Source organism: Pinisolibacter sp. DMC100 (genome assembly GCF_056313705.1).
On the sequence record NZ_JBQUZT010000003.1, the window covers coordinates 390,766 to 445,983 of the forward strand.

The 55,218-nt window shown below is 69.1% G+C and carries 57 protein-coding genes and 1 tRNA gene (2 of these 58 cut by a window edge); 31 read left to right on the plus strand and 27 right to left on the minus strand.

The features are described 5' to 3' along the window. The 6 genes from ACT541_RS14970 to ACT541_RS14995 all read right to left on the minus strand — a co-directional run. Positions 1–427: the 5' end (the start) of an ABC transporter permease gene (locus ACT541_RS14970; protein ID WP_476137886.1), read on the minus strand. It extends 653 nt beyond the left edge of the window; only the first 427 of its 1,080 coding nucleotides appear in the window; it begins with the start codon at positions 425–427; its stop codon lies beyond the left edge, outside the window. Beyond that, positions 424–1,929: a sugar ABC transporter ATP-binding protein gene (locus tag ACT541_RS14975; RefSeq protein ID WP_476137996.1), complete on the minus strand. Its 1,506-nt coding sequence runs from the start codon at positions 1,927–1,929 to the stop codon at positions 424–426. Before ACT541_RS14975 ends, ACT541_RS14970 begins: the two co-directional genes overlap by 4 nt. A gap of 124 nt (positions 1,930–2,053) precedes the next feature. After that, positions 2,054–3,004, minus strand: coding sequence for an ABC transporter substrate-binding protein (locus ACT541_RS14980; protein WP_476137887.1), 951 nt, complete (start codon positions 3,002–3,004; stop codon positions 2,054–2,056). 701 nt (positions 3,005–3,705) lie between these two features. Then, positions 3,706–5,448: an HAD-IIIC family phosphatase gene (locus tag ACT541_RS14985; protein WP_476137888.1), complete on the minus strand. Its 1,743-nt coding sequence runs from the start codon at positions 5,446–5,448 to the stop codon at positions 3,706–3,708. A 94-nt stretch (positions 5,449–5,542) separates the two neighbouring features. Further along, complete coding sequence (locus ACT541_RS14990) at positions 5,543–6,835, minus strand: glycosyltransferase family 87 protein (protein WP_476137889.1); 1,293 nt, start codon at positions 6,833–6,835, stop codon at positions 5,543–5,545. 100 nt (positions 6,836–6,935) lie between these two features. Continuing rightward, entirely contained in the window at positions 6,936–7,397 is a 462-nt protein-coding gene (locus tag ACT541_RS14995; RefSeq protein WP_476137890.1) for an Lrp/AsnC family transcriptional regulator, read from the minus strand. An 82-nt stretch (positions 7,398–7,479) separates the two neighbouring features. Between ACT541_RS14995 and ACT541_RS15000 the strand changes: the two genes are divergently transcribed. The 10 genes from ACT541_RS15000 to ACT541_RS15045 all read left to right on the plus strand — a co-directional run bounded on the left by ACT541_RS15000 (position 7,480) and on the right by ACT541_RS15045 (position 16,515). Then, positions 7,480–8,289: an aspartate/glutamate racemase family protein gene (locus ACT541_RS15000; RefSeq protein ID WP_476137891.1), complete on the plus strand. Its 810-nt coding sequence runs from the start codon at positions 7,480–7,482 to the stop codon at positions 8,287–8,289. A 24-nt stretch (positions 8,290–8,313) separates the two neighbouring features. Continuing rightward, complete coding sequence (locus tag ACT541_RS15005; RefSeq protein WP_476137892.1) at positions 8,314–9,618, plus strand: NAD(P)/FAD-dependent oxidoreductase; 1,305 nt, start codon at positions 8,314–8,316, stop codon at positions 9,616–9,618. Between the two features lie 58 nt (positions 9,619–9,676). After that, positions 9,677–10,183, plus strand: coding sequence for an L-2-amino-thiazoline-4-carboxylic acid hydrolase (locus tag ACT541_RS15010; protein WP_476137893.1), 507 nt, complete (start codon positions 9,677–9,679; stop codon positions 10,181–10,183). 63 nt (positions 10,184–10,246) lie between these two features. Continuing rightward, complete coding sequence (locus tag ACT541_RS15015; RefSeq protein WP_476137894.1) at positions 10,247–11,362, plus strand: ABC transporter substrate-binding protein; 1,116 nt, start codon at positions 10,247–10,249, stop codon at positions 11,360–11,362. Between the two features lie 86 nt (positions 11,363–11,448). Further along, positions 11,449–12,363: a branched-chain amino acid ABC transporter permease gene (locus tag ACT541_RS15020; RefSeq protein WP_476137895.1), complete on the plus strand. Its 915-nt coding sequence runs from the start codon at positions 11,449–11,451 to the stop codon at positions 12,361–12,363. Further along, positions 12,356–13,375, plus strand: a complete 1,020-nt coding sequence (locus tag ACT541_RS15025; RefSeq protein ID WP_476137896.1) for a branched-chain amino acid ABC transporter permease — start codon at positions 12,356–12,358, stop codon at positions 13,373–13,375. Before ACT541_RS15020 ends, ACT541_RS15025 begins: the two co-directional genes overlap by 8 nt. Beyond that, positions 13,372–14,124: an ABC transporter ATP-binding protein gene (locus ACT541_RS15030; protein WP_476137897.1), complete on the plus strand. Its 753-nt coding sequence runs from the start codon at positions 13,372–13,374 to the stop codon at positions 14,122–14,124. Before ACT541_RS15025 ends, ACT541_RS15030 begins: the two co-directional genes overlap by 4 nt. A 2-nt stretch (positions 14,125–14,126) precedes the next feature. Next, entirely contained in the window at positions 14,127–14,861 is a 735-nt protein-coding gene (locus tag ACT541_RS15035; RefSeq protein WP_476137997.1) for an ABC transporter ATP-binding protein, read from the plus strand. Then, positions 14,858–15,343 carry an L-2-amino-thiazoline-4-carboxylic acid hydrolase gene (locus ACT541_RS15040; RefSeq protein ID WP_476137898.1) on the plus strand — a complete coding sequence of 162 codons (486 nt, stop codon included), beginning with the start codon at positions 14,858–14,860 and terminating at the stop codon, positions 15,341–15,343. Before ACT541_RS15035 ends, ACT541_RS15040 begins: the two co-directional genes overlap by 4 nt. Then, on the plus strand, positions 15,340–16,515 hold the full coding sequence (locus ACT541_RS15045; RefSeq protein WP_476137899.1) for a M20 aminoacylase family protein: 1,176 nt from the start codon (positions 15,340–15,342) through the stop codon (positions 16,513–16,515). Before ACT541_RS15040 ends, ACT541_RS15045 begins: the two co-directional genes overlap by 4 nt. 236 nt (positions 16,516–16,751) lie before the next feature. Here the strand turns inward: ACT541_RS15045 and ACT541_RS15050 are convergent, their stop codons facing one another. From ACT541_RS15050 to ACT541_RS15095, 10 genes are all read right to left on the minus strand, one after another. Continuing rightward, positions 16,752–18,209, minus strand: coding sequence for a heterodisulfide reductase-related iron-sulfur binding cluster (locus tag ACT541_RS15050; protein WP_476137900.1), 1,458 nt, complete (start codon positions 18,207–18,209; stop codon positions 16,752–16,754). A gap of 88 nt (positions 18,210–18,297) precedes the next feature. Continuing rightward, the gene (locus ACT541_RS15055) at positions 18,298–18,597 is read right to left on the minus strand and encodes a hypothetical protein (protein WP_476137901.1); all 300 of its coding nucleotides are present in this window, start codon (positions 18,595–18,597) and stop codon (positions 18,298–18,300) included. After that, on the minus strand, positions 18,594–19,358 hold the full coding sequence (locus tag ACT541_RS15060; protein WP_476137902.1) for a HesA/MoeB/ThiF family protein: 765 nt from the start codon (positions 19,356–19,358) through the stop codon (positions 18,594–18,596). The genes ACT541_RS15055 and ACT541_RS15060 overlap by 4 nt, the downstream gene beginning before the upstream one ends. Positions 19,359–19,361: 3 nt before the next feature. Continuing rightward, on the minus strand, positions 19,362–19,586 hold the full coding sequence (locus ACT541_RS15065; RefSeq protein ID WP_476137903.1) for a MoaD/ThiS family protein: 225 nt from the start codon (positions 19,584–19,586) through the stop codon (positions 19,362–19,364). Positions 19,587–19,631: 45 nt separating this feature from the next. Then, positions 19,632–21,362, minus strand: coding sequence for an aldehyde ferredoxin oxidoreductase C-terminal domain-containing protein (locus ACT541_RS15070; RefSeq protein WP_476137904.1), 1,731 nt, complete (start codon positions 21,360–21,362; stop codon positions 19,632–19,634). Between the two features lie 431 nt (positions 21,363–21,793). Then, positions 21,794–22,531, minus strand: coding sequence for an energy-coupling factor ABC transporter ATP-binding protein (locus ACT541_RS15075; RefSeq protein WP_476137905.1), 738 nt, complete (start codon positions 22,529–22,531; stop codon positions 21,794–21,796). Continuing rightward, positions 22,528–23,292: a cobalt ECF transporter T component CbiQ gene (gene cbiQ / locus ACT541_RS15080; RefSeq protein WP_476137906.1), complete on the minus strand. Its 765-nt coding sequence runs from the start codon at positions 23,290–23,292 to the stop codon at positions 22,528–22,530. Before cbiQ ends, ACT541_RS15075 begins: the two co-directional genes overlap by 4 nt. Then, positions 23,289–23,948, minus strand: coding sequence for a cobalamin biosynthesis protein CbiM (locus tag ACT541_RS15085; protein WP_476137907.1), 660 nt, complete (start codon positions 23,946–23,948; stop codon positions 23,289–23,291). Before ACT541_RS15085 ends, cbiQ begins: the two co-directional genes overlap by 4 nt. Position 23,949: 1 nt before the next feature. Then, positions 23,950–24,570, minus strand: a complete 621-nt coding sequence (gene cbiM, locus ACT541_RS15090) for a cobalt transporter CbiM (protein ID WP_476137908.1) — start codon at positions 24,568–24,570, stop codon at positions 23,950–23,952. 7 nt (positions 24,571–24,577) lie between these two features. Continuing rightward, complete coding sequence (locus tag ACT541_RS15095) at positions 24,578–25,357, minus strand: DUF4198 domain-containing protein (RefSeq protein ID WP_476137909.1); 780 nt, start codon at positions 25,355–25,357, stop codon at positions 24,578–24,580. A gap of 327 nt (positions 25,358–25,684) precedes the next feature. On the opposite strand from ACT541_RS15095, the gene ACT541_RS15100 reads away from it, so the two are divergent. From ACT541_RS15100 to ACT541_RS15165, 14 genes are all read left to right on the plus strand, one after another. Then, complete coding sequence (locus tag ACT541_RS15100) at positions 25,685–25,927, plus strand: hypothetical protein (protein ID WP_476137910.1); 243 nt, start codon at positions 25,685–25,687, stop codon at positions 25,925–25,927. A gap of 226 nt (positions 25,928–26,153) precedes the next feature. After that, positions 26,154–26,399, plus strand: coding sequence for a hypothetical protein (locus ACT541_RS15105; protein WP_476137911.1), 246 nt, complete (start codon positions 26,154–26,156; stop codon positions 26,397–26,399). A 45-nt stretch (positions 26,400–26,444) separates the two neighbouring features. Beyond that, positions 26,445–26,573, plus strand: coding sequence for a hypothetical protein (locus ACT541_RS15110; RefSeq protein ID WP_476137912.1), 129 nt, complete (start codon positions 26,445–26,447; stop codon positions 26,571–26,573). 14 nt (positions 26,574–26,587) lie between these two features. After that, positions 26,588–27,364: a trehalose-phosphatase gene (gene otsB / locus ACT541_RS15115; RefSeq protein ID WP_476137913.1), complete on the plus strand. Its 777-nt coding sequence runs from the start codon at positions 26,588–26,590 to the stop codon at positions 27,362–27,364. Continuing rightward, on the plus strand, positions 27,361–29,148 hold the full coding sequence (locus tag ACT541_RS15120; RefSeq protein WP_476137914.1) for a glycoside hydrolase family 15 protein: 1,788 nt from the start codon (positions 27,361–27,363) through the stop codon (positions 29,146–29,148). The genes otsB and ACT541_RS15120 overlap by 4 nt, the downstream gene beginning before the upstream one ends. Next, positions 29,145–31,409 (plus strand): alpha,alpha-trehalose-phosphate synthase (UDP-forming), encoded by a 2,265-nt coding sequence (locus tag ACT541_RS15125; RefSeq protein WP_476137915.1) that lies wholly within the window; start codon positions 29,145–29,147, stop codon positions 31,407–31,409. Before ACT541_RS15120 ends, ACT541_RS15125 begins: the two co-directional genes overlap by 4 nt. 185 nt (positions 31,410–31,594) lie before the next feature. Further along, entirely contained in the window at positions 31,595–32,194 is a 600-nt protein-coding gene (locus ACT541_RS15130) for a Crp/Fnr family transcriptional regulator (protein WP_476137916.1), read from the plus strand. A gap of 440 nt (positions 32,195–32,634) precedes the next feature. Then, positions 32,635–34,821, plus strand: a complete 2,187-nt coding sequence (locus ACT541_RS15135; RefSeq protein WP_476137917.1) for a TonB-dependent siderophore receptor — start codon at positions 32,635–32,637, stop codon at positions 34,819–34,821. A 54-nt stretch (positions 34,822–34,875) separates the two neighbouring features. After that, positions 34,876–35,910: an ABC transporter substrate-binding protein gene (locus ACT541_RS15140; RefSeq protein WP_476137918.1), complete on the plus strand. Its 1,035-nt coding sequence runs from the start codon at positions 34,876–34,878 to the stop codon at positions 35,908–35,910. Beyond that, positions 35,907–36,551: a MotA/TolQ/ExbB proton channel family protein gene (locus ACT541_RS15145; protein WP_476137919.1), complete on the plus strand. Its 645-nt coding sequence runs from the start codon at positions 35,907–35,909 to the stop codon at positions 36,549–36,551. The genes ACT541_RS15140 and ACT541_RS15145 overlap by 4 nt, the downstream gene beginning before the upstream one ends. Further along, positions 36,548–37,033 (plus strand): ExbD/TolR family protein, encoded by a 486-nt coding sequence (locus ACT541_RS15150; RefSeq protein ID WP_476137920.1) that lies wholly within the window; start codon positions 36,548–36,550, stop codon positions 37,031–37,033. The genes ACT541_RS15145 and ACT541_RS15150 overlap by 4 nt, the downstream gene beginning before the upstream one ends. Next, positions 37,030–37,851 carry a TonB family protein gene (locus ACT541_RS15155; protein WP_476137921.1) on the plus strand — a complete coding sequence of 274 codons (822 nt, stop codon included), beginning with the start codon at positions 37,030–37,032 and terminating at the stop codon, positions 37,849–37,851. The genes ACT541_RS15150 and ACT541_RS15155 overlap by 4 nt, the downstream gene beginning before the upstream one ends. Before the next feature lie 34 nt (positions 37,852–37,885). Then, positions 37,886–38,983 (plus strand): FecCD family ABC transporter permease, encoded by a 1,098-nt coding sequence (locus tag ACT541_RS15160; RefSeq protein ID WP_476137922.1) that lies wholly within the window; start codon positions 37,886–37,888, stop codon positions 38,981–38,983. Further along, positions 38,980–39,774, plus strand: a complete 795-nt coding sequence (locus ACT541_RS15165) for an ABC transporter ATP-binding protein (RefSeq protein WP_476137923.1) — start codon at positions 38,980–38,982, stop codon at positions 39,772–39,774. Before ACT541_RS15160 ends, ACT541_RS15165 begins: the two co-directional genes overlap by 4 nt. A 38-nt stretch (positions 39,775–39,812) precedes the next feature. Here the strand turns inward: ACT541_RS15165 and ACT541_RS15170 are convergent. Both ACT541_RS15170 and ACT541_RS15175 read right to left on the minus strand, forming a co-directional pair. Beyond that, a tRNA-Arg gene (locus ACT541_RS15170) sits at positions 39,813–39,889 on the minus strand. Positions 39,890–40,128: 239 nt separating this feature from the next. Next, positions 40,129–40,317, minus strand: coding sequence for a hypothetical protein (locus ACT541_RS15175; RefSeq protein ID WP_476137924.1), 189 nt, complete (start codon positions 40,315–40,317; stop codon positions 40,129–40,131). Positions 40,318–40,591: 274 nt separating this feature from the next. Between ACT541_RS15175 and ACT541_RS15180 the strand changes: the two genes are divergently transcribed. Beyond that, positions 40,592–40,969, plus strand: a complete 378-nt coding sequence (locus tag ACT541_RS15180; RefSeq protein WP_476137925.1) for a rhodanese-like domain-containing protein — start codon at positions 40,592–40,594, stop codon at positions 40,967–40,969. Between the two features lie 90 nt (positions 40,970–41,059). On the opposite strand, the gene ACT541_RS15185 is transcribed toward ACT541_RS15180, so the two are convergent. Next, positions 41,060–42,280 carry a 6-phosphofructokinase gene (locus ACT541_RS15185; RefSeq protein ID WP_476137926.1) on the minus strand — a complete coding sequence of 407 codons (1,221 nt, stop codon included), beginning with the start codon at positions 42,278–42,280 and terminating at the stop codon, positions 41,060–41,062. A 387-nt stretch (positions 42,281–42,667) separates the two neighbouring features. Between ACT541_RS15185 and ACT541_RS15190 the strand changes: the two genes are divergently transcribed. Continuing rightward, positions 42,668–44,488, plus strand: a complete 1,821-nt coding sequence (locus ACT541_RS15190; RefSeq protein WP_476137927.1) for a DEAD/DEAH box helicase — start codon at positions 42,668–42,670, stop codon at positions 44,486–44,488. A gap of 222 nt (positions 44,489–44,710) precedes the next feature. Here the strand turns inward: ACT541_RS15190 and ACT541_RS15195 are convergent, their stop codons facing one another. Continuing rightward, entirely contained in the window at positions 44,711–45,775 is a 1,065-nt protein-coding gene (locus ACT541_RS15195; protein WP_476137928.1) for a glycosyltransferase, read from the minus strand. 92 nt (positions 45,776–45,867) lie between these two features. Here ACT541_RS15195 and ACT541_RS15200 point away from each other — a divergent pair, with 92 nt between their 5' ends. The 3 genes from ACT541_RS15200 to ACT541_RS15210 all read left to right on the plus strand — a co-directional run bounded on the left by ACT541_RS15200 (position 45,868) and on the right by ACT541_RS15210 (position 49,184). Further along, complete coding sequence (locus ACT541_RS15200; protein WP_476137929.1) at positions 45,868–46,293, plus strand: hypothetical protein; 426 nt, start codon at positions 45,868–45,870, stop codon at positions 46,291–46,293. Between the two features lie 607 nt (positions 46,294–46,900). Further along, positions 46,901–48,991, plus strand: a complete 2,091-nt coding sequence (locus ACT541_RS15205; RefSeq protein WP_476137930.1) for a carbon starvation CstA family protein — start codon at positions 46,901–46,903, stop codon at positions 48,989–48,991. Continuing rightward, the gene (locus ACT541_RS15210; RefSeq protein ID WP_476137931.1) at positions 48,957–49,184 is read left to right on the plus strand and encodes a YbdD/YjiX family protein; all 228 of its coding nucleotides are present in this window, start codon (positions 48,957–48,959) and stop codon (positions 49,182–49,184) included. The genes ACT541_RS15205 and ACT541_RS15210 overlap by 35 nt, the downstream gene beginning before the upstream one ends. A gap of 63 nt (positions 49,185–49,247) precedes the next feature. On the opposite strand, the gene ACT541_RS15215 is transcribed toward ACT541_RS15210, so the two are convergent. Then, positions 49,248–49,745, minus strand: coding sequence for a hypothetical protein (locus ACT541_RS15215; RefSeq protein ID WP_476137932.1), 498 nt, complete (start codon positions 49,743–49,745; stop codon positions 49,248–49,250). A 128-nt stretch (positions 49,746–49,873) separates the two neighbouring features. Between ACT541_RS15215 and ACT541_RS15220 the strand changes: the two genes are divergently transcribed. Beyond that, a complete protein-coding gene (locus ACT541_RS15220) occupies positions 49,874–50,206 on the plus strand; it encodes a (2Fe-2S) ferredoxin domain-containing protein (RefSeq protein ID WP_476137933.1) in 333 nt (110 codons plus the stop codon). 73 nt (positions 50,207–50,279) lie between these two features. Here ACT541_RS15220 and ACT541_RS15225 read toward each other — a convergent pair whose 3' ends face one another. The 6 genes from ACT541_RS15225 to ACT541_RS15250 form a co-directional block, all read right to left on the minus strand. Then, entirely contained in the window at positions 50,280–50,780 is a 501-nt protein-coding gene (locus ACT541_RS15225) for an Hsp20/alpha crystallin family protein (RefSeq protein WP_476137934.1), read from the minus strand. Positions 50,781–50,947: 167 nt separating this feature from the next. Next, a complete protein-coding gene (locus ACT541_RS15230; protein ID WP_476137935.1) occupies positions 50,948–52,249 on the minus strand; it encodes an ammonium transporter in 1,302 nt (433 codons plus the stop codon). 116 nt (positions 52,250–52,365) lie between these two features. Then, positions 52,366–52,704 (minus strand): P-II family nitrogen regulator, encoded by a 339-nt coding sequence (locus ACT541_RS15235; RefSeq protein WP_476137936.1) that lies wholly within the window; start codon positions 52,702–52,704, stop codon positions 52,366–52,368. 304 nt (positions 52,705–53,008) lie between these two features. Next, positions 53,009–53,158: a hypothetical protein gene (locus ACT541_RS15240; protein ID WP_476137937.1), complete on the minus strand. Its 150-nt coding sequence runs from the start codon at positions 53,156–53,158 to the stop codon at positions 53,009–53,011. A gap of 100 nt (positions 53,159–53,258) precedes the next feature. Further along, positions 53,259–54,470: an MFS transporter gene (locus tag ACT541_RS15245; RefSeq protein ID WP_476137938.1), complete on the minus strand. Its 1,212-nt coding sequence runs from the start codon at positions 54,468–54,470 to the stop codon at positions 53,259–53,261. Continuing rightward, the gene (locus ACT541_RS15250; RefSeq protein ID WP_476137939.1) at positions 54,467–55,027 is read right to left on the minus strand and encodes an N-acetyltransferase family protein; all 561 of its coding nucleotides are present in this window, start codon (positions 55,025–55,027) and stop codon (positions 54,467–54,469) included. The genes ACT541_RS15245 and ACT541_RS15250 overlap by 4 nt, the downstream gene beginning before the upstream one ends. A gap of 108 nt (positions 55,028–55,135) precedes the next feature. Here ACT541_RS15250 and ACT541_RS15255 point away from each other — a divergent pair, with 108 nt between their 5' ends. Then, positions 55,136–55,218, plus strand: the 5' end (the start) of a protein-coding gene (locus ACT541_RS15255; RefSeq protein ID WP_476137940.1) for a LysR family transcriptional regulator. Its footprint extends 850 nt past the window's final position; 83 of the gene's 933 nt are visible here — the first part of the coding sequence; the start codon lies at positions 55,136–55,138; the stop codon falls past the right edge of the window.

Consider the following 55,218-nt stretch of genomic DNA (forward strand, 5'->3'; position numbering starts at 1 on the left):
AGCCGTTCCACAGGCCGCACAGCAGACCGACGCCGAGCGTGGCGGCGATCACCAGCCAGGGATCGACCCCGGCATGGACGAAATGCGCCATCACCGCGCCGGCGATGGCGATCACCGAGCCGACCGACAGGTCGATGCCGCGAGCGCCGATCACCACGGCCATGCCCAGCGCCACCAGGGCGATCGGCGTGCCGCGGTAGAGGATGTCGATCGTCGAGCCGTAGAGCCGCCCCTCGACCAGACGGATCGAGAAGAAGCTCGGCGAGATGAACCAGTCGACCACCAGGATCGCCGCCAGCGCCAGCAGCGGCCAGACGGCGGCGGGAATGGTGCGTCGGGCGGGACGGGCGGCGGCGGGCGGTGCGGCCGGCGGGGCGGCGGGCACGGTGTCGTCGGACGGGGTCGGGGTCATGGTCATCCGGGTCATCTGCTGGCGATCGCCTCCACGATGGCCGACCGCGTCACCGCGTCACCGGCGATCTCGCAGACCTTGCGACGGTCGCGCATGACGACGACACGGTGGGAGAAGGCGACGATCTCGTCGAGTTCCGAAGAGGCGACCAGCAGCGCCAGCCCCTCGCCGCACAGCCGGCGGATCAGGGCGACGATCTCGGCATGGGCGCCGATGTCGATGCCGCGGGTCGGCTCGTCGAGGATGAGGAGGCGCGGGCGGGCGGCCAGCCAGCGGGCGAGGATCACCTTCTGCTGGTTGCCGCCGGAGAGCTGGCCAACCGGCTTCTCGGCGTCCGGCGTGGCGATGCCGAGGGCGGCGATCATCTCGCGGGCGAGGCGGTCCTGTTCGGCGGCGCCGATGCGGTTCCACCAGCCGCGACGGGACTGCAGCGCGAGGATCAGGTTCTCGCGCACGCTGAGCTCGAGGATCAGGCCCTCGTGCTTGCGGTCCTCCGGGCAGAAACCGAAGCCGAGGCGGATCGCCTGACCGGGCGAGCGCAGGGAGACGGGCTCGCCCGCCACCCGGAGGCGGCCGCGATCGGCGCGTACGGCGCCGAAGATCAGTTTCGCCGTCTCGGTGCGGCCGGAGCCGAGCAGGCCGGCGAGGCCGACGACTTCGCCGGCGCGGACGGAGAGATCGACCGGCTCGATCCAGCGGGCCTTGCCGAAGCCTTCGGCCGCCACCACCGGGTCCGAGGTCGGATCGAAGCGGGCCTCGGGACGGGTCGCCTCGACCTCGGCCGCCAGCGCACGGCCGAGCATCAGCGTGACGAGGCGCATGCGCGGCATCGCCGCCACCGTGTCGGAGCCGGCGAAACGACCGTTCCGCAGCACGGTGATGCGATCCGAGACGGCATAGACCTGTTCGATGAAGTGGGTGATGAAGACGATCGCGATGCCCTTGGCGCGGATGTCGCGCAGCACGCCGAACAGGCGTTCGACCTCGGCGGCGTCGAGGCTGGCGGTCGGCTCGTCGAGGACGAGGACGCCGGTCTCGCGGTCGAGGGCGCGGGCGATGGCGACCAACTGCTGGATCGCCAGCGAATAGGAGCCGAGCGAGCGATCGAGGTCGAGATCGAGGCCGAGGCGGGCGAGCGCGCCGCGGGCGCGTTCCCGGGCACCCTTCCACGACACGAGGCCGAAACGGGTCGGCTGGCGGCCCAGCGTGAGGTTCTCGGCGACCGTCATGGTCGGGACGAGGTTGACCTCCTGATAGACCGTGGCGATGCCGAGGTCCTGGGCCGCGGCGGGGCTCTCCGGGCGAATGGTGACGCCGTCGAGTTCGATGGTGCCGGCATCGGCGGGATGCACCCCGGTCAGGACCTTCACCAGGGTCGACTTGCCGGCGCCGTTCTCGCCGAGCAGGGCGTGAATCTCACCCGGCACCAGGGTGAAGTCGACGCCGTCGAGCGCCTTCACGCCGGGAAACGTCTTGGTGATGCCTCGCATGGCGATGCGCGGCGTCGCGTCCGTCATCATGTCACCCCTTCGCTCGTCGTCCGTCGGGACCGACGCGTGTCGTTCCCGGCTCGCAGTCGTCTCCGCGCGGGAGGCGAGGGGGCGTTCCGGCGCCCCGCCGCTTCCCGCGCGAAGTCGGGGTTCACTTGATGCCGCGCTTGGTGATCTCGGCGGCGGCGTCGGCCTGGGTGTGGAGGTCGCTGTCGATCTTCACCCACTTCGGCCAGTCGTGCTTGCCCTTCAGATAGGCTTCGACGACGGTGTAGATGTCCTTGCCGATGTCGGAGCGCAGCTCGACCGAGGCGTTCGCCTCGCCGGCCGCCATCGCCTTGAACATGTCCGGCACGCTGTCGACCGACACCATCAGCACGTCCTTGCCCGGCTTCAGACCGGCTTCCTTCATCGCCTGGATGGCGCCGAGGAGCATGTTGTCGTTGTGGGCGTAGACCGCGCAGATGCCCTTGAAGCCGTTGGTCGCCTTGATGAAGCTCTCGGCCACTTCCTTGCCTTCGGCGGTGGTGAAGTTGCCGGACTGCGACTTGACGATCTTCATGTCGGGGAAGTTCGCCGTGATCGACTCGAAGCCCTTCTTGCGCTGGATCGCCGGGGCGGAGCCGACGGTGCCCTGCAGCTCGGCGATGTCGCACTTGCCCTTGGTCGCCTGGGCGAGCCAGGCACCGGCGAGACGACCCTCGAGGTTGAAGTCGGCGGAGATGCGGGTGACGAACAGGTCCTTGTCGCTGTCGACGTCGCGGTCGGCGAGGAAGACCGGGATCTTGGCCTGTTTGGCTTCCTTCAGAACGGCATCCCAGCCGGTGACGACGACGGGCGCGATGATGATCGCGTCGACCTTCTGGGCGATGAAGGAACGAACCGCCTTCAGCTGGTTCTCTTCCTTGCCCTGGGCGTCGGAGAACTTCAGGTCGATGCCGCGCTTGGCCGCCTCGTCCTTCATGTCCTTGGAGAAGGCGGGACGCCAGTCGCCTTCCGAGCCCACCTGCGAGAAGCCGATGGTCAGGGCGGACGCCGAGCCGGACGCGAATGCGAGGCCGAGCCCGAAGGTCACGGCGGCGAGCAGATCGAATTTCTTCATCGTTCCTCCTACCGGCCTTCCGGCCGATCATCGCCGAGGGAGGATACGAATGCGTCGGGAGCCCTTCCGAACCACGATCGATCGTGCGCGCCGTCATCCTCTCCCGACCAGGGAGAAGGCATGCGCTCCCCTACCGGAGCGCGGCTCACGCGATCGGTTCGTGGCGCGATGCCGACGCGCTCGGGTGGGACGAGCGGCGGGAACGGCGGACCGTCCCCCCGACGGCATCATGGACGTTTCGTCGACGAACCGAGACGACCCTCGACCGAGAGGACCGTCGCGGATGTATGCAATCCGACCCGTACGCAGACGGCTCGAGCCGTGCGTTAGTCTTTAGTCGAAGTGCGATGTCGAGCGTTCGGACGTCCTTCAGAAAAGAATCTCGGGCATTCGCGCTGTTCCTCCGCCGGTTCATCCAATGGACGACTGTCATGGCCGGCCGGATTGTTTTGTTGGCTTGGCCGACCATTGACACCTGCAAGGCGAGACCGCTTGCAAGGGCATTGAAATGGTACCTCTTGCGCGGGCGGTCGCAACGAGTCGATTTGGCTAATTACATGGACGATCCTGTCGCGAAGCTGCGACAATCGGGCCACCCGCAGTGCCGACGGGCGGTGCCGCGCCGCGGGCTCGGGCGGTCGCAGGGCGGCGGCCGGGCCTTTTCGGCGCCGCTTCGACCCGACCGTCACGGTCACGTGACGTCAACCGGCGCGGAGCGCGATCCAGTCCGGCACGCGGGCCGGCGTCGCGACGCGCCAGCGGCCGTCCGCCTCGACCATGCCGTGGTCGGCGGGGAAGGCGGCGCAGGTCCTGTTGCGGCCGGTGTCGACGAGCAGGGCCGCTTCGACGCCGTGGGCGGCCTCGAGGTGGGCGAGGAAGGCGGTCTCGATGCCGAGGCCGAAGACGCGGCAGGAGAGCACCATCTGCTCCAGCACCCGGTCGCGCAGCACGGCGACGGAGACGAGGCCGTTGTCGCCGAATCGGTCGGCGGCGCGCAGGCCGACGAGCGTGCCGCCTTCGGCGAAGAGGGCGCCGATCTCGGCATCCGACCAGCGCCTGCCGGTGGTGTTGAACTGGTTGGTCTTGTTCAGCAGTTCGAAGGCGCGGGCGAAGTCGGCATCGCTCTTGGCGGCGATCGGGCGGATTGCAACGGCGACGGCGAGATCGCGCAGCCAGTCTTCGCGCGACTGGCCGGCGGCGGCCTCGTCGCGCTTCTGCTTGGCGGCGATCAGGGCGGTGCGGGCGGTCGATTCGGCCGTCACCGCGGCGACCTGGGTGTGCGGCGAATGGAGAATGTGGGCGCGCCACAGGCTCTCGTCGCCGCTGAGCGTCCGGATCTCGGGCAGCGCGCGCGTCACCTCGTCGATCTCGCGCGGATTGTCGTCGACGAAGAGGACGTTGCCGGGCAGGAGATTGGTCGCGGCCAGGATGCGGCGGATGCTCTCCGACTTCGGACCCCAGTTGATCTCGAGGGCGCAGAAGTCGTCGATCCGCAGACGATCGCCCCAGACCCTGGCGAAGCGGGCGAGGGTCTCGTCGTGGTCGTTCTTGGAGGCGATCGCCAGGAGGCCGCCGCGGCGCTTGAACTCGAGCAGCGCCTCGGCATAGCCGAGCGGCCAGCCCTCGACGTGTTCGTGCGGCACGATCTCGTCGAACTCGGCCAGCACGCCGCGCCACAGCGTGTTGTCGAGGTCGGTGACGATCAACTTGATCGGCCTGGGCTGGGCGAGCACCACGAGGGCGCGGTGGAGGCGGACGACGAGTGCGGTGTGGAACTCGTCCGACAGCCGGCCCTTGATGCCGCCGTGGGTGAAGTGGTTGGTCCAGCCGTCGCTCAGGTCGCGGTCGCCGAGATGGTGCAGGACGTCGTTGAGCTCGAGGTAGTGGCAGGTCGGATCGGCCTCGAGCGCGTCGGCCATGGCGTCGTTCAGGAGCGTGACGACGCGGTGGAGCGAGCGGCGGCGGCCGTTCAGCAGCAGGCCCTGATAGGTGCTCGGCGGTTCGATGAAGCCGACGACGAAGACCGGCGCGCGGCCGGCGACGGCGGCCGAGATGTCGGCGACGATGCGTTCGACCCCGGCGCGGTGGGCGGCGACGAAGGCGTCGAAGGCGGCGTCGTCGGCGATGCGGGCATGGGCGAGGTCGTCGCCGAAGAGGCCGCGCAGGTTGGGCGTGACGACGACCGCGTCGAAGCCCGCCCAGTCGAGATCGGGAAAGCCGGCGGCCGGGTGGCTCGAATAGAGATGGCTCTCGACCGTGTCGCCCGCCGCCTCGAAGGCGCGGGAGAGCTTGTCGGTCATGCAGGTGCCGAGGAGCGCGATGCGCAGCGGCTTGGCGAAGGCCTCCGGGCAGCCCTCGCGGGTGATGCCGAGATGGTCGTGGCGCATCGCGCCGACGTGGCGGCGAAGCCAGCGCGACAGCCTGATCCTGAGCCGCTGCAGCATGTCGTTTCCGTCGTCCGATCGATCGCCGCGGGAGCGGCCCCGCGGCGATGGTTACAGCATGGCGTCGGGCCTGCCAATCGAGCGGGCCGCGGCCTCACGCGGCGGCGCGTGGACGCAGGAGCGCCGCCAACGCGCCGAGCCAGAGGGCGACCAGCGCGGCCGTGGCGATGCCCGACCAGAGGGCGAAGTCGTAGAGCACGCGGCCGACGAGGTCCTTGTTGACGGCGATCGCCACCACGACCGCGACGCCGAGGGTCGCGGCCGAGACGCGGTCGCCGGCGCGCACCGCCCGGTGGGCGAGGAGGACCGCGGCGGGGGCGACGATCGGGAAATGGGCGAGGCCCGACATCAGCGAGAAGGCGAGCATCAGCAACGGCACGATCGCCAGTTCGACGGCCCGCGCCTCGCGCTCGGCCGCTTCGCCGGCGGCCGTCGCCCGGCGGTTCCGCGCGGCGATCCAGGAGACGGCGAAGGTCGCGATGCCCATGGCGCCCATCACCGCGTAGGTCGCGAGCTTCAGCGGCCGGGCCTCGACCATCGCGGCGGCGGCGGAGACGACGGCCTCGCCGCCGGCGACCGAGAAGCGGGTGTTGACCAGCCGCTGGATCGTGCCGCCGAGCGACTGGTTGTAGATGTTGTGGGTGGCGGTGGTCGCCCAGGCGCCGAGCGTGGCGTTCATGTCGGCGGCGGGCAGCACGTGCCGCTTCAGCCACAGCGTCACCCAGGCGCCCTCGGGGGCAGGGTGGACGAGGTCGGGCAGCAGGGCGGCGACGGCGACGGTCGCGAGCAGCGCGATCGTCGCGCGGGCGTCGCGGCGCCACAGGAAATAGACGAGGAAGAGCAGCGGCGGCCCCTTGATCGAGGCGCCGAGCCCGATCAGCACGCCGGCGAGGAGCGAGCGGCCGCGCCAGTGGGCCAGCATGCCGGCGGCGACGAAGGCGTCGATCACCAGATCGGCCTGCTGGTGCAGCACGGTGTTCCAGGCGTAGGGGGCGGCCGCGATCACGCCGAGGGCGGCGATCGTCCAGGCGGCGCGGTTGTCACGCGTCGGATCGCCGAGGGCGGTCTCGCCGGCGAGCCGCCAGGAGACGAGGGCGACGATGCCGATCGCCGCGACGTTGACGACGTAGAAGGCGAGGCGCGTCGCCCATTCCGGCAGCGGCACGAAGGGCAGGCCGAGGATCGTCCCGAAGGGCGGATAGAGGTAGAGCGTGCCGACGTGGTAGAAATCCTCACCGCGGACGAGCTGGCGCGAGGCGAGGACGAAGACCTGCGCCCATTCGGCGTCCGGCCGGATCACCATCATCGCCGCCACCACGACGAAGGCGATCGCCCCGATGCCGCCGGCGAGCGGCTTCCACCGCGTCGCGATCCACCCGAAATCCATCACGCTCGTCCTCCCGGGTCGTCGCCCACGGCCATCCGCGACATGGGCTTATCATCCCGCGGCGCCGGAGCAATCCCCCTCGGCGGCGGCGTCCGGTCGCTCAGGCGTAGCGCAGCGGCACGGCGGTGGTGAACTTCATCTCCTCCATGGCGATGAAGGAGGTGATGTCGGTGAAGTCGAGCCGCGTGATCAGCTGCTTGTAGACGGCGTCGTAGATCTCGACCGAGGGGACGACGAGGCGCAGCAGATAGTCCATCTCGCCGGTCAGGCGGTAGGCCTCGACGATCTCGGGAATGTCGGAGATCGCCTTGCGGAAGGCCTCCAGCCACTCGATCGAATGGCGCGAGGTGCGAACGCCGACGAAGACCGTGGTACCGACGTTGGCGCGGCGGCGGTCGATCAGCGCGACGCGGCGGGAGATCAGCCCGTGGTCCTCGAGCGCCTTGATGCGGCGCCAGCAGGCGGAGACCGAGAGGCCGACCGTGTCGGCGAGATCGGCCACGGCGACGGTGGCGTCCTCCTGCAGCTCCTCGAGAATTCTCCTGTCGCGAATGTCGAGCACGACGCGCTCCATTTGTGCGTGTGACGAATTATGTGCAAATCAATGTCGCATGTTTTCGATATCATGCAATGAGTTTGCGTCGATGCCGGTTGTTTGTGCAAACGACGCGCATTCTCCGCATCGCTCCTGCGCTACCGTTTTTGCGTCGAACCCAAGACGGAGCAGGAAAGTGTCTCGCATCATCGGTCTGATCGGCGGCATGAGCTGGGAAAGCACCGCAACCTACTATCGTGAAATCAACGAGATGGTGCGCGACCGCCACGGCGGCCTCGTGTCCGCCGACATTCTCCTGCGCTCGGTCAACTTCGACGAGATCGTCGCGTTGCAGAAGGCCGGCGACTGGGTCGGCGCCGAGGCACGCCTCGCCGAGGCCGGTCGCGGTCTCGCCGGCGCCGGCGCCGGTTGCCTCCTCATCTGCACCAACACGATGCATCTCGTCGCCGACGGCGTCGAGCGCTCGGCCGGCGTGCCGCTGATCCACATCGTCGACGTGGTCGGGCGTGACCTGGCGGCAAGCGGGGTGAAGGCGCCGCTGCTTCTGGCGACGCGCTACACCATGGAACAGAATTTCTGGAAAGACCGTCTGCGGCGAAAGTTCGATCTCGACGTCATGGTGCCGGAAGAGCAGGATCGCGCCGTCGTCCACGACGTGATCTTCGACGAGCTCTGCCGTGGCGTGGTCAAGGAAACCTCCCGCCGTAGTTACATCACCATCATCGAGGCAGCCAAGGCGCGCGGTGCCGACAGCGTGATCTTCGGTTGTACCGAAATTGGACTTCTCATCAGTTCCGCCGATACCGATCTGCCGGTATTCGATTCCACCAAACTCCATGCCCGTGCCGCAGCCGATTTCTTCGACGGCCAGCTCGACATGGATCCCGTCGCCGCCTGACGACGTCTCTCCAGGACAAGCCGCATGCCCGTTCACGCCCAGCCCTTCCCGCCCTCGCTCTGGGCCGCCGTGACCCCGGACCGCCCCCCGGCGCCGGCGCTCGCGGGTGAAGTGCGGGCCGACGTCGCGATCGTCGGCGGCGGCATCACCGGCCTGTCCACCGCCCTCGAACTCGCCTCGCGTGGACGCTCCGTCGTCCTCGCCGAGGCGGCTTCGGTCGGCTGGGGCGCCTCGGGGCGCAACAACGGTCAGGTCATCCCGACCATGACGGGCGCCGAGCCGGACGGCATGGCGGTGCGCTTCGGCGAGACGGGCGAACGCTTCGCCCAGCTCGTCGCCGACAGCGCTACTCACGTCTTCGATCTGATCCGCCGCCACGGCATCGACTGCGAGGCGGTGCAGAACGGCTGGTTCCAGCCGGCCCATTCGCCGGGCCGGGTGAAGCTGTCGGCCGCTCGCGTCGAGGCCTGGGGACGGCGCGGCGCGCCGGTCCGCCTGCTCGACGCGGCCGAGACGGCGGCGCTGGTCGGCTCGAAGGACTGGTACGGCGGCATGCTCAATGCCTCCGGCGGTCATCTCAATCCGCTCGCCTACGTGCGTGGTCTGGCGAAGGCGGCGGAAGCCGCCGGCGCCCGGATCTTCGAGGGCACGGCGGTGACCGGTCTCGAGAGGGCCGGCGACGGCTGGCGGCTGACGACGGCCGGCGGCACGATCGTCGCCGACCGGGTGATGCTCGCCTCCAACGGCTACACCGACTGGTTCGCCCCCTCGCTCGCCCCGAAGATCGCGCATTCGCTGATCCCGGTGCTCTCCTGGCAGATGGCGACGGCGCCGCAGTCCGAGGCCGTCCGCGCGACGGTCCTGCCGGGGCTCCAGGCGCTCTCCGACACCCACGGCGATCTGCGCTTCTTCCGCTGGGACGCGCGCGGTCGCCTCGTCTCGGGCGGTGCGATGATCGTGCCCTTCGACGGCGCGCGGCGGCTGAAGGCGCTGATCGGCAAGCGCCTCGCCGGCATCTTCCCGCAGATGGGCGTGCCGTCCTTCGACTTCGTCTGGAACGGCCGCATCGGCATGACGCACGACCGCATGCCGCGGTTTCACCGCCTCGGAGAAGGTCTATGGACATGGGAGGCCTGCAACGGTCGCGGGGTGGCGCTCGCCTCCGCCCTCGGCCCGGTCTTCGCCGACGCGCTCGACGGCAAGCCGCAGAAGGATCTTCCCGTGCCGCTGACCGAGGTGCGTCCCTACGCGTTCCACGCCATCGCGAAGATCGTCGCACCGACGATGCTCGCCTGGTACCGCCACAAGGACGGGTGCGAGCCCGTCTGACGACGGGCCGCTCGACCCTCCCGCAATCCCGCAACGCGCAACCGACAGGAAGATCGAGATGACCGACAAATCCCCCTCCGGCCGCATGGTCCCGATCGAGTGGCTCCAGGGTGCCTTCACCATGCGCGCCGCGGCCTATGCCAACATGTTCGACGTGCTGCGCGATGCCTTCGGCACCGACAGGGCGGTCGAGCTGGTCGGCGAGGCGACCCGCCGCATGGGCGTGACCATGGGTGCCAAGTTCGCCGATCTCGGCCCGGCGAACCTCGTCGGCCTCAAGGACCGCTTCATCGGCGGCATCCCGGCGGTCGACGAGATCTTCGCCCCCGAGATCCGCCAGTGCGACGACGAGCGTCTCGAGATCAAGTTCCACCGCTGCCCGCTGAAGGAAGCCTGGCAGGCGATGGGGCGTTCGGAGGAAGACCTCGAACTCCTGTGCAAGGCCGGCGGCGCCATCGACGGCGGCCTCTTCAAGGCGGCCGGCTTCGTCTTCAAGGGCGAGACTTGGAAGCCGGGCGAAGAGGGTTGCTGCCGTCTGGTGGTCGAACCCGGCACCGCCGCCTGAGGCAAAGCAGTTTCGGAATTGACATTCCATCGGCCCCCTGAGGCCCTCGAGTGGAGAGAGAGCATGACGTTCACCCGCAGGACCATCGTCGGCTTCGCGCTGATCGCCCCCTTCGCCGCCGCACCGGCCCTTGCCGCCGACGCCATCCGTCTCGGCTACCAGCTGCCGCTGACCGGCAACACGGCGCAGTACGGCCAGGACTTCAAGACCGCCGCCGAGATCGCGCTCGAGCGCTTCAACGCCTCCGGCCGCCTGCCGGTCAAGGTCGAGATCGTGTTCGAGGACAGCCGCTCGGACGCCAAGGAAGGCGTGGCGATCGCCCGCAAGTTCGTCGACGACGAGAAGATCGTCGGCGTGCTCGGCGACTTCACCTCGGGCGTGTCGATGGCGGCGGCGCAGGTCTACAAGGAGGCCGGCATGCCGCAGCTCTCCCAGACCGCGTCGCACCCGGACTACGCCAAGATCTCGGAATGGCAGTTCCGCAACATCACGACGCAGGCCGGTGAGGGTCCCTTCAACGCCGACTGGATGCTCGGCAAGGGCATCAAGAAGGTCGCGGTGGTCGCCGAACAGACCGACTGGGGTCAGACCGTCACCAAGTACTTCTCCGAGCGCCTCACCGAGAAGGGCGGCACGGTCGTCCTGACCGAGTACTTCAACCGCGGTCTGCCGGACTTCCGCTCGCTGCTCACCAAGATCCAGCGCGAGAAGCCCGACGCGATCTACACCGGCTTCTTCTACGAGGACGGCGCCAACTTCCTGAAGCAGGCGAAGCAGGTCGGCCTCAACGTGCCGATCTGGTCGACGTCGGCGGCGCACAACCAGAAGATCATCGAGCTCGCCGGCGCCGATGCCGACGGTCTGTCGCTCACCACCAACTTCCTGCCCAACAGCCCCAAGCCGGAAGTGAAGAGCTTCGTCGAGGCCTGGGTGAAGGCGCGCGGTGCCGAGCCGGGTCAGTTCCCGGCGCAGGCCTTCGACGCCGTCAACATCATGCTCGAGGCGGTGGTGAAGACCTATCCGAAGACCACCCGCGCCTCGGTGCGCGACGCGCTCGCCGCCACCAAGGACTTCCCCGGCGTGACCGGCAAGACGACCTTCGGTCCGGACCGCGAGCCGGTGAAGTCGCTCTCCAAGGTGCGCGTCGTCGGCGGCGTCTTCACGCCGGTCGAGGACTGACGGCCCATCGGGAGCGGTTCGCCGCTCCCGCCCAGCCGCCGGGCGACCGGCGACCGATTGTTTCGACGCGACGCGAGGGGCTCAGCGTGTTCGATCCCTATTATCTGCAACAATTGGCCATCGGCCTGTCACAGGGGGTGATCTACGCCCTGATGGCGATCGGTTTCACGCTGATCTTCGGTGTGCTCAACGTCGTGAACTTCGCCCATGGCGAGGTCTACACGATCGGTGCCTTCGTCGGCCTGATCGTCGTCACCGCCTTCGCGCCGCCGCTGGTCGTGGTGCTGCTGATCGTCATGGCGGTCGGCGCGGCGCTGGGCTTCGGGCTCGAACGCATCGCCTTCAAGCCGTTCCGCCGCTTCTCCGACGAGGCGTCGCTGAAGTCGCGGGCGATGCGGGAATCGACGCTGATGTCGTCGCTGGCGGTGTCGATCGTCGCCCGTGAGGGGCTCGAGATCGCCTTCGGCTCGCAGATGCAGACGCTGCCCTTCGCGGCGCTGATCAACAAGCCGATCGCGCTCGGTCCGGTCACCATCGTCACCGGCGACCTGATCATCCTCGCCGTCGCCGCGGTGATGCTCGGATCGCTGCAGTATCTCCTGACGCGGACTCGCGCCGGCCTCGCCATCCGCGCCGTCTCGGCCAATCCGCTCGGCGCCAAATACGTCGGCATCGACACCGACCGCACCATCCTCTTCACCTTCGCCATCGGCTCGGCGATGGGGGCGGCGGCCGGCATCCTGGTCGGGCTCTACTACGGCGCGATCTTCCCGGCGATGGGCTTCGTGCCCGGCATCAAGGCCTTCGTCGCCATGGTGATGGGCGGGCTGTCGTCGATCCCCGGCGCGGTGATCTGCGCGCTGCTGCTCGGTCTCTCCGAAGGCATCGCCACCACCTTCGTCTCGTCGAACTGGGCCGACATGGTCGCCTACGGCTTCCTCGTCGTCACCCTGATCTTCTTCCCGCAGGGGCTCTTCGGAGCGGGGAGGGAACGTGTCTGAGATCTCGAAAAAGATGTCGCGCTCGGCGCTCGTGCCGCTCGCGCTCGTCCTCCTCGTCTTCGCCGTCGCGCCCGCGAGCCTCGCCTATTTCGGCAAGGGCTACTTCTTCCAGGTCGCCAATCTGGTGCTGATCTTCGCGCTTCTCGCCGCGTCGCTGCATCTGGTGACCGGTGTCGGCGGACTGCTCCACCTCGGCCATGCCGCCTTCTACGGCATCGGCGCCTATGTCGCCGCGCTGATGGGCTCGGAGCTGAAGCTCGGCTTCCTCTGGGGCCTGCCGGCCGCCGGCCTCGTCGCGGGCCTGCTCGCCTTCGTGGTGGCACTGCCGACGATGCGGCTGGTGTCGATCTACTTCGCGGTGGCGACGCTCGCCATCGGGCAGATGATCAACACGGTGCTGCTCAACTGGGTCTCGGTCACCAAGGGTCCGAACGGGGTGATGCTGTTCTCCGGCATCAAGCTCTTCGGCTGGTCGGTGAAGGGCGGTCTGCCGGTCTACTTCGTGGTGGCGGTGGTGGTCGGCCTGTCGATCTGGGCGCTGCATCGCCTCACCCACTCCTACTGGGGCAATGCGCTCAGGGCGCTGCGCGAGGACGACCAGTGCGCCGACGCCATGGGCATCGACACGGTGCGCCTCAAGATCGAGGTCTTCACGCTGTCGGCCTTCTTCGCCGGTCTCGCCGGTGCGCTCTGGGCCTACACGACCGGCTACGTCTCGCCCGGCGACTTCAACTTCTCCAACTCGATCCTGATCCTGGCGATGGTCGTCGTCGGCGGTCTCGGTTCGCTGCCCGGGGCGATCGTCGGAGCCGTGCTCCTGATCCTCCTGCCGGAGGTGCTGCGCTCCCTCGGCGATCTGCGCAACGTGATGGTCGGCATCGTGATGTTCGTCTCCATCCTCTTCCTGCCGAAGGGTCTCTTCGGCGAGGTCCCCGCGCTCACCTTCGCCCGTCGGGCGCTGGGACGGCGGTGGGCGGCTGCACCGGGCGAACGGGAGGTCGGCTGGAAATGACGCTGGTCGAAATCGAAAACGTCACCCGTCGCTTCGGTGGCCTGGTCGCGGTCGATGCCGTCACCACGAAGGTCGAGGCGGGCGAACTGGTCGGTCTGATCGGTCCCAACGGGGCGGGCAAGACGACGCTGTTCAACCTGATCTCGGGCTTCACCACGCTGTCGGAAGGCGTCGTCCGCTTCAAGGGCGAGGAGATCCAGGGGCTGAAGCCCTATGTGATCGCCTCGCGCGGCATGTCGCGGACCTTCCAGAACCTGCGCGTCTTCCCCAACATGTCGGTCTTCGACAACGTCTCGGTCGGCGCCGTCGGCAAGACGGGGATGTCGGCGGGGCGTGCGGTGTTCGGCGGCGCGGGTCGCGCCGAGGCGATCTCCCAGGCGACCTGGGAGGCGCTGGAACGCGTCGGGCTGACCGACGTGGCGCAGGAACTCGCCGCCAACCTCTCCTACGGCAAGCGCAAGTATCTCGAGATCGCGCGGGCGCTCGCCATGAAGCCCGACTTCCTGATCCTCGACGAACCCGCCGCCGGCCTCAACGACAGCGAGACGGCGGAACTCGCCCGCTTCATCCGCTCGCTCAACGCCGACGGCCTCGCCGTCATGCTGGTCGAGCACGACATGAACCTCGTCATGAGCATCTGCTCCCGCGTCGTCGTCCTGGCGTCGGGGCGCAAGATCGCCGATGCCGAACCCGACGTGGTGCGCGCCGATCCGGCGGTGCTCGAAGCCTATCTGGGGGTCGAGGAATGAGCCTGCTCGAAATCCGCGGCCTGACCGTCACCATGGGCATCCAGGAGATCCTGCACGGTGTCGACCTCGACGTGCCGGAAAAGGGCATCGTCGCCGTGCTCGGCTCGAACGGCGTCGGCAAGACGACGCTGATGCGGGCGATCTCCGGCATCTATCGACCGAAGGCGGGGTCGATCCGCTTCCGGGGCGAGGAGATCTCGAAGCTGAAGAGCCACGAGATCGTCGCCCTCGGCCTCCTGCAGTCGCCGGAGGGCCGTCAGATCTTCTCGTCGATGAGCGTGCGGGAAAATCTGGTGCTCGGAGGCGGGCGGCACGGCACGAGCGAACTCGACCGCGTGCTGGCGCTCTTCCCCAAGCTCGGCGAGCGCATGGCGCAGACGGCGGGGTCGCTCTCGGGCGGCGAACAGCAGATGCTGTGCATCGCCCGGGCGCTGATGGCCAAGCCCTCGCTCCTCCTCCTCGACGAGCCGTCGCTCGGGCTTGCCCCGAAGTTCGTCAAGGGCATCTTCGATCTCGTGTCGCAGATCCGTGCCGAGGGGCTGTCGATCCTGATCGTCGAACAGAATGCGAAGGCTGCCCTGCGCATCGCCGATCGTGCGGCGGTGATGGAATCGGGCAAGATCGCGCTCGAAGGGGCCGCCGCCGAGCTCGCCGGCGATCCGCGCATCGTCGAGGCCTATCTCGGCGGCCATGTCCACCAACAGCCGGGGCCGACCGGCACGGGAGAGGGCGCATGAACCTGCCGATCATCGAACGTCGTCGCATCGAGGCCGAGATCCTCGGCCACGTCTATGCGGTGCTGAAGGCGCGCTCGGGTGAGGACGAGGCCAAGGCGGTGATCGGCGAGGCGGTGTCGCGCTCGGCGATCGAGCAGGGCGCGCGCTTCCGCGATGCGCTCGGCCGCGATCCCGACCTCTCCGACTTCGGCGCCATCCTGCCGAACTGGACGACCGGCGGCTCGCTCGAACTGGAGGTGCGCCACGCGAGCCCCGACCGGCTCGACTTCGACGTCACCCGCTGCCGTTACGCCGAGATGTACCGCGAGATGGGCCTGGGCGAGATCGGCCATCTGCTGTCGTGCAATCGCGACGGCGACTTCTGCGTCGGCTACAATCCGAAGATGGAGCTGACGCGCACCGAAACCATCATGGGCGGGGCGAAGCGCTGCGACTTCCGCTATCGCCTCGACACCGCGAAGCCCGAGGAGGATCGCCCGTGAACGCCCCCGTCACCCGTTTCTCCTGCGAAGAGATCGACGAGGCCGTCGCCTGGCGGCGCGAGCTGCACCAGATGCCGGAACTGGCCTTCCAGGAGCATCGCACCTCGGCCTTCGTCGCCGAGCGGCTCGCCTCCTTCGGCCTGAAGGTCACGACCGGCGTCGGCGGCACCGGCGTGGTGGCGACGCTCTCGCGCGGCACGTCGTCCCGCGCCATCGGCCTGCGCGCCGACATGGATGCGCTCGCCATCCACGAGGCGACGGGGCTGACCTACGCCTCCAAGAACGTCGGGCGGATGCATGCCTGCGGCCACGACGGCCACACCGCCATGCTGCTCGCCGCGGCGCGGTCTCTGTCGAAGAGCACGACGCTCGACGGCACCGTGCATTTCGTCTTCCAGCCGGCCGAGGAGAACGAGGGCGGCGCCGAGAAGATGATCGCGGACGGGCTCTTCGAGCGCTTCCCCGTGGAGGCGATCTTCGGCATGCACAACTGGCCGGCGCTGCCGGTCGGGCGCGCCGGGCTGACGACCGGTCCGATGATGGCGGCCTTCGGCATCTTCGAGATCGAGGTGAAGGGCCGCGGCGCCCACGGCGCCATGCCGCACCAGGGGGCGGATCCGGTCGCGGCGGTGTTCCAGATAGGCTCGGCGCTCCAGACCATCGCCTCGCGCAACGTCTCGCCGATGTCTTCCGCCGTCGTCTCGGTCACGACGGTGCACGGCGGCGACGCCTGGAACGTCATTCCCGACGCCTGCCGCATGTCCGGCACGGTGCGCTGGTTCGCGCCCGAGATCGGCGACGTGATCGAGACGCGGCTGAAGGCGATCGTCCACGGCATCGCCGAGGCGATGGGCTGCACCGCCACGATCGACTATCAGCGCCGCTATCCCGCGACCATCAACGACGCGACGGAGGCCCGCTTCGTCCAGGGCGTCATCCGCGGCATGGCGCCGACGCTGGTGCTCGAGGAAGACATCGAGCCGAGCATGGGGGCGGAGGACTTCGCCTTCATGCTGCTCGAGAAGCCCGGCGCCTATGTCTGGGTCGGGCAGGGCAGAGGGACGGGCGACGCCGGTCTCCACTCGCCGCGCTACGACTTCAACGACGCGGCGCTGCCGATCGGTGCGGACCTCTGGGCGCGCATCGCCGAGGCGCGGCTCGCGGGGGCGTGAAGGTCGGACGGGTCTCTCGAACCGATCGGATGGTGCGGAGGCCCTTCATCCTGAGGTGCCCGGCAGAGCCGGGCCTCGAAGGGCGAAGGGCCGAGTGACACCGCCCGTCGTGGCTTCGTGCTTCGAGGCCCGACCTTTCGGCCGGGCACCTCAGCATGAAGCCGAACAGGGTGAAGGTCCGAGACGTCTCGCCATGAGCACGAAGCCGCGGCGCCGCGGCGCCGGGCGCATTCGCCTCACGCCTTCTCGCCTGCCTTCTCCGCCGCATAGGCGGCGGCGAGGATCTCGACCGGGTGGCTCACCGGGATCGGCTGCATCTGGTTGAACTGGACGCGGCAGCCGAGGCATTCGGTGACGACGCGGTCGGGGTTCGCGGCCGTCGTCCGTGCCATCAGCCCGCGCCCCATGGCGAGCGAGGCGTGGTGGAAGGTCTTCTTGAAGCCCATGATGCCGCCGAGGCCGCAGCAGTCGTCGGCGCGACCCACCGTCTCGACCGCGGCGCCGGGCATCTCGGCGAGAAGCTCGGCCCAGGGCCGGCCCATGTCCTGTTCGCGCAGGTGGCAGGGCGGGAAATAGCCGAGCCTCTCCTGCGGAATGCCGTCGACCGGCTTCAGAGCGCCCTCGGCCGCCAGCGCGCGCAGATACTCGCCGAGCTCCCAGGTGTGGGAGGCGACGGCGATGCGCAGGTTGGCGTCGATGTCGGAGAAGTAACCGTCGTCGATGCCTTCGCCGGCATGTTCGTGGACGGCGATGTGGTTGACCACCCAGGTCTCGTGGAAGTCGGCGGCGGCCGAGCCGGCGCGGCCGGTCGGCGCCAGCGTCTCGGCGATCAGACGCTCGCGGACGCGTGCGACGTTCCCGCCTTCCTCCGCCAGCATGGCGACGATCTTGGCGCGACGTTCCGGCGCGAAGCGCGCGCCGCGCGCCAGCGCCGTCTTGAAGGCGAAGCTGCAGGTCGGACAGGCGGTGACGACGTCGTAGCCCCGGTCGATCGCATCGGAGAGGACCGCGAGATTGTGCCCGGCGAGTTCGTAGGTGAAGGGCCGGTCGCCCTCGAGATAGGTCGGCATGCCGCAGCATTCCTGCGGCGGAACCCAGACGCCGATGCCGTTGGCGCGCAGCACCGCGACGGTGGCGATGGCGACTTCCGGGAAGTAGTGGCGCGCGGTGCAGCCGACGAAATAGGCGACCTTGCGGCCCTCGCCCTCGACATGGGCGGTGAGGCCCTCGCGCTTGGCCCAGGCGTCGAAGCTCTCCTTGGGGATCTTCGGCATCTGCCGTTCGGGATGGATGCCGAAGGCGCTCTTCAGCCAGCCGGCGACCGGCTCGGTCCTCATCAGCGCGTTGGCGACGCTCGGCATGGTGCCGCAGAGGCGACCGACGAGGCGGACGTTCTCGACCAGACGGACGCCGAGGGGCATGCCGTCGCGGGCGACGAAGGCGTCCTTGGACTCGCGGATACGGGTCTGGATCGGCGCGCAGGGGCATTGGCCGCAGGAGTTGCACAGGTCGATCAGATCGAGCAGTTCGCGGCTGGTCGGCGCCTCGCCGCCGGCCGTCTTGCGGTCGGCCAGCATGTAGAGCCGCGGGAAGAACTGGCAGGGAGCCTCGCCGAGCAGCTCGCGGCACTGGTCGCAGTTGGCGCAGATGTCGAGCACGTCGAGGGCGATGTCTTCGGGCGTTTCCGTCTTCATGGTTCTTGCTTTCTTGCGGACATGGTCTCGTCGATCGCGGCCTTTCGGGCAGCGTCGCGTCTTCGGGGCGTCGGGGCGGGGCGATGTCTCAGGTCGCCGGTTTCTGCCAGATCCCCAGGCTGTAGCGGTGCGGGCCGGGGACGCCGGGCGGCACCAGCGCGACGCGGTCGCCGGGGTTGATCACCGCCGCCGCCACGCCATGAGCGAAGTGGTTGACGAAGAGGCATTCGACGGCGGCCTCGTCGACGTCGAGGAGGCGCAGCAGCGTCGGCCCGTCGATCGGCGCCGCGAGCGGCAGGCGATGGGGCGAGGCCCAGCCGCGGGCGCGGAAGAGGGTCGCCAGATCCATGAAGCCGACCACGTCTACGGCGCCGGAGGCCTCGGTCATGGCGGGCCTCCGTCGTCGTCGCCGCGTTCGTAGTCGATCATGTCGAAGCTCATGTCGCGCAGGTCGACGTTGAGCATCCGCCGGATCAGCGGTTCGCCGATGCCGGCGACGAGTTTCAACACCTCGGTGGCGGCGAGCGTGCCGAGGACGCCGGGCACGACGCCGAGGATGCCGACCTCGGCGCAGGTCTGCATGCGGCCCTCGGCCGGGCGGCGCAGCACGTCGGTGAGGGCGGGGTTGGCGCGGCCGTCGGGGCCGATCTCCCACGGCTTCAGGACGGTGACCCAGCCGTAGAAGGTGAGGACGCCGGCGGTGACGAGGGGCTTGCGGGCGGCCTCGCAGGCGTCGGCGACCAGGAAGCGGGTCTCGAAATTGTCGACGCCGTCGACCACCAGGTCGAAGGCGCCGACGATCTCGGTGACGTTGGTGGCGTCGAGCCGGGCAGGGAAGATCTCGACGCGGACATGCGGATTGATGCGGGCGATCGCCTCGGCGGCACTCTCGACCTTGAGCCGTCCGACGTCGGCCGTGCGATGGACGACCTGACGCTGGAGGTTGGAGAGCGAGACGCGGTCGTCGTCGACGATGCCGATGGTGCCGATGCCGGCGGCGGCGAGATAGAGCAGGACCGGCGATCCCAGACCGCCGGCTCCGACCACCAGGACACGCGCGGCCTTGAAGCTCTGCTGTCCCGGTCCGCCGACGTCACGCAGCACGATGTGGCGGGCGTAGCGCTCGGTCTCGTCGGCTTCGAAGCCCATGGCCTAGCCTCCGCCGACCAGCGGGAAGATCGCCAGGGCTTCGCCCGGCTGAAGCACCCGGTCGGGTTCGACGTGGCGTCCGCGCACGAACAGGGTGCCGACCTCCTCCTCCTCGATGTCGAGGGACTTCAGGATGTCGGCCACCGTCGTGCCTTCGGCCACGTCGCGCTCGGCGACCCGAAAACGCCCCTGCCGGAACGTCGCGAACAGTTTGATCGTGATCATCATGCCCGTGTTGCTCCGGCAGGGGTAAGTCGTCAGCGCATTCCTCCCTCAGAAGCTCCAGAAGGAAGCGAGCTCTTTGGGATTCATGTCCCACGTGACGTTGTGGGGCGTGAGCGGCTCGAGTTCGAAGAACTCGGGCAGACGATCGGTCTCCGGCCCGAGGCCGGCGGCCAGGTTGAACTCGTGCTCGACCTTGAGCACGTGCTTGCCGAGAGCCACGACGTCGTCGCCGGTGAGGGCGATGCCGTAGCGGGCGTTCAGCATGTCGACCACCGAGGCGAGGCAGGACGGGATGTCCAGCGCCGGGAAGGCGATGAACAGGCAGAGGCCCGTCGAGTCGACCGCCGCCGTGGCGATCTGCAGGTTGCGGGACAGTTCGACCTGACCCTCGTTCTGCAGCGGATCGACCTTGCCGCCGACATTCAGGATGTTGGTGGCGATGGCGTAGCCGGCCGTGTGGTCGGCACCCTGGGTGGTGGTCGCGTAGGTGACGCCGATGCCCTTGATCGAGCGCGGGTCGTAGGCCGGGATCGCCTGGTTCTTGACGACCGGGATGCGGGTGAGGCCGAAGGCACGGCCGACCGCACCGGTGCCGGCGCCGAGCAGGCGGCCGAGCGGGGTGGCCTTGGCGATGTCTTCGCGCAGGATCTGGAGCATGCGCTTGCCGTCGCCCCAGGGCAGGACACCGGCTTCCATCGCCACGGCGAACATCACCGGGGTTTCGATCGAGTCGACACCGAGGTCGTCGAAGACGTTGTCGATCTCGGCGCAGACGTCGAGGTCGGTGATCATGCCGTCGGCGCCGAGGGCCCAGAGGGTCTCGTACTCGAAGCCGGAGGTCAGGTACTTGCCGTCCTTGTCGTGATAGACCTGCGAGCACTGGATCTGGCAGCCCGGCGAGCAGGGATGGCTCGGCTCGCCGCCGCGGGCGACGATGCGGTCGTACATCTCTTCACCGGAGATGGCGTCGTGATGCTCGCACTGGCCGGCGGTGAAGTTCTTGGTCGGCAGGCCGCCGGCCTCGTTGATGATGTTCACCAGAACCGCGGTGCCGTACTTCTTCAGGCCCTGGCCGGAGACCGGATGGTCCTGCAGGGTCTTGGTGAAGGTGCGGTTGGCTTCCTTGAACTTGGCGTTGTCGGAGATCGGAAGGTTGGAGACGCCTTCCGGATTAATGGCGATGTACTTGACCTTCTTCGATCCCATGACGGCGCCGAGGCCGCCGCGGCCGAAGCTGCGGATCTTGCCCTCGGGGTCCTTCACCGAGATGTTGGAGATCGCCATCAGGTGTTCGCCGGCCTGACCGAGCGTGATCACGCCGTAGTCCTCACCGTAACGCTCGGCGACCTTCTCGACGACCGCGAAGGTGCCGATGCCGAGGGTCTCGGTCTCGGGTACGAACTGGACGCTGTCCTTGCCGATGATCAGCGAGTACCAGGTGTCGCCGGCCGGCTGGCCTTCGACGATGATCGCCTTGAAGCCCAGACGCGCGATGATGCGCGAGGAGGTGCCGCCGGCGGAGCTCTCCTTGATGCCGCCCGTCAGCGGGCTCTTGGCGCCGCAGGAGAAGCGGCCGGCGTTCGAGGCCGCCGTGCCCGACAGGAGACCGGGCGCGAAGACCAGCTTGTTGTTCGGACCGAGCGCGTGGCAGGTCGGCGGGACTTCGGCGGCGACGATGGTCGACGTCAGAGCGCGGCCGCCCAGGCCGGCCCAGGCCTCGGGAACCGGACCGATCGCGTAGGTCAGATCGGTCATGTTGATGCGAAGAATCTTGTCCATGTCGGACTCCCGTCTCGGCTTGCCCATCGAGGGTTCGATCTTTTCCACGTCGACCCGACGTGGTGCGTCCCTCGGATGCCCGGATTCAATCCCGTCGGGCTCCGAAAGGTAATTCGCACGATCTACTATTATGTCTGAGCGAGCATAACCCGTTCTGGTAAATCATCGATCGGGAACGTCTCGAGGTGGTGAATGGACGGTTCGACGACTTCTCGGAATCGGCTTTTGCGAGAGTCGCGATCAGTTTTGCGACTGCTTTCGGCATTTCTGTCGCAGGCTGCGACACTTTCCGTCGCACGAGGCGATCGTGCGCCAGAGTGTCACGGGGAATGCGCATCGTCTTGGCCGAATGTGCCGCGCGGGGCGTGCGGATGCGGCCGAAAACGCGGCGAAAAGGCCGCTCGGCGGGGGAGGGAGACGTCGCGCGCGGGTCAGCCGTCGCTGTCGTGACGGTGCTCGTGCTCGTCGTCGACGCCGTGGATGTGGACGTGATCGTGGACGTGGACGTGGCGATGGAGCGCCGCGGGTGCGAGTCGCCCGTCCTTCAGCGCCACGGCACGGGTGGCGTGGTGCTCGAGGAAGTGACGGTCGTGGCTGACGATCACCATGGCGACGTCGAGGCTCGCCAGGATCCCGGAGAGCCGCGCCAGATGGGTCTCGTCGAGGGCGTTGGTCGGCTCGTCGAGGAGGAGGGCGCGCGGCTCCATCGCCAGCACGCCGGCGAGGCTGACGAGGCGCTTCTCGCCGCCCGAGAGCCGATGGGTGATGCGGCGCGCGAGATGGGCGAGCGACAGGCGCTCCAACGTCGCCTCCGCGCGGGCGGTCGCCTCGCGCGGGGAAAGGCCGAGGTTGAGCGGGCCGAAGGCGACGTCTTCGATCACCGTCGGCGAGAAGAGCTGGTCGTCGGGATCCTGGAAGAGATAGCCGGCGCGGGCGCGGACCTCGCGGAAGTCCTTCTCGACCTTGCGTTCTGCCCCGAAGGCGACGATCCGGCCCTCGATCGGCCGTTCGAGCCCGACGAGGGTTCGGAGCAGCGTCGTCTTGCCGGCGCCGTTCGCCCCGATCAGCGCCAGGCGCTCGCCCGGCTCGAGACGGAGGCTCACGCGGTCGAGCACGCGGCGGCCGGCGCGTTCGACGGTGACGTCGGCGAGATCGAAGAGAGCGGTCAAATCAGTCGGTCCACCAGGATGGCGAGCGCGAGGCCGAACGCGAGCCCGGCGGCGAAGATCGCATCATAGGCGGAGACGCGCTCCTCCGCGACCAGGGCGAAGCGGCCGGCGAAGGCGCGGCAGCGCATCGCCTCGTCGACCCGTTCGGCGCGCTCGAAGGCACGCACCAGCAGTTGGCCGACGAAATGGCCGAGCGTCGACAGGCCGTGGCGCGAGGTGGTGGCGCGGAAGGCGCGGGCGCGCAGCGCGTCGTGGAGGCGGCGGGCCTCCTCGCGCACCAGCGCCACCCAGCGGGCGGTGAAGAGGAGCACGTGGACGAGCTTCTCCGGCACGCCCATCCGCGCCAGCGCATGGCCGAGGCGGACGGGCTCGAGCCCGGCGACGAGGATCAGGATCGCCGTGGCGGCGAGATTGACCCGGAGCAGGATCAGGATCGCCCGGTCGAGGCCCGGGCGGGAGAGCTCGATCGGGCCGATCGTCGCCCAGGTCGGTCCCGGCACGGTCAGCGGCAAGAGGATTGCGAGGACGATCAGGAAGCCCTCGACATGGGCGAGGCGGGCGGCGAGATCGCGCAGCGTCACGCCACAGGCGAGTGCCGCGACGAGCGCCACGGGCAGCAGGCCGGCGAGGACGAGCGGCGAGCGGATCGCCAGCAGGGCGACGACGGTCGCCAGCGTCGCGACGATGCGGACGCGGGCGTCGAGCCTGTCGAGGACGGGGCGGGCATCGGCCTCGCAGCCGCAGAAGACGGCGTCGCTCATGCCGGCCCTCCGTCGCGACGTCGGCGTGACGTCGCCCACAGGCCGGCCCCGGCGAGGCCGACGATCATGCCGATGCCGCCCATCACGTCGTTGAGGCGGACGCGGCCCTCGGCTTGGGTCTGGGCCTCGATCAGTGGGCGGAGCTGGCGGGCTACGGCCTTGTCGACCTGCGCCTCGACGAGCTTCGACAGCGCTGCCGGATCGATCGGCGCCGGGCAGGCGAGGGTGGGGGCGGAGGCCGTGGCGATCGGGCTCGCGGCCGGAGCGGCGGGTGCCGGCGCGGCGGGCATCTCGGAGGCCACGGCCGCCACGGCGCCCAGCCGATCGGCGGCGATCGTGCCTTCGATCCAGTGGCCGTCGCCGGCGTCGACGGTGACGGCGTAGTCGGCGGCGACGCTCGGGCGCCAACGGAAGTTGCCCTGATCGTCGGTCCTGCCGCGGAAGACTTCCGCGCCCTTGGCGTCCTTGACGACGAAGTCGACGCCCTCGGGCCGGCCGCCGCCGATGAAGAAGGCATAGCCGGAGATCTCGCCGTCCTCCGCCGTCACGAACATCTTGAGGCGATGGGCCTCGGCGCTGCCCGCCGCCGTGAAGACCACGGCGAGCGCCACGGCGAGGGCGGCGAGGGGGCGGCGGAGGGCGGTCGTCGGGTTCATCTCAGATCTCCCGAACCGGGGGAAGGCCGAGCACCTCGGGCTTCACCTTGGCGAGGTAGGCGACGACGAAGCCGGTGACGACCGCCTCGGTGAGCGCCAGCGGGACGTAGGTCAGGGCGACGATGCGCAGGCTCGGCAGGTAGTCGGCCGAGGACAGCGCCAGCGCCAGCGACACGCAGCCGGCGGTGCCGATCACCGCCAGCGCCGCGACGCCGCCGCCGATCGCGGCGACCCGCGCCGGCGAGGCCGACGCCAGCCAGGGCCGCGCCAGCACGCCGAGGATCACGCCGGGAAAGGCGATGTCGACGACGTCGACGCCGAGCGAGGTCAGGCCGCCGAAGCCGAACAGCACCGCCTGGAGGAGCAGGCCGACGAAGACGGCCGGGATTGCCCGGGTGCCGAGCACCAGCCCCATCAGGCCGGAGAGCAGCAGATGGATGCTCGACGGGCCGAGCGGCACCGCCACCAGCGAGGCGGTGAAGAAGACGGCGGCGAGGATCGCCGTCTTCGGAATGTCGGCCTCGTCGAGGCGGCGCAGACCGAGGGCCAGCCCCCCGACGGCGAGCACGGCGCCGCCGATCAGAACGGGTGCGGAGAGGACGCCGTCGGGGATGTGGGCCATGGGTGTCTCACTTCGCCGGGGCGGGGGCGGCGGCGCCCATGTCGGTCGCCTTCACCCAGATCAGGCCACCGAGTTCGGTCTTGGCGGCCTCGCCCTTCGGGCCCTTGGCGTCGGGGCCGTCGACCAGGGCGGCGAAGCCCCACCAGCCGGCGCGCGGCATGGCATAGGCGAAGACGCCGGCGGCATCGGCCTTGACCACCTGGGTGACGAAGGCCTCGTTCGGCGCCTTGACCGAGCCGTCGTTCGCCCATTCGACCTCGACCTCGGCGAAGGGAACCGGCTTGCCCTCGGCGCGGACGAGGCCGCGGAAGAGGTTGCCGGTCCACAGGCCGGTCGGACGCGACAGCGGCTCGATCTCGACGGGCAGGCCGACCGGTGTCGCCCAGCCCTCGCCCGAGGCGAAGCCGTCGACGATCACCTTGGCGTAGTGGACGATCCACTTCTTCTCGGCCTGTTCCCAATAGGGCTGCGGCTCGACGAAGAAGATCGCCGCGCCCGGCTTGTCGAGCTTCGAGGAGATCGTCCAGGTCGTCTTGCCGTCGATCTTCTTCTCGGCGAGGGCGGCGGCGAGATCGGTCGTCTTGTCCTGGTAGACGACGCCGACACGCTTCGGCTTGGCCATTTCCATGACCGGCCCGCGCTCCATCGGATGGGTGAAGACCAGATCGAGCTTCACCTCGCCGCCGTCCGACAGCACGTCGGCGGAGGGGATGATCTCCTGGAAATGCGCGAGGGCCGGCGCCGTGGCGAGGACGAGCAGGGCGGGGGCGGCGAAGAGGCGACGCATCGGGTTTCTCCGAGTTCGAGGTCACGATAGGAGGAATTTAGATATTTGTCATACGCAAAATGCCGCGGGCGGGACCCTTCCATGGGCGCGGTGGATGGCGGCACCGATCCGCGTGGCGGTGTGGGCCGGAGACGGGCGAGGTGACGAGGCGCCGGGGGGGGCATCGATGGATCGGAGATGCCGCCGGTCTGTCGTCACGAAATATGATTAAATATAAAAAACATCTTATCTCACGTTTCGGCAATGCGTCATTTGCGCCGATGGTCGTCGGTCGTTCGTGGGGCGTCCGCCGGTGGGACCTTCGAGGCGGCCTCCCGGCTCGGCGGGATGGTCGACCGCCCCGCGCCGGACGAGGTGCACCGCCTGTCCGATCTCGCCGTAGGCGGCGGTGAAGATCGTCGGCGTGCCGACGAACGAACCGGACCTGGCGGGCGTCGTCCGCTCGTTCGGCGGTTCGAGGATCGCCGTCGATGGAACCGCAACGCCGATGGCGAGTTTCTACCGGGAACCAACGACATGCGTTGGATCCTGCGCGAGACACCGGCCCGGTTCGATGAAGATGTGGAGTGAACGGTTTCGGATCGCAGGTGTCGGCGACGGACGTCGCGGGCACGGCGCGACACGCCTTCTCGGCTTCCCGCCCCCGGGAAGCCGCCGCGCAGAGGTGCCCGTTCCACGGGGGCCTCTCGCCCGGTGCCGAGCCGAGAACCGGTCGCCACGGAGCGGTCGCGCTGCCCCGGCGAGGACCGGGCCGCCGGGGGCAGGGACCATTTTTCGACCATGAAGGAGGCAGACGATGAACGAGACGCTGACCGACAGACTGAGGACTCTCGTGGGTGAGGACACCGACGTGATGCTCGACGATCCGCTCCGTCCGACCATCGTGAACTTCGATCGCGTCGATCGGATCGCCGAGCCGCTGGTGCGCGATGCGATCCATCGTGTTCGTTCGGAGTTTCCGGAAGAGACCGGGGCGATCGAGACCGTGTTCGTCAGCTTTCGCGATGGACGAGACCGGACCCGCCGTCGTGTCCACGTCTGACGTCGGTGGGCGGGTCGGGAACGTCCAACGACGAGGGTCGACGTCATGACGAAGAGAGACGACGGGCGGCGGGAAAAAAAGGAGCCGCTCGACGCGAAAGCCTTTCTCCCACCGGCCTATTTCGTCGGTGCGGTCCTGTTCTTCCTGTTGGCACTGCTGGCGACATTTCTGTGACGAGGGTCGATCGCATGGAACGAACCGAATCCCTCGCACTCGGGGGGACTCCTCTCGACTGGCTGGACGCCGACCGATCGATCGCCCTGTTCCTCGATCTCGACGGCACGCTGATCGACGTCGCGGCGACGCCGGAGGCGGTGATCGTGCCGCAAGGGCTCGTCGACTTCCTCGCTGCTCTGCACGGGGCGCTCGACGGCGCACTGGCGATCGTCACGGGCCGTTCGATCGCCGATGTCGACCGCCTCCTCGCCCCGGCCCGCTTCGTCATGGCCGGACAACACGGTGCCGAATATCGCACCGACGAACGCGAGACGGTCCGACGCGTGGCTCCGGTACTGCCGCTCGACCTCGCCGCCCGCCTGCAGGCGCTGGCTGCGAGCGTGCCCGGCAGTCGCTACGAGGACAAGGGCGTCTCGGTCTCGCTGCACTGGCGGGCGGTGCCCGAGGCGGCGGAGCATCTCGCCGTCGAGATGGAGGCGATCGTCGCCGACTTCGGCGGCGACTTCGTCGTTCGGCCGGGGCGCTGCGTCTGGGAGGTCGGCTCGGTCCATGTCTCGAAGGGCGTCGCGGTCGAATGCCTCGCCGGGCTCTCGCGCTTCGAGGGCCGGATGCCGATCGTGATCGGCGACGACCATGCCGATGCGCTCGCCATCGCCGCGGCCGAGCACCTCGGCGGTGTCGGTTTCCGCGTGGCGGGCGAGACCTGGAGCCCCGCGGAGGCCGATTTCGCGTCGCCGCGTGCGGTACGCGAATGGCTTTCGCTCCTCTTGGAAAGGATCAGACGATGAAGGTGCCCCCCTCGCTCGAACTCGGCGTCGTCGGCAACGGCTCGGTCGCCGGACTGATCGACGAGCATGGCACGATCGTCTGGTGCTGCTGGCCACGCTTCGACGGCGATCCGGTGTTCTCCGCCCTGGTCGACGGCGAGGCGCCGGACGGCGGGTTCTTCTCGATCCGGTTCGACGAGGTCGGCACGGTCGAGCAGGCCTACGAGCGCAACACCGCGATCCTGCGGACGACCCACCGCGACGGTGCCGGCAACGCCTTCCGCGTCACCGACTTCGCGCCGCGCTTCCGCCAGTTCGGGCGGCTGTTCCACCCGACGATGATCGTGCGCATCGTCGAGCCGCTCTCCGGCATGCCGCGCATCCGGGTGCGCATGAGGCCGCGCTCGGGTCTGGGGGCGGAGTGCCCGCGCCCCGTGATCGGCTCGAGCCATCTGAGCTATGCCGGCGACGACGGCGTGCTGCGGCTGACGACGGACGCCTCGATCCATCACGTCGCCGAGGAGAGCGCCTTCGTGCTCTCGCGTCGGCTGACCTTCGTGCTCCATCCCGACGAGACCCTGAACGACCAGCCGGCGCGCGTCGGTCGCGACTTCCTCGAGAAGACCGCCGTCTGGTGGCTCGACTGGGTGCGTTCGCTCAACGTGCCCTTCGACTGGCAGGAGGCGGTGATCCGCGCCGCGATCACGCTGCAGCTCTGCGCCTTCGAGGACACCGGCGCCATCGTCGCTGCGCTGACGACGTCGATCCCGGAATCGCCCCACGACAGCCGCAACTGGGACTATCGCTTCTGCTGGATCCGCGACGCCTACTTCACCGTCCATGCCCTCAATCGCGTCGGTGCGACGGCGACGATGGAGCACTTCATCGAATACGTCACCAACATCATCGCGCTCGAGCGCGGTCCCTCGCTGAAGCCGCTCTATGCCATCGTGCCCGAGCGCGTGGTCGAGGAGACCATCGCCGACACGCTCCACGGCTACCGCGGCATCCGTCCGGTGCGCATCGGCAATGCCGCCCGTGATCAGGCGCAGCACGACGTCTGGGGCAGTGTGGTCCTCGCCGCCTGGCAGATGTTCTTCGACGAACGCCTGCCCAAGCGCGGCGACGACGCGCTCTTCGACCTGTTGCAGCCGCTCGGCCTGTGCGCCCTGCGCCACGCCCTGACGCCGGATGCCGGCATCTGGGAATACCGGGGCCGCGAATGCGTCCACACCCATTCGGCGACGATGTGCTGGGTCGCCTGCGACCGGCTCGCCCGCATCGCCGAGAAGCTCGACCGCACCGCCGACGCCGACCGCTGGCGTGTCGCCGCCGACGAGCTGCGCGAGACCATCCTCGCCCGTGCCTGGTGTGACAAGGGCTGGTTCGCCGGCAGTCTCGACGGCGATGAGCTCGATGCCGGCGTGTTGCTGATGCACGAGTTCGGCATCGTCGAGGCGACCGATCCGCGTTTCGTCGCCACCGTCGACGAGATCGGCCGTCGTCTCGGTGGGAACGGTCTGCTGATGCGCTACGACGTCCCCGACGACTTCGGCACGCCGACCGTCGCCTTCACCATCTGCTCGTTCTGGCAGGTCGACGCGCTCGCCGCGATGGGGCGGATGGCCGAGGCCCGCACGCTGTTCGAGACGCTGCTCGCGCACCGCACCCGGCTCGGCCTCCTGTCGGAGGACATCGATCCGAGCACCGGCGCGCTGTGGGGCAACTTTCCCCAGACCTATTCGATGGCCGGCCTCGTCGTCGCCGCCATGCGGCTGTCACGCGGCTGGGAGGAGGTGCGATGACGGGCCAACTCACGACGTCCGACGAGGTCGCCGGCATCGGCGCGCGCATCGGCCGGGCCTTGAAGACCGGCTGGGTCCGCTGGGCACTGGTGGCGGGCGCGGCCTGCCTGGTGCTGGCGGTGACACTGGCGCCGCTCGCCGCCGTGCTGGTCGAGAACTGGGCGCGTCAGGACGTCGACCTGCGGTCGCGCTTCGTCTCGCGCTCCGTCAAGGACCGCCTCGCCGCGCTTCCGGCCGCGGCCGAGCCGGATCTCTCCGCCTTCTTCGCCCACCTCTCCGACGACGAGCGCCTGCTCGCCGTCGGATTCTGCGGCGCCGACGATCGGATGCGCTGGGTCGCCGGGCAGATGCCGGCGGCGATCGACTGTCGCGAACTGCCCGGGCGCAAGCTCGATGCCGTCGTCACCCGCCGCATGGGCGGCGTCCATGCCCATGTCGGCATCTATCCGATGCGGATCGGCTCGATCGACGGCCGTCTCCTCGTCCTCCACGACCTCTCCTACATCGACGAGCGGGCCGGTACGGTCCGGCTCTACACGATCTTCGCCCTCACCAGCGCCTTCGTCGGCTTCGGCGTGGTCGGTGGCGGACTGGCGGCGCTGGTCTTCCGCCGTTGGAGCCGTCGTCAGGGGCGACCGCCGGCGATGCCGCCACGACCGAACGAGGACGCGCCGCAGCCCTCGGCATTGACCCGCGAGTTCCGCTCGCTGATGCGCGAGCTGCGCTCCGACCGGGCGGGCGGCGAGGGGCTGCACGTCGACTGGTCGCCCGAGACGCTGCGCCGTCTGCTGGTCGAGGAACTGCCGGGCGCCGAGGTGCTCGTGGTCTCCAACCGCGAGCCCTACATCCACAATCGCGACAAGGACGGCGAGATCACCCTGCAACTGCCGGCGAGCGGTCTCGTCTCGGCGCTCGAGCCGGTGATGCGGACCTGCGGCGGCACCTGGATCGCCCACGGCTCGGGCAGCGCCGACCGCGACACCGTCGACGAGCACGACCGCATCGCCGTGCCGCCCGCCGCCCCGGAGTATCGGCTGCGCCGCGTCTGGCTCTCCGACGACGAGATCGAGGGCTACTATTTCGGCCTCGCCAACGAGGGGCTCTGGCCGCTCTGCCACATCGCCTTCGTGCGGCCGACCTTCCGCGAGGCCGACTGGGAACGCTACCGCGCGGTCAACGAGCGTTTCGCCGACGTGGTCGTCGCCGAGGCGGAGCGCGAGGACCCGATCGTCCTCGTCCAGGACTACCACTTCGCGCTGCTGCCGCGGATGATCCGCCAGCGCCTTCCCAAGGCGACGATCGTCACCTTCTGGCACATCCCCTGGCCGAACGCCGAGACCTTCGGCATCTGCCCGTGGCGCGAGGCGATCATCGACGGTCTGCTCGGCTCGTCGATCCTCGGCTTCCACACTCGCCAGCACTGCAACAACTTCCTCGAGGCCGCCGACCGCTTCATCGAGAGCCGGATCGACCGCGAGCACTTCTCGATCACCCTCGAGGGGCGCGACACGCTGATCCGGCCCTATCCGATCTCGATCGAATGGCCGCCCTCGGCGCTCGCCGGTCAGAAGCCGATCGCCGAGTGCCGCGCCACGGTGCGCCGCGACCACGGCTGGAGCGACGACGTCCGCCTGATCGTCGGCATCGAGCGCTTCGACTACACCAAGGGCATTCTCGACCGCATGCGCGCCGTCGACGATCTGCTCGAACGCCATCCCGAATGGCGGGAGAAGCTGGTCTTCCTCCAGGCCGCGGCGCCGACCCGTTCGACGCTCGCCGCCTACGAGGGCCTGCAGGGCGAGGCGACCAAACTCGCCTTCGAGATCAACGAACGCCACCGCACCGGTACCTGGCGGCCGATCGAACTGGCGGTGCGCCATCACGACCAGCGCGAGGTCTACGAGCTCTTCCGCGCCGCGGACGTCTGCGTCGTGTCGAGCCTGCACGACGGGATGAATCTGGTCGCCAAGGAATTCGTCGCCGCCCGCGACGACGAACGTGGCGTGCTGGTGCTGTCGAGCTTCGCCGGCGCCTCGCGCGAACTCTCCGAGGCGCTGATCGTCAACCCCTACGACACCCGTGCCATGGCCGACACGCTCGGCAAGGCGCTCGCCATGCCGGAGGCGGAACAGGCGGATCGCCTGTCGTTGATGCGCGAGACGGTGCGCCGCCGCAACGTCCATCGCTGGGCGGCGCAGATGCTGCTCGACGCCGCGACCATGCGCAAACGCGACCGGATTCGGTCGGCTCCGACGGAGTGAGAGCGACGGCCGGTCGCCGAAGTCGGCGACCGGCCGGGGGGCGCAATCGCCGCACCCGTCTGGAAGAGGCGGCCTCGTTGCGCAATGATCGCGCCGGCTGCTCCGCCGTCCCGCGGAGCCGGTCCGGATGCGCGGCTCCCAGAGGTGGCGGCCGGAGATGCCGATGCCACCCGGGGGTCGGAAGAATGGCGACGACACCAGAACAGTGCCTCAATGCGATCGTCCCCACCGGCGGCATGAACCAGTCGCTGAGGGCGCGTGAGATCCTGTTCCACGCCGGAGACGAGACGGTCGGCGTCTATCTCGTGGTGTCCGGCCGGATCCGCCTGGTGCGTTTCGTCAACGACGGCGGCCGGGAGAGCGTGCTCTTCATCGCTCGCCCCGGGGATGCCTTCGCGGAAGCCTCGGTGTTCTCGCCGGTCTACCATTGTGCGGCCGTGGCGGAAACGGATGCGGTGGTCCGGCGATATCCGAAGGCGGCCCTGCTGTCGGCATTCTCGGCGAACATCGAATCGACCATGGCCTACGCGGCCATGGTGGCGCGGCAGCTCATGGCGACGCGGGTCCGCATGGAGCGACGTTCGATGCGATCGGCCGCCGACCGCATCCGCCACTATCTGCTGGTGGAGGGCGGCGACGAGAGGGCGGTCGAAATCACCGGTTCGCTGCGCGACTTCGGCGCCGAACTCGGTCTGACCGAAGAGGCGCTCTACCGGACGCTGGCCAAGATGGTCAAGGACGGCGTGATCCGGCGGACCGCCACCGGACTCGCTCTCGTCGAGTGACGGTTCCGAAGTCTCGTCGGAAACGAACCGGACCCACGCCGGTCGAACCCTGCCGACCGTCGCCCGGGCGAATGTTTTTATATATTCGCAGGTTATAGCGACGATCGTCCGTCGCGGAAAAATTTCAAGACCTGATCGCAATCATGGCGCTCTCTCCGAGAGATCGTATAATTTCGTCAAACCTTTGGCCATGTACCGGTTCTCGGAGGCATGCGCGAAATGGCCCGGACAGGGGCCGGACTTGCGGCTCTCGGGCTCATTTGCGCCTATCGTTATATATGTAAAGTCTATAACGATAGGCGCACGCGGGTTTCGGAGCGCGGTCGCGTGACACGAGAGACGGACAGGTTCGGATCACGTTCGCGGGGGAATTTTCGATGCTTCAAGACAGTCCGGGGGGCTTCGAGCCCATTCGCGCGTTCGCGACGAGCGTTTCTCTGTTGGCGCTCTGTGTCGCAACCGGGCCGGTGTGGGCGGACGACACGACCGTCGAACAGGTACCGCCGGTCCAAGTCGAGAGCGGCAAATCGGTCGTCCCGATCGGCGAGCCGGCCGATGCCGAGGGGCATGCCGACTACGTCGTCACGCGATCGCGCACCGGCAGCAAGACCGATGCGCCCAACAACTCGGTTCCGCAACACGTCACGACCGTCCCGAAGAAGGTCATCGACGAACAGAACGACGCTTCGATCCAGGAAACGCTGAAGAACGTCTCCGGCGTGGTCAATACCTATCCTCAGTATTACCCGCTCGACTATTGGTCGAATTCCTACATTCGCGGCTTCCCGGTGAGCATGACGCTGGTCGACGGGTTGTGGGATCCGACCCCCTTCGGCAACGCCTGGATGGGCAACGTTGAGCGCGTCGACGTGCTGAAGGGGCCGTCGGGTCTCCTCTACGGCGCCTATTCCGGCGGAATCGGCGGCGTGATCAACGTCGTGACCAAGCGTCCGAAGCAGAAGCCCTCGATCTCGGCGTCCACCACCGTCGACAGTTGGGGTTCGAAGAGCGTCACCGTCGATGCCTCCACGCCGATCTTCGGCAATCCCAATTGGCTGGTGCGGGCCATCGGCAGCGTCGGCGACTTCAAGTCGTTCTACGACAATTCGTCGAAGAAGAAGGGCGACTTCCAGTTCGCCGTCGACGGCCGCCCGACCGACGACGACGCGGTCGCCCTGACCTACGAATATCGCTGGCAGCAGGCGTTCCCCTACAGTGGGCAGCCCGGCTACGGGGTCGTCGGTTCGGGCACGTCGGCCTATCTGAAGTCGTTCGGGTCGTACGATCGGAACGTCAACGTCTACGACCCGCGCTCGTACTGGTCCTATCAGAGCAACACGCTGCGCGCGTCGTGGGAGCACCGGTTCAACGAGGATTGGAGTTTCAAGACCTCCAACCAGTTCACGGTGACGCAGCGCGACGCCTTCTCGATCACCGCGACCCCGAGCTTCTCTTCCGGGGTGACGCGATTCACCCAATCGGCTCAGGACATCCTGATGGGGCCGGTCTACGGCTACGACAGCGACAACATGATCCACGGCCGGTTCGGGACCTTCGGCCTCGAGCACGACCTGATCTTCGGTGAGCGCTATGCCGCCGTCGACTACAACATGAACATGGCGCGGCCGACGCCGTATTCCTTCGGGTCCTACTATTTCTACGATCCCAATGCCGCCGGCTGGGGTCGGCCGCTGAACAACGTCAAGCAGTACATGTATGGTTATTCGAAGACCTATCAGTACAACACCTACATCAACGACACGATCTCGCTGAGCGACAAGCTGCGCGTGGTCGGCGGCATCAATTGGGTCGACTACTCGACCCATTCGCGCTCGGGCATGAATCCGGCGTCGCTCGGCAGCAGTTCGACCTCCGGGCAGGGCGCCGCCTGGCGGGTCGGGGCGCTCTACGACGTCCTGCCCGGCGTGACGCCCTTCGTCGACTATTCGACGACCTTCAAACCGCAGGGCACCAACACCACGACCGACGGCGTCATCCAGACCTTCGATCCGCTGACCGGCAATCAGATCGAGGCGGGCGTCAAGATCGACATCGCCGATCGCGCATCGATCACCGCGTCGCTCTATCAGATCGAGATGTCGAACGTGACGCAGACCGATCCGGACGCGACCCGCGGGTCGCTCGGCTATCTGGTCCAGACCGGCAAGCAGCGGTCGCGCGGTTTCGAGATCGACGGCAGCTACAAGATCCGGCCGGGCTGGAACGCGCTGGTCGCCTATGCCTACACCGATGCGGTCTACGTCAGCGACGGCACCTATCTCACCGGTTCGGGCGTTCCGAACGTGCCGCGCCACGCCCTGCGTCTCTGGAGCTTCTACGAGGTGCAGGACGGCCCCCTCCAGGGGCTCGGCTTCGGCGGTGGCATGACCGCGGCGGCGTCGCGGCAGGCCGCGCTCGTCACGAAGGCGATGCCCAACGTCGATCTGCGTCTGCCCGGTTACGCGACCTTCGACGCGGCGGCGACCTATTCCTGGAAGAACGCCAAGCTCAGCCTCAACGTGAAGAACATCTTCGACCACAAGTACTGGGAAGGGTCGAACGGCTACACCTGGCTCTACCAGGGCGAACCGCTCAACGCGTCCCTTCGGCTCGACGTGAGCTTCTGATCGACAAGGGAGGGTGACCGTCGCGGTCACCCTCCGCCGCATCTCGGAGGTCCGATGCCCATCATCCGTGTCCTGGTCCTGCTTCTCGCCGCGCTCGTGGCGTCTCCCGCGACCGCCCGCGACATCGTCGACATGGCCGGTCGTACGGTCACGATCCCCGACCGGATGGGGAAGGTCTATTCCTCGTCGCACCCGGTCTCGCTGCTCCTCTACGCGCTGGCGCCGGATCTCCTCACCGGCATCAACTTCGCCGTCCGCGAGGAGGTGAAGCCCTATCTGCCGAAGGAGGTGGCGGAACTGCCGGTCATCGGCGCCGTCATGGGGCACGGCGGGCAGATGGATCCGGAGGAGGTGCTGCGCCTCCATCCCGACTTCGTCCTGGTCTGGCTCGACCGCTTCTCCGACAACGACCGCATCCTGGCGCAGTTCACCAAGGTCGGGCTGCCGGTGATCTTCGTGAAGCTCGACACGCTCGCCGATCATCCGGCGGCGCTGCGCTTCCTCGGCGAGGTGCTGCAGCGTCCCGAACGGGCGCGGCAGCTCGAGGCCTACGTGTCGACGGTGCTCGCCCGTCTCGGCGACACGGTCGGGCGTCTGCCGCCGGAGAAGCGACGCGGGGTCTACTACGCCGAAGGCGCCGACGGGCTCGCCACCGAATGCGATCGATCCTGGCACGCCGAGGCGGTGACGCTCGCCGGCGGCGACAACGTCCACCACTGCGAACAGTCGAACCACGCCGGCTTCGAGAAGATCAGCCTCGAGCAGGTCATGCTCTACCGGCCGGACTTCATCCTGGCGCAGGATCGCCGGTTCACCGAGGCGGTGTTCCGCGACGGCGCCTGGCGGGGCATTCCGGCGGTGGAGAACAAGGCGATCGCCTTCGTGCCGCGCCTGCCCTTCAACTGGATCGATCGGCCGCCGAGCTTCATGCGGGCGCTGGGGGCGCAGTGGCTCGCCAACGCGCTCTATCCGGATCTCTATCCGTTCGATCTCAGGGCCGAGACCCGACGGTTCTACGCCCTGTTCCTGAGCGTCGACCTCTCCGAGGCGCAGATCGACGCCATCCTCGGCACCGGGGTGGGCAAATGAACGAGATCTCGCTGTCGCCGGTCGCCCTGTTCTGGTCCGCCGGTCCGGTCGGACGCGTCGTGATGGGGCTACTGTTCGTCGCCTCGATCTGGTGTTGGGTGCTGATCCTCGAGGGGATCGTCTTTTCGACGCGCCTCGCGCGCGCCCTCGCGGTGGCGGGGACCTCGGGCGCGAGACCGGCGTTGCTCCTTCCCGTGTTCGCGGCCGGACGCGCGGAGGCCGAGCTGACACTCGCGACGGAAACCCACGCCGACCGGCGTGCCCGGATCGTCGGGACCATGCGTGTCGCCGCGGATCGCGTTCTGCAGTCCTGCGAGGGCGGGTTCGCCAATCTGGCGGTGATCGCCTCGGTCGCCCCCTTCGTCGGCCTCTTCGGCACGGTCTGGGGCATCATGACGAGCTTCGTCGGCATCGCCGCCGCCAAGGACACCGGCCTCGCCGTCGTCGCACCCGGTATCGCGGAGGCGCTGGCCGCCACCGCCTGGGGGCTGGCGGCGGCCATTCCCGCGTCCATCGGCTACACGCGTCTGGGCGCGCGCTTCGCCCGGCTCGGCGGCGAGTGCGAGGCGCTGATCGCTCGGGCGACGACCGAGATCCTCGGCGCACGGCCGGCGATCTCCGAGGGGACGGACGAAGGATGATCCGCCCGCTCGCCTCGGCCCGTCCCGCCCGCCATCGGCCGCTCGCCGACATCAACGTGACGCCGCTCGTCGACGTCATGCTGGTTCTGCTCGTCGTCTTCATGATCACCGCGCCGATGCTCGCGGCGGGGCTTCCCGTCCGCCTGCCGCAGGCGAGCGCCGCACAGCCGGTCGAACCGCGGCCGCCGGTGGTGATCACCGTCGCCGCCGACGGCGGTCTGACGATCGGCGACGAGCCGGTGACCCTGGCGACGCTGGCCGCGGCGGTCGATGCCCGGCTCGGCGGCGATCGGGGCCGCGCCGTCAACCTGCGGGCCGACCGCGCCGTCGACTACGGCACCATGGTGGAGATCATGGACCGTCTGGCGACGAGCGGGATCACCCGGATCGCCTTCCTCGCCGATCGGCAGCCGTCGCATACCGGCTCGACGATCCCGGCCGCGTCCGTGGCGACGACCGAAGGCGAGGGAGCACGGCCGTGATCGGCGCTCCGGTCGGCGGCGAGGCGGGGCCCGTCGCGGCGCGGCGTCGGGTCCGGCTGATCGGGTTCCTGGTCTTCGGCGCGCTTCATGCCGCCTTCCTCTTCGCCTTCCGCGTGGCGTCGCCGGCCATCGACGTGCTGGCGCCGGTCGAGATCGAGATCGTGCCGAGGGGCGACGCCGCCGTCGAGCGCACCGCCACCGAGGCGGTCGTCGCCGCCACCGTGCCGACGGAACCGGCCGCCGACCGCGCCGCCGAAGCCGCACCCGACGAACCGCCGCCCCCGCCCCGGCCGCCGGTCGAAACGCCGGCGCCGATCGCGGCCCCCGGGCCGGGCGAGACGGTTCGGGTCGAACATCCGGCGATGGTCGCGCCCGAGCCGCGCCTGCGCCCCGAACGCCCCCGTCCCGAACGCCCCGCCAGACATCGCCCCCCGGCCGCGCCCAAACCCGCGCCCGCGTCGACGAGCACGCTCCCGCCGGCGCCGGCATCCGCCGACGTCCGGACCGCCGGAGTCGCTTCGGGGCGGGAGGATCTGCGCGCCGCCCGCGCCAGTTACGGTGCGCTGATCTCCGCCGAGATCAACCGCCACAAGCACTATCCGGCGGCGGCGCGGGAGCGGGGCGAGACCGGCAGCGTCGCCATGACCTTCGTCGTCGGGCCATCGGGAAGCATCGTCTCCCATGCCCTGCGGCGGTCGTCCGGTTCGTCGGCACTCGATGCCGCCGCGGCCGCCATGCTGGAGGCGAGCCGCGCGCCGCCGCCGCCGGGCGGGCAGTTCCACGGCAGTATCGACATCAACTTCGCCATCGGACGGTGACCCGTTCGTCCGGCTCTTCGCAAGGAAGGTCACCATGCAGATCGATCGGCCGACGCCGGCCCCACTCGCCGCGCCGAACGTGGCGTCCGACCGCGTCCGGCAGGCGTGGCGGTGGCAGGCGATCTTCGAGATCGTCGGCCCGCTGGTCCTGCCCTTCTGCCTGGTGGCGCTGGTCGTCTTCGCACTGACGCTCGGCCGTTATCCCGTCGGTCTCCTCGACATCGCGGGCCGGATCGGTGCCGCCCTCGGATGGACCACGCTCGAGCCCGATCGGCTCGCGCTTCTCGATCGGGTGCTCCTGGAGATCCGTCTGCCGCGGATCCTGACCGCCGTTCTCGTCGGCGCGGCGATCGCCTCCTCGGGCTCCGCCTTCCAGGCGGTCTTCCGCAACCCGCTGGTGTCGCCGGGCATCCTCGGCGTGCTCGGCGGCGCGAGTTTCGGTGCGGCGCTCGGCATCCTGCTGTTCGGCGATTGGCTCCTCGTCCAGATCTGCGCCTTCGCCATGGGGCTTCTGGCCGTGATGGTCGGCGCCTTTCTGGCCCGTCTCTTCGGCGACGGCTCGATGCTCGCCCTGGTGCTCGGCGGCATGATCTCGGGCGCCTTCTTCGCGTCCGCCCTGGCGATCGTGAAATATGTCGCCGACCCCTACGAACAGCTTCCGGCGATCGTCTACTGGATGATGGGCAGCCTCGGCGGGGTGAACTGGACGCAGATCGATCTGGCGGCCGGGCCGATCGCGGTGGGGGTCGGGGTGCTGGCGCTGTCGGGCCGCGCCCTCGACGCCCTCTCCATGGGCGACGACGAAGCGCGCACGCTCGGCGTGCCGGTCGGCCTCGCGCGCTGCGTGGTGATCGCCGCCGCGACGCTGGTTTCGGCGCTGTCGGTGTCGCTCGCCGGGATGATCGGTTGGCTCGGTCTCGTCGTGCCTCACGTCACGCGGCTTCTGTTCGGCCCGGCCAACACGCGGCTGGTGCCGGCGAGCGCGCTGGTCGGTGCGATCTTTCTCGTCGGCGCGGATTGCCTCTCGCGGACGCTGACATCGGCCGAAGTGCCGATCGGCATCCTGACCGAACTGCTAGGCATCCCGATCTTCGTGATCGTGCTCGGGCGGGCGAGAAAGGGCTGGGCATGAGCCGCGACATCCGTCTGCGGGCGGTCGGGCTCTCCTATGCCCGAGGCGTCCGCACCGTCCTCGAGACGATCGACTTCACACTCGCCGCCGGCGAGGTCGTCGCCCTGCTCGGCGCCAACGGCGCGGGCAAGAGCACGCTCTTTCGGCTGCTGCTCGCCCTCGACACACCGATGTCCGGGCGTGTCGAACTCGACGGCGACGACGTCGTGCGCCTCGGCCGCCGTGAGATCGCGCGCCGGATCGCCTATGTGCCGCAGATCCACGTCGCGCCCTTTCCCTATCGGGTGCGCGACGTCGTCATGCTCGGTCGGATCGCCGAAACCGGGCTGTTGCGCAAGCCGGGCTCCGCCGATCGGAGGATCGTCGACGCCGTGATCGAACGTCTCGGCATCGTCCATCTCGCCGGTCGGCCCTATACGGAGATCTCCGGCGGCGAGCGGCAGCTGACGTTGATCGCCCGCGCACTCGCGCAGGGAGCGCGCCTGCTCGTCCTCGACGAGCCGACGACGGGGCTCGACTTCGGGCATCAGGCGAAGCTGCTCGACCATCTGCGTCGTCTCGCCGCCGACGGTCACGGGGTGCTCTTCTCCACCCATCATCCGGAGCAGGCGACACTCTCGGCGGACCGTGTCTGTCTCCTCGCGGGCGGGCGGCTGGTCGCCGACGGCCGGCCGGCCGACGTGGTGACGCCGACGACCCTCGAGCGGCTCTACGGCGTCGCCGTGGTGCCGTCGGTCGATCGGCATGGGCGAACCGTGTTCCTGCCGCCGCCGTCGGGCTCGTCGCGCTGACGCGGCGATCGCCGCATCGTCCGACCCATTGAGAAGATTGGCGCACCCGACAGGATTCGAACCTGTGACCTTTGCCTTCGGAGGGCAACACTCTATCCAGCTGAGCTACGGGTGCATCCGTGTCGTGATCGCGGGATCACGGCTCGCGTCGAGCTACGCTCGGGACGGGTTCCTCATAGCCCATGCGGTCGGGGGGAGCAACCGTCGAAGATGGGGCCGGCGAGGTTGCCCACGGATCGCGGCGGCGGGCATCGTCGCACGATCGTCGCATCGCCGGTCCATGGTCCGGCGCGACGGTTCGCGGCGCGGCGGGCAGCCGCGTCGCGACGGTCGGCCGCGAGGCGGGAACGGAGTTCAGCTCCCGCGGCCGGCGCGGCGGTGCGGCCAGCCGAACATCGCGCCGTAGGGCGAGAAGGCGCCGAAGGGCGAACGGAACGCCGGGCGCGATTGCGGTGCGGCGGGCTCGCGCGCCGGCTGGTCCGGCGATTCGGGCTGATCGATCTGGTCTTCCAACCAGGCTTCGAGGTCGGCTGGTCCGAGCATGGCACACTCCGATGGGTTCGCACGTCTCGCTCTCGCATGGTGCGGAGCAAAACGGTCTGCGTGACTGCCATCCGAACGAATTTATCCGATCTTCCTCGATTTCCATCGATTGAAGTCGGTTCGGTCACCCCACCACTTTCGCAGTGCAGTGTCAATGGTGCGGTGCATCCTCCCTTCGGTCGGATCGTCGCACCGCGCCTTGCCGTTTCCGGTGGACAGGCGCTTTGTTCGATGGCACGTCCATGTTCGGAGCGCGCAAACGGGAGACGGCTCGATGCGGTGGTGGAAGGCGGCGGCGCTGGTCGTGGCGATGGCGTGGGCGGGGCCCGCGTCGGCGGCGGGCAAGATCACCATGGACGAACTCACGGCCGGGCTCGACGCCGGGCGGGTGGTGTTGGTCGACGTGCGCGAGCCGGACGAGTTCACCGCCGGCCACGTGCCGGGCGCGGTCAACGTGCCGGTGTCGCGCATGTCGCTCGCCGCGCTGCCGCCGGCCGGCGACAAGACGATCGTCGTGATGTGCCGCTCGGGCAATCGCTCGAGCCGGGTCCAGGCGGCCGCGGCGCAGGCGGGCCGAACCGATCTCGTCGACTATTCGGGCAGCATGATCGAATGGACCGCCAGGGGCGGGCCGATCGTCAAGGGCCCCTGAGCATCCCGGAGACGACGAAGGCGGCGGAGATCCTCCGCCGCCTCGCGCATCTCGTGGTTCGTCGGCCCGGTGGCCGGCGGGTCTGTCGGATCAGCCGGCGGCGTTGAGGATCTTCGGCACGCGGTTGTCGCGCAGGCGATAGGCGTCCGGCATCTTCGAGCCGAGCAACGGCCGGAGATAGAGGCGGAAGGCGTCGGTGACGTCGTTGCCCGAGGCCGAGATGAACTCGTCCGGCATGTGGCGGGTCTTGCCGGCGACGCTCTCCAGCGGCGACAGCTGGTAGTCGACCGAATAGAAGCCGGTGCGGTGGATCGTCACCGAACCGTCGGTCGTACCCCACATGGCGTATTGCACCGCCTTCTCGCCCACCTCGCGCGCCTCGCGCTGGTCGACGTCCGACACGCAGCCGATGAAGGAGCGCTGGAGATAGCCGAAGGTGTCGCCGCGGACGCGGGAGATCTTCAGCTTCTTCTTGATCTCGTCGCAGAGCAGGTCGGCCAGCGCACCGGTGCCGGAGAGCTGGATGTTGCCGTGGGCGTCGCGCTCGACCTCGGTCGTGAGCTTGGTGATGATCGGCACGCCCTTCTCGTCGTGGATGCCTTCCGAGACGGCGACGACGCAGCGGCCGTACTTCTCGTAGGTCGCCTTCACGTCGGCGAGGAAGCGGTCGATGTCGAAGGCGCGCTCGGGCACGTAGATCAGGTGCGGGCCGTCGTCGGGGAACTTCTTGCCGAGCGCCGAGGCCGCGGTGAGGAAGCCGGCGTGGCGGCCCATGACGACCGCGACGTAGACGCCGGGAAGCGCGGCATTGTCGAGGTTGGCGCCCATGAAGGCCTGCGCCACGAAGCGCGCCGCCGAGGGGAAGCCGGGGGTGTGGTCGTTGACCATCAGGTCGTTGTCGATGGTCTTCGGAATGTGGATCGAGCGCAACGGATAGTTCGCCTTTTTCGCCTCTTCGGAGACGATGCGCACCGTATCGGAAGAGTCGTTGCCGCCGACGTAGAAGAAATAGCCGATGCCGTGCGCCTTCAGGACCTTGAAGATCTCCTGGCAATACTTGAGGTCGGGCTTGTCGCGGGTCGAGCCGAGGCCGGAGGAGGGCGTGTTGCCGACCATCTCGAGATTGTGGCTGGTCTCCTGGGTGAGGTCGAGGAATTCCTCGTCGACGATGCCGCGCACGCCGTGCCAGGCGCCGTAGACCAGTTCGACGTTGCGGAACTTGCGGGCTTCCAGCACCGCGCCGACGATCGACTGGTTGATGACGGCGGTCGGACCGCCTCCTTGCGCCACGAGGACCTTGGTCTGAGACATTTTCTCGTTTCCCATCAGAGCAGCGGAGGCACCGACGCGCGCTCCCGCGTCGCCATCCTGACCAGACCGGAGACGATCTCAAGCGCTTTGTGACGTCGGACGCGTCGATTTTCGGGGGTGCCGCGCTTTTCCTGCGCCGTCGGTCGAACAACTTGCGACGACGCCGGATCGTTGCAGCAAGAACGCATGGCTATCCACCGAAGACCTGCGTTTCGGACGGGGCGACGGGGAAGGGGAGAATCGTTCGGCGGCGTTTCCGGGCGTGCCGGGGCGGGGTGCGGCGGGGTGTTGCGCGTGCGGGGCATCGACCGCGGGCGGCAAACCGTGTATGTCGGCACCAACCCGAGGCGTCGAAGCATCCGCCTCCCACGATCCGGAGCACCTCCCTTGGCCTTTCCCCACGCGAGCCCCGCGCTCGATCGCGCATTGGCGCGTCGCAACTACGAAGAACCGACACCGGTCCAGGCGGCCGTCCTCGAGGAGGCGACGCGGGCACGCGATCTGCTCGTCTCGGCCCAGACCGGTTCGGGCAAGACCGTCGCCTACGGCCTCGTGCTCGGCGCCAATCTGCTCGGCGAGGAGGAGACCTTCGCGCCGCCGACCGTACCGCGGGCACTGATCGTCGCGCCGACGCGCGAACTGGCGCTGCAGGTCGAGCGTGAGCTCTCCTGGCTGTTCGAGGAGACCGAGGCGCGGATCGTGCCCTGCGTCGGCGGCATGGACCCGCGCGCCGAACGGCGTCGGCTGGGGCAGGGCGCCCATCTCGTCGTCGGCACGCCGGGGCGTCTGCGCGACCACATCGAACGCGGCGGTCTCGACGTGTCGCAGCTCGAGGCGGTGGTGCTCGACGAGGCCGACGAGATGCTCGACATGGGCTTCCGCGACGATCTCGAGTTCATCCTCGACGCGACGCCGGCCGACCGGCTGACGCTGCTGTTCTCGGCGACGCTGCCGAAGCCGATCGTCCAGCTCGCCGGGCGCTATCAGCGCGAGGCGTTGCGCATCGCGGTGGCCGGCGCCGAGCGCGGCCATGCCGACATCGAGCATCGCGCCATCCGCGTCGCCCCCAACGAGATCGAGGCGGCGATCGTCAATCTGCTGCGCTACCACGAGGCGCCGACGTCGATCGTCTTCGCCAACACGCGCGAGACGGTGCGCCACGTCCATGCCTCGCTGCGCGAACGCGGCTTCTCGGCGGTGGCGCTGTCGGGCGAGCTCGGTCAGCACGAGCGCAACCAGGCGCTCCAGGCGCTGCGCGACGGCCATGCCCGCGTCTGCGTGGCGACCGACGTCGCCGCCCGCGGCATCGATCTGCCCAATCTCGACCTCGTCGTCCACGCCGAGCTGCCGCACGACCGCGAGGTGTTCCAGCACCGCTCCGGCCGCACCGGCCGCGCGGGGCGCAAGGGCGTTTCCTGTCTGCTGGTGCCGGTCAACCGTCGCCGCAAGGCCGAGCGCCTGCTCGACGAGGCCGGCATCCGTCCCGAATGGTCGGGCCCGCCGACCTTCGAGGCGGTGCGCGATCTCGATCGCGGCCGGTTCCTCGCCGATCCGATGTTCGACGAGGCGCCCGGCGAGGAAGAGGCGGAACTCGCCCGCATGATCCTCGAGAGCCGCGGGCCCGAGTCGATCGCCGCGGCGCTCGCCACGCTGTGGCGGCGCGGTCGGCCGGTCGCCGAAGAGGTGGTCGATCCGGTCGGCGACCGCGGTCGGCGCGAGCGCCCGACGGGTCCCGCCGCCGGTCCGATGGGCGTGTGGTTCCGCTGCGACGTCGGTCGCCGCCAGAACGCCGATCCGAAGTGGCTGCTGCCGATGCTCTGCCGCCGCGGCGGCATCGAGCGCTCGGAGGTCGGTGCGATCCGCATCTTCGATCGCGAGACGCTGGTCGAGGTGGCGGAAGGTGCCGCCGCCCGATTCTGGGCGAACGCCAAGCGTCCCGACGAGGAACAGATCCGCTTCCTGCCGGCCGACGGTGCTCCGGAAGGCGGCGCCGACGAGGGCCGTGGCGAACGGCGCAGCCGTCCTCCGCGCGGCGAGCGTGGCGAACGCCCGGAGCGTGGGGAGCGGCCGCAGGGCAAGCCGCATCGCGGCGGTTTCAAGGGTGGTCCCGGTGGTCCGAAGGGGCCGCGCGGTCCGGGTGGCCCCGGCGGTCCGGGCGGCAAGCCGTCCGGCAACGGCCGACGCAGCCGCGGCCCGCGCGAGGGTTGAGGTAGCCGACTTCGTGTCGCGCTTTGTTCGGCTTCACCCTGAGGTGCCCGGCCATCGGCCGGGCCTCGAAGGGCGAAGCCACGACGGGCCGTGCAAATCGGCCCATCGCCCTTCGAGGCTCGCTTGCGCGAGCACCTCAGGGTGAAGGGCCTCTGCACGGGGCCGAAGACAGGCGAATTTCCGCGATTGCCGTGATGCGTTGCCGAGCCGAGGCGCGCGCCTTCAGCGGGCGAGCGCTTCCAGTTCGGCGATGAGCGCACGGGTGGCGATCGGCTCGGCGCGGGCGGCGACCGAGGCGCGGATCGCCTCCGCCTCCAGCCTGCCCGCATCGATGTCGGCCTTGACCGCGACGATCGCCTCGACGAAGTCGGCGGCTTTCCAGCCGGCGGCGAAGCGCACCGACGGGTTGTCGCCATAGGCGGACGTCAGCGTCGGCAGGCGCGACAGCACGTAGGGGCGGCCGCAGGCGAGCGTCTCCACCACGATGAAGGGCGAACCCTCGCCGAAATGCGAGCACATCAGCCCCATGTGGCATTCGCCGATGGCGCGGGTGAGCGACGCCGCGTCCAAGAGCCCGGTGCAGGCGACGACGTCGGCGAGCCCGGCCTTCTCGATCTCCTCGACGTCCCTGCCGAAATAGCGGAACTCGATCGCGTCGCCGAGACGGGCCTCGGCCTCGCGGATGGTGGCGAAGATCAGCGCCGGGTTCTTCTGTTCGACGATGCGGCCGGCGTAGAAGACGATGGTCTTCTCCGACTTCGGCAGCGGCGTCGCGGTGAAGCGGTCGGCGTACCAGGCATCGACATGGGCGAGGCGCGGCCCGAGGCGTCGGATGACGCTCGCCGAGAGGCCCGAATCGTCGCGGCCGACCACCTGGACCCGATCGGCGACGAGCGGCAGGAACCAGCAGGCGAGGTCGTGGGCGAGACGCTTGGCGCGTTCGCCGGCGCCCGGGCCGGTGCCGTGGATGGTGAAGACCTTCGCGCCGGGGAATGCCCAAGCGAAGGCGACGTATTCGGGCCGGGAGAATTCCAGCACGCGGCGCGGCGCGGCCTTCAGTCGCGCCCGGATGGTGCGGGCGTTCCGCAACACGGCGAGCGCGAAGGGGATCCACTTCGGTCCGGGCCACTTCGGCAGGGCGACGCCGAGGCGGTTTTCCGCCGGCCGGGCGGGCGTCTCCGACACCAGCAGGCCGTCGGCGCCGGCGGCCGAGATCAGGGTGTCGACATAGCGCTCGATGCCGCCCTGGGCGTCGGTCACGTCGTTCTGATGGAAATGGACGAGCATCCGGTCTATCCGGTCGATGGAACCGCATGCAGTCTTAGGCGAGCGATCTGAAGATCGCGTTGACGCTGCGGCGGGCAGGAGAGGCGGACGAGATGGAACGGGCGACGATCGGACGGCTGTGGGCGGTGGCGATGGCCATGGGGGCGAACGCGGTCGCCCTGGTCGCGGCATGGGCGATCGATCGCTACGCCCTGCCGGTAAGCCTCGCCGGCCTCGGCCGGACGGCGGTCGTCGTCGCTCTGTGGGTGGTCGTCGTGGTCGCGTTCCTCGGCGGGCCGTTCGCCGGCGCGGTGGCGCCGATCGCGGGCTTCGGCAGCCGCGCGCGGACGATCCTCCGGGCCGGCCTCTTCGGCTATGTCGGCTGCGGCATCGTCCAGGCGCTCGTGTCCTTCCGTGAGATCCTCGTCGACCCGTCGGACATCGCCGACATCGCCTTCCTGAACGTCGTCTTCAAGGCGATCGAGGTCGGCGCGCAGTGGCCGGTGCGGCTCGCCGGGTTCCTGTCCTCGCTGCTCTGACGGCGTCGTCGGGCGGCGAAGACCGCCCGCGTGGGCGGCGGAAGGGCCGACATCCACAGAATATGTGTTTCCGCGAGGCTGCGTGACGTGGTCGCAGGCCGCGTCCGCACGCGCGTCGGCCGACGGTCGCGCGAGGTGAAAAATTCCTTTCGCACCGTGACGTTCGCTCCTTCCGGGAGGGATATTCCCGATCGTAGTTGTTCGGAACGTATTGCATGGCTCGGGACGAGACGTCGGCGAGCCATGCGAAAACGCCTGTTCACCTTTCGTAGAGCAAGGCGTAGGGAGCTAAAGTGGAACCTCAGACGAAGGTCGGAGGTGTCACCGTAGACGAGGCTGTCCAACCCATGACGGTCGCAGGCCCGACACTGATTTCGCCGAAGCCGCAAGACGCGGAAGCGCAGTCCCGTCGGGTTCAATCATCTCATACTTTCGTCGAGAACGATGGACGCGTCTCTCCGCGCCGATCGTCGACGGCGGAAGGCTGAGACGAGCGGGGGGAGGGCGAGACGCGCGGGGAGCGTGGTTTCGTCCGGCTCGTGGGGTGGAGGGGCTCGGTCTGCATTCGGCAAGAACAATTCGAACCAGACGTTCCCCGGAGAGAACAATGTCCGACGAAGTCGTTCGCGGCCGCTCGCCCTACGAGTGGCTGGCATGGGTGGGGGTCGCCGCAGTCGGCGCCGTCTCGCTCGGTGTCGTCGCGCTGAAGCGCGGCGAGACCATCAACGCGCTGTGGCTGGTGACCGCCGCGGTCGCCGTCTATTTCATCGCCTTCCGCTTCTACGGTCTCTTCATCGAGAAGCGGGTGCTCGGCATCGATCCTTCGCGGCGCACGCCCGCGCAGCGCCACAACGACGGCCTCGACTACGTGCCGACCGAGAAGTGGGTGCTGTTCGGCCACCACTTCGCGGCCATCGCCGGCGCCGGTCCGCTGGTCGGCCCGGTGCTCGCGGCGCAGATGGGCTATCTGCCCGGCACGCTGTGGCTGCTCGCCGGCGTCGTCTTCGCCGGTGCGGTGCAGGACTTCGTCATTCTCTTCGCCTCGACCCGCCGTGACGGCCGCTCGCTCGGCGACATGATCAAGACGGAACTCGGGCCGGTGGCGGGCGTCTTCGCCTCCTTCGGCATCCTGATGATCATGATCATCCTGCTCGCGGTGCTCGCGCTCATCGTCGTCAAGGCGCTGGCCGGCAGCCCGTGGGGTACCTTCACGGTCTTCGCCACCATCCCGATCGCCATGCTGATGGGCGTCTACGGCCGCTTCCTGCGTCCGCACCGCATCGGCGAGATGTCGGCGATCGGCGTCGTGTTGCTGCTGCTCGCCATCGTCTACGGCCGTGACGTCGCCCATTCGGAGACGCTCGCGCCGCTCTTCACCTACAAGGGCGAGACGCTGGCGCTGATCCTGATCGGTTACGGCTTCGTCGCCTCGGTGCTGCCGGTGTGGTTCCTGCTGGCGCCGCGCGACTATCTGTCGACCTTCCTCAAGATCGGCACGATCATCGGTCTGGCGCTCGGCATCGTCTTCGTCCGTCCGGACCTGTCGATGCCCGCGGTGACCAAGTTCATCGACGGCACCGGCCCGGTGTTCTCGGGCGATCTCTTCCCGTTCCTCTTCATCACCATCGCCTGCGGCGCCTGCTCGGGCTTCCATGCGCTGATCTCTTCGGGCACCACCCCGAAGATGGTGGAGAACGAGAACCAGCTCCGTCTCATCGGCTACGGCGCGATGCTGATGGAGAGCTTCGTCGGCATCATGGCGCTGATCGCGGCCTCCGTGCTCGATCCCGGCATCTACTTCGCCATGAACACGGCGCCGGCGATCCTCGGCACCACCGCCCAGTCGGCGGCCGCCGCGATCGCCAACCTCGGCTTCGTGATCACGCCCGACGCGCTGACCCAGATGGCGCAGAACGTCGGCGAGGCGACCATCCTCAGCCGCGCCGGCGGCGCGCCGACGCTGGCCGTCGGCATGGCGCAGATCCTGTCGAGCGCCATCGGCGGGCAGGCGATGATGGCCTTCTGGTACCACTTCGCCATCCTGTTCGAGGCTCTCTTCATCCTGACCACGGTCGATGCCGGTACGCGCGTCGCCCGCTTCATGATCCAGGACCTCGTCGGCACCGCCTTCCCGGCGTTCAAGAAGACCCACTCCTGGGGTGCCAACCTCGCCGCGACCGGCATCGCCGTCGCCGCGTGGGGCTACTTCCTCTACCAGGGCGTGGTCGATCCGCTCGGCGGCATCAACACGCTGTGGCCGCTGTTCGGCATCGCCAACCAGATGCTGGCCGCCATCGCGCTCGCCTTCGCCACCGTCATGCTCTTCAAGATGAAGCGTCAGGCGGCGGCGTGGGTCACGCTCGCGCCGATGACCTGGCTCGCCATCTGCACGCTGACCGCCGGCTGGCAGAAGCTGTTCGACGCCCGTCCGGCCGTCGGCTTCCTCGCCCAGGCCGATCGCTTCGCCAAGGCGGCTGCCGAAGGCAAGGTGCTCGGACCGGCCAAGAGCGTCGATCAGATGAGCCAGATCATCCTCAACAACCGCATCGACGCAGGGTTGACCGCCCTGTTCATGCTGGTGGTGATCGTGATGCTGGGCTTCGGCGCCAAGGCGGCTCTCGCCGCGCTGAAGGCCGATGCGCCCACCTCCAAGGAGATCGGCGATGACATGCCGGGTCTGCGGGCTGACGCTGCCTGACGGAAAGGCCCTCGGACGGGCGGTCGTCAAGACCGCCCGGCTGATGGTCGGCGTGCCGGACTACGACAACTATGTCGCCCACCGGCAGGCCAACCACCCCGACCAGCCGGTGATGACGCAGACGGAGTTCTTCCGCGAGCGTCAGGACCGTCGCTACGGCGCGGGGCCGAACGGCACGTTCCGCTGCTGCTGAGGCAGGCGAACACGAACATGCGAGGCGCGGCGATCCGGAGGGGTCGCCGCGCCTTCGCGTCTTCTACGTCGTGGCGCCGCGCCAGATGGCGTCGACGACCGAGCCGCCGACGGCGTCGGTCGGGTCGAGCCGGGCGAGGGCGTCGAGCACGGCGCGCGCCTCCGCCCCCTCGTCGCGGCGCAGGCGGATGAAGGCGAGGGCCTTCAGCGTGTAGAGCGCGAAGCGGCCGGGGCCTTCGAGCGAGATCTCTTCCATGCTCCAGAGCCGCCAGTCGGGGGCGAGGTTGGCGGCGCGCGCCGCCTCGCGCAGGCCGCCTTCGGCCGCTTCGAGGGCGGCATCGAGATCGCCGGAATAGGTGTGGATCTTGTAGAGGCAGAACCAGGTGGCGAGCGAGCGCGGGTCGAGCGCCAGCGCCTCGCGGAAGGCGGCGTCGGCGGCGGCACGATCGGTGCGGTGGGCGACGACGCCTCTTTGTAGGATTTCGTTCACGTCGTCCGACACGTCGCCGAAGTCGATCGCGTCCTCGATCCGCCGGCGGCGCCCGCCGCGTTCGCTCGACATGTCGGGTTTCCTCGCATTTCAGTTCTTTCCCCAGCGTCATCGCAAGAATCGCGCCGGGGGCTGGACGCGACGGCACAGGCCTTGAATAAGGAGAAACACCGATCGTCCACGGTCACGAGGAGCAGGCGATGTCGTCGGAAATTCCGCAGGTGTTCAAGCATCACGTCTTCGCCTGCTTCCAGAGCCGGCCGCCGGGCCATCCGCGCGGCTCGTGCGGTGCGCAGGGGGCGGAGCCGTTGTGGAAACGCCTGCAGTGGGGCGTGGAATCGCTGCAGAACCCGGAAGTGGCGATGACGGCGACCGGTTGCCTCGGCTTCTGCCGTGCCGGGCCGCTGATGGTCGTCTATCCGCAGGGCGTGTGGTACGCGCCCAAGACCGAGGCCGACGTCGACGAGATCGTCGACACCCATCTGGTCAAGGGCGAGATCGTCGAGCGGCTGGCGATCGTTCCGAAGGTGTGAGCATCCGAAGTCGCGGCGGTGCGCGTCGGCCTGTCGCGGCCTTCGCCCCAACGGCGAAGGCCGGCGCGGGAGATCACGCTGCCCGCGTGTCGATCTCCCGCGCCGAGGACGCCTTCGGTGTCGTCTTGTGGAGCGTGACGATCAGCGTGTCGCCACGCAGTTCCGCGGTGATCGCGGCGCGATCGACGTCGTCGGGCAGGCGGAAGGCGCGGACGAAGGAGACGCCCTGCGTCTCGATCGACGCCGCCGTCTCGTGTCGGGCGGACCGGTTGCCCGTCAGGGTGACGAAGTCGCCGGAGACGGCGACGTCGAGGGTCTCGGCGGTGAAGCCGGGCACGTCGCAGGCGATCACCCAGGCGCCGTCGCGTTCGACGAGGTCGACCGAGGGCAACCAGGTTTGCCGTGTTCCGGCGACACGTTGCGGGATCGGCGCTTCGACCCGGCCCGGATCGGCGAGGTCGAAGACGCGGTTCACCTCGTGCGCGAGGTCGGTGACCAGCGGCCAACCGGCGTCGCGGAGGGTTTCGTCGTTGCCGGCGACACGGACGGGAAGCTTGTCGGACTTCTTGGCCATGGCTTTTCCTCCACGAACAGGCGGGAGGTGTCGGGACCCGTTGTCCCGACCGGAACAATTCTACCACGCCCGGCATTCGGCGGCACCACGGGAAATCTACCGAGGATCGAACGACGGCGGTTTTTCGCCGTCGTTCGAGGCTCTCGGGCGACTTTTGTGACGCTGCGTCAGGCGTGCAGCGTCTCGCCGTGGAGCGCGAGGTCGAGACCTTCGCGTTCCTGGTCGGGCGCGACCCGCAGCGGGGCGATCAGGCCGGCGATCTTCAGCGCGACCCAGGTGCCGACCACGCACCACGCCGTCACCACGCCGACGGCGACGAGCTGGGCGCCGAGGAGCTTCCAGTTGCCGTCGACGACGCCCGCCTGGGCGGCATCGCCGGTGACCGAGGCGGTGGCGAAGACGCCGACCAGCGAGGTGCCGACGAGGCCGCCGACGCCGTGGACGCCGAAGACGTCGAGGCTGTCGTCGTAGGCGAGCCGCACCTTCAGCCAGGTGCAGAACCAGTAGCAGGCGAGCCCGCCGACGAGGCCGATGACGAGACCCGCCCAGGGCTCGATGTAGCCCGAGGCCGGGGTGATCATGCCGAGACCGGCGATGGCGCCCGAGATCATGCCGAGCACCGAGGGCTTGCCGCGGTGGAGCCATTCCAGCGTCGTCCAGGCGATGGCGCCGGCACAGGCCGAGAGGTGGGTGGCGACGATGGCGTAGACCGCGCGCGAGGAAGCCGCCAGCGCCGAACCGCCGTTGAAGCCGAACCAGCCGACCCACAGGAGGCCGGTGCCCATCACCGCCATCGACAGGTCGTAGGGCGCGAGGTTCTCGCGGCCGTAGCCCATGCGCTTGCCGACCATCACGGCGGCGACCAGACCGGCGATGCCGGCGTTGATGTGGACGACCGTGCCGCCGGCGAAGTCGAGGGCGCCGAGCCTGGCGAGGAAGCCGCCGCCCCACACCCAGTGGGCGGAGGGCACATAGACCAGGAACAGCCACACCACGCAGAAGGCGAGGAAGGCGGCGAAGCTCATGCGGTCGGCGACGGCGCCGCCGACCAGGGCGCAGGTGATGACCGCGAAGGTCATCTGATAGGCCATGAACAGCAGTTCCGGGATGGTCGGCGCGGCGGCGATCGTGGTCGTCGGGGCGATGCCGTGGCCGAACAGGCGGGCGAAGTCGCCGATCATCGCGCCGTCGCCGGAGAAGACGAGCGAATAGCCGAAACCGAACCACAGGATCGAGACGATCGCGGTGGCGGCGACCGACTGGGCCATGATGGCCAGCAGGCTCTTCTTGCGCACCATGCCGGCGTAGAAGAGCGCCAGGCCGGGCAGCGTCATCATCAGCACGAGGGCGGTGGCCACCATCATGAAGCCGGTATCGGCGGCGTCGATGCCGCCCTCCGCGGCGCGGGCGGCGGAGCCGAGGCAAAGAAAGAGCATCGCCCCGGCGAGGGACGTCGCGAGTTTCGACATGGGCGTGGGTTCCGGTCGAGAGGATGAACGACCGCGACCTTCCCCCGGCCGCGTTCGATCGATGATCTGCCCGGCCGCCGCGCCCGCGTCACGGGCTCGCCGGCCGGACGGGGGTGTCAGAGGGCGTCGTCGCCCACTTCGGCGGTGCGGATGCGCATGGCCTGTTCGATCGGCAGGACGAAGATCTTGCCGTCGCCGATCTGGCCGGAATGGGCTGCGGTGCGGATCGCATCGACGGTGGCTTCGACCAGACCGTCCGGGACGGCGGCCTCGAGGCGGACCTTGGGCAGGAAGCTGACGACGTATTCGGCGCCGCGGTAGATCTCGGCGTGACCCTTCTGGCGGCCGTAGCCCTTCACTTCGGTGATGGTCATGCCGTGGATCCCGAGCTTGGTCAGCGCATCGCGGACCTCGTCGAGTTTGAACGGCTTGATGACGGCGACGACGAGCTTCATGCGAACCCCCGGGTGCGGAATTTCGATGCGAATTGGCGAAATCGTGAGCAAGTCACGTGCCAATTCTGCTCATTCGCCGTTCAGCGAGCAAGCGTCTCGAGCAGAGACGTTGGTTGTGGTGGGGAAATGATGGAAGTGCCTGCGTCGCGGGCAGTCGACGGCTCGATTTTTGAGCATGAAGCTCAAGAAACGTCCAGTCGCGGTGCGGGCGCGGGTTCCTGGTCGGGGGCAACGACGAAAACCCCGGTCTTCGCGAGAGCGACCGAGGGGGTGTGATCGTCGGGTTCCGGACGGTGGAGGAATGTCAGCGCGCGGCGGCGAGCGGTCCCAAGGAAGCCTGCGTCACGGCCGGATTGGCCGCCGGACGCTGCGCGCCGGCGATGTTAGGCAGCACCAGGGACACGATCGTTGCGGCGACGAAGGTCGCGACGAGCAGGGGCATGGACGTCTTCATCTGCGGCTTCCCTCCCGAGGAAGTCTCTCTTGTTTCCGGGGAGTATTGCACAGAAATCGGGCTCTGCCCATGGCGCCGGGGCGACGCGAGGGAACGTGGTTCAGAGCTGGTTTCCACGCCCGCGCGCCGCGATCCGGGCGCCGAAGCGCAGGCGCAGGAGGAGTGCGGCGACGGCGGCGGCCAGCGCCGGGACCGCGAGGGCGGCGAAGGCGGCGTTCGGCCCGAAGCGATCGAGGATGGCGGCGACCGTCACCGGCGCCACCGCCGAGGCCCAGAAGGCGGGTGCGCCGAGCCGGCCGGTCAGCGAGCCGTAGGCGGCGGGGTCGAAGAGCACCAGCGGCAGGGCGCCGCGCGCCACGGTGACGAGGCCGTTGCCCATGCCGCCGCCGATCGCGAAGGCGAGGGCGGCGGCGTAGGAGAGGCCGGCGAAGGGGGCGAAGGCCAGCGTCACCGGCAGAGCCGCGCAGGAGAGCAGCGTCAGGTCGACCGGATGCAGGCGGCTGCCGGAGGCGAGTTCGGCGAGGCGGGCGGCCGACTGGCCGACGCCGCGGGTGGTGGCGACGAAGACGGCGGCGGATCCGGCGAGACCGACGGCGGTCATCAGCGGGATGATCTGGGCGGCGAGTGCGGAGGCGAGCGTCGAGACGGCGACGATCATCGTGGCGAAGAGGAAGGCGGCGATGCGCCGTTCCTCCGCCGTCTCGGCGAGCGGCGGGGCGAGGGGGCGGGCCGTCGGGTCGACGTGGAGGCGCGGATCGGCGGCGGCGGCCGGCAGCATCCAGTGCAGCGGCAGGGTGAGGGCGGCGAAGCCGGCGAAGGCGCCCATGGCGACGCGCCAGCCCCAGTGGACGGCGAGGAACTCGCCGACCGTCCAGAACACCGTCGAGGCGAGACCGCCCGACAGTGCCACGGTGGAGAGCGCGCGGCGGGCGTCCGCCGGATCGATGCGGACGAGCGCGGCGAAGGCGGCGTCGTAGAGCGTCATCCGCATCGAGACGCCGAGGATCGCCCAGCCGGCGAACCAGGCGATCTCCTCGTGCGACTGCGCCAGCACGGCGAGGCCGAGCGCCGAGAGCGCCGAGCCGATGGTCATGGTCATCCGGCCGCCGGCGCGGTCGATGGCGCGCCCGACGGCGGGCGAGACGAGGCCCATCACGACGAGGGCGAGCGAGAAGCCGCCGTGGACGGTGGTGAGGGAGAGGCCGGTATCGGCGACGATGCGGCCGGAGAAGACGCCGACGGCGTAGAAGGTGACGCCCCAGCCGATCAGCTGCGAGGCGGAGAGCGCGGCGATGACCCGGCCGGAGATCATCGCGAGGCTTCCGCCGGCACGCGGTCGACCGGCGGGGTGGCGTCGCCGTCCCCGAGGGCGCGCTGCATCAGCACGCTGTCGAGCCAGCGTCCGTGTTTCCAGCCGACCGCGGGCAGGACGCCGGCGGGCTCGAAGCCGAGCGCGGCATGGAGGCCGATCGAGGCGGCGTTGCCGCTGTCGCCGATCACCGCGATCATCCGGCGGAAGCCCATGGCCTCGGCGCGGACGAGGAGCTCGACCATCAGCGCCCGGCCGACGCCGCGGCCCTTGGCGTCGGGGGCGACATAGACCGAGTTCTCGACGGTGAAGCGATAGGCCGGCCGGGTGCGATAGAAGCCGAGATAGCCGTAGCCGAGGACGCGGCCGTCTTCCTCCGCCACCAGCCAGGGAAAGCCCTCGGCGGCGATCTTGTCGCGGCGGGCGAGCATCTCGGCGAGGCTCGGGGCGACGAGTTCGAAGGAGGCGCAACCGGTCTCCACGGCATGGGCGTAGATCGCGCGGATCGCCGCGAAATCGGCGGTCACGGCGGGGCGGACGTGGAGGGCGGCGGCGGACATCGGAGATCCTTCGTGGGCGGCACGAGCCGCGCGGGCTCTCTTCTTGCGGGATGGTTCTCCTTCGATCAAGCTCATGACAATTGTGCAAGGCATGAGAAAAAATCATCGATGATCAGCCCCGACCTCGACGCACTCTTCGCCTTTCGCGCCGTCGCCACCGCCGGCGGCTTCACCCGGGCGGCGGACGAACT

What these genes read in the sequence shown, in the direction of transcription:
- ACT541_RS14975 (WP_476137996.1), bottom strand. Translation starts at nt 1,929, where the DNA reads ATGACGGACGCGACGCCGCGCATCGCCATGCGAGGCATCACCAAGACG.
- ACT541_RS14980 (WP_476137887.1), bottom strand. Translation starts at nt 3,004, where the DNA reads ATGAAGAAATTCGATCTGCTCGCCGCCGTGACCTTCGGGCTCGGCCTC.
- ACT541_RS14985 (WP_476137888.1), bottom strand. Translation starts at nt 5,448, where the DNA reads ATGCTGCAGCGGCTCAGGATCAGGCTGTCGCGCTGGCTTCGCCGCCAC.
- ACT541_RS14990 (WP_476137889.1), bottom strand. Translation starts at nt 6,835, where the DNA reads ATGGATTTCGGGTGGATCGCGACGCGGTGGAAGCCGCTCGCCGGCGGC.
- ACT541_RS15000 (WP_476137891.1), top strand. Translation starts at nt 7,480, where the DNA reads ATGCCGGTTGTTTGTGCAAACGACGCGCATTCTCCGCATCGCTCCTGC.
- ACT541_RS15005 (WP_476137892.1), top strand. Translation starts at nt 8,314, where the DNA reads ATGCCCGTTCACGCCCAGCCCTTCCCGCCCTCGCTCTGGGCCGCCGTG.
- ACT541_RS15010 (WP_476137893.1), top strand. Translation starts at nt 9,677, where the DNA reads ATGACCGACAAATCCCCCTCCGGCCGCATGGTCCCGATCGAGTGGCTC.
- ACT541_RS15015 (WP_476137894.1), top strand. Translation starts at nt 10,247, where the DNA reads ATGACGTTCACCCGCAGGACCATCGTCGGCTTCGCGCTGATCGCCCCC.
- ACT541_RS15030 (WP_476137897.1), top strand. Translation starts at nt 13,372, where the DNA reads ATGACGCTGGTCGAAATCGAAAACGTCACCCGTCGCTTCGGTGGCCTG.
- ACT541_RS15040 (WP_476137898.1), top strand. Translation starts at nt 14,858, where the DNA reads ATGAACCTGCCGATCATCGAACGTCGTCGCATCGAGGCCGAGATCCTC.
- ACT541_RS15050 (WP_476137900.1), bottom strand. Translation starts at nt 18,209, where the DNA reads ATGAAGACGGAAACGCCCGAAGACATCGCCCTCGACGTGCTCGACATC.
- ACT541_RS15055 (WP_476137901.1), bottom strand. Translation starts at nt 18,597, where the DNA reads ATGACCGAGGCCTCCGGCGCCGTAGACGTGGTCGGCTTCATGGATCTG.
- ACT541_RS15060 (WP_476137902.1), bottom strand. Translation starts at nt 19,358, where the DNA reads ATGGGCTTCGAAGCCGACGAGACCGAGCGCTACGCCCGCCACATCGTG.
- ACT541_RS15065 (WP_476137903.1), bottom strand. Translation starts at nt 19,586, where the DNA reads ATGATGATCACGATCAAACTGTTCGCGACGTTCCGGCAGGGGCGTTTT.
- ACT541_RS15070 (WP_476137904.1), bottom strand. Translation starts at nt 21,362, where the DNA reads ATGGACAAGATTCTTCGCATCAACATGACCGATCTGACCTACGCGATC.
- cbiQ (WP_476137906.1), bottom strand. Translation starts at nt 23,292, where the DNA reads ATGAGCGACGCCGTCTTCTGCGGCTGCGAGGCCGATGCCCGCCCCGTC.
- ACT541_RS15085 (WP_476137907.1), bottom strand. Translation starts at nt 23,948, where the DNA reads ATGAACCCGACGACCGCCCTCCGCCGCCCCCTCGCCGCCCTCGCCGTG.
- cbiM (WP_476137908.1), bottom strand. Translation starts at nt 24,570, where the DNA reads ATGGCCCACATCCCCGACGGCGTCCTCTCCGCACCCGTTCTGATCGGC.
- ACT541_RS15095 (WP_476137909.1), bottom strand. Translation starts at nt 25,357, where the DNA reads ATGCGTCGCCTCTTCGCCGCCCCCGCCCTGCTCGTCCTCGCCACGGCG.
- ACT541_RS15100 (WP_476137910.1), top strand. Translation starts at nt 25,685, where the DNA reads ATGGTCGACCGCCCCGCGCCGGACGAGGTGCACCGCCTGTCCGATCTC.
- ACT541_RS15105 (WP_476137911.1), top strand. Translation starts at nt 26,154, where the DNA reads ATGAACGAGACGCTGACCGACAGACTGAGGACTCTCGTGGGTGAGGAC.
- ACT541_RS15110 (WP_476137912.1), top strand. Translation starts at nt 26,445, where the DNA reads ATGACGAAGAGAGACGACGGGCGGCGGGAAAAAAAGGAGCCGCTCGAC.
- otsB (WP_476137913.1), top strand. Translation starts at nt 26,588, where the DNA reads ATGGAACGAACCGAATCCCTCGCACTCGGGGGGACTCCTCTCGACTGG.
- ACT541_RS15120 (WP_476137914.1), top strand. Translation starts at nt 27,361, where the DNA reads ATGAAGGTGCCCCCCTCGCTCGAACTCGGCGTCGTCGGCAACGGCTCG.
- ACT541_RS15125 (WP_476137915.1), top strand. Translation starts at nt 29,145, where the DNA reads ATGACGGGCCAACTCACGACGTCCGACGAGGTCGCCGGCATCGGCGCG.
- ACT541_RS15130 (WP_476137916.1), top strand. Translation starts at nt 31,595, where the DNA reads ATGGCGACGACACCAGAACAGTGCCTCAATGCGATCGTCCCCACCGGC.
- ACT541_RS15140 (WP_476137918.1), top strand. Translation starts at nt 34,876, where the DNA reads ATGCCCATCATCCGTGTCCTGGTCCTGCTTCTCGCCGCGCTCGTGGCG.
- ACT541_RS15145 (WP_476137919.1), top strand. Translation starts at nt 35,907, where the DNA reads ATGAACGAGATCTCGCTGTCGCCGGTCGCCCTGTTCTGGTCCGCCGGT.
- ACT541_RS15150 (WP_476137920.1), top strand. Translation starts at nt 36,548, where the DNA reads ATGATCCGCCCGCTCGCCTCGGCCCGTCCCGCCCGCCATCGGCCGCTC.
- ACT541_RS15160 (WP_476137922.1), top strand. Translation starts at nt 37,886, where the DNA reads ATGCAGATCGATCGGCCGACGCCGGCCCCACTCGCCGCGCCGAACGTG.
- ACT541_RS15165 (WP_476137923.1), top strand. Translation starts at nt 38,980, where the DNA reads ATGAGCCGCGACATCCGTCTGCGGGCGGTCGGGCTCTCCTATGCCCGA.
- ACT541_RS15175 (WP_476137924.1), bottom strand. Translation starts at nt 40,317, where the DNA reads ATGCTCGGACCAGCCGACCTCGAAGCCTGGTTGGAAGACCAGATCGAT.
- ACT541_RS15180 (WP_476137925.1), top strand. Translation starts at nt 40,592, where the DNA reads ATGCGGTGGTGGAAGGCGGCGGCGCTGGTCGTGGCGATGGCGTGGGCG.
- ACT541_RS15185 (WP_476137926.1), bottom strand. Translation starts at nt 42,280, where the DNA reads ATGTCTCAGACCAAGGTCCTCGTGGCGCAAGGAGGCGGTCCGACCGCC.
- ACT541_RS15195 (WP_476137928.1), bottom strand. Translation starts at nt 45,775, where the DNA reads ATGCTCGTCCATTTCCATCAGAACGACGTGACCGACGCCCAGGGCGGC.
- ACT541_RS15200 (WP_476137929.1), top strand. Translation starts at nt 45,868, where the DNA reads ATGGAACGGGCGACGATCGGACGGCTGTGGGCGGTGGCGATGGCCATG.
- ACT541_RS15205 (WP_476137930.1), top strand. Translation starts at nt 46,901, where the DNA reads ATGTCCGACGAAGTCGTTCGCGGCCGCTCGCCCTACGAGTGGCTGGCA.
- ACT541_RS15210 (WP_476137931.1), top strand. Translation starts at nt 48,957, where the DNA reads ATGACATGCCGGGTCTGCGGGCTGACGCTGCCTGACGGAAAGGCCCTC.
- ACT541_RS15215 (WP_476137932.1), bottom strand. Translation starts at nt 49,745, where the DNA reads ATGTCGAGCGAACGCGGCGGGCGCCGCCGGCGGATCGAGGACGCGATC.
- ACT541_RS15220 (WP_476137933.1), top strand. Translation starts at nt 49,874, where the DNA reads ATGTCGTCGGAAATTCCGCAGGTGTTCAAGCATCACGTCTTCGCCTGC.
- ACT541_RS15225 (WP_476137934.1), bottom strand. Translation starts at nt 50,780, where the DNA reads ATGGCCAAGAAGTCCGACAAGCTTCCCGTCCGTGTCGCCGGCAACGAC.
- ACT541_RS15230 (WP_476137935.1), bottom strand. Translation starts at nt 52,249, where the DNA reads ATGTCGAAACTCGCGACGTCCCTCGCCGGGGCGATGCTCTTTCTTTGC.
- ACT541_RS15235 (WP_476137936.1), bottom strand. Translation starts at nt 52,704, where the DNA reads ATGAAGCTCGTCGTCGCCGTCATCAAGCCGTTCAAACTCGACGAGGTC.
- ACT541_RS15240 (WP_476137937.1), bottom strand. Translation starts at nt 53,158, where the DNA reads ATGAAGACGTCCATGCCCCTGCTCGTCGCGACCTTCGTCGCCGCAACG.
- ACT541_RS15245 (WP_476137938.1), bottom strand. Translation starts at nt 54,470, where the DNA reads ATGATCTCCGGCCGGGTCATCGCCGCGCTCTCCGCCTCGCAGCTGATC.
- ACT541_RS15250 (WP_476137939.1), bottom strand. Translation starts at nt 55,027, where the DNA reads ATGTCCGCCGCCGCCCTCCACGTCCGCCCCGCCGTGACCGCCGATTTC.